The sequence below is a fragment of the Sphingomonas sp. NPDC092440 genome (assembly GCF_044754985.1).
Taxonomy (GTDB): domain Bacteria; phylum Pseudomonadota; class Alphaproteobacteria; order Sphingomonadales; family Sphingomonadaceae; genus Sphingomonas.
This window is the reverse complement of sequence record NZ_JBIVQA010000003.1, coordinates 338,963-396,633: the sequence shown is the minus strand read 5'-3', so window position 1 is coordinate 396,633 and position 57,671 is coordinate 338,963. Positions and strand designations below refer to the sequence as shown.

Here is a 57,671-nt window from a genome sequence, read left to right as displayed (position 1 = left end):
CGCCGTCCACCACCGTCACCATCCTCCAGGAGCCGATCCGGACGACCTCCAAGTCCTGGGCGATCTATGGCGATGCTTCCTATTCGCCGTTCCGCCGGCTCGAGATCGGGGGTGGCCTGCGCTATTCGCACGACGACCGCAGCTTCACCGACGGCACCCTGCCGACCGCGTCCGGCACCTTCTCGCGCGTGACCTATCGCGCATTCGTGAAATACGACGTCGCCCGCGACGCGAACCTGTATTTCAACATCGGCAACGGCTTCCGCAGCGGCGGCTTCAACGCCGTGGTCAACCCCGCCTTCCCGCCCCCGCTGAGCTATGCGCCCGAACGCTCGATGGCCTATGAGGCCGGCTTCAAGGCGAGCCTGCTCGACGGGAAGCTGGGCGTGAACGTCGCGGCGTTCCAGCAATATTATCGCGGTCAGGTCTATGACCGCGTGGTGCTGACGCCGGTGTTCCTGCAATATACCGCCAATGGCGGCAACACGCGGATCCGGGGCGTGGAATGGCAGCTGACCACCAGCCCGGTGCGCGCGCTGCGGCTGTCCGCCAGCGGCACGGTGATGGGGTCGGTATTCATCGCCTCCACGCCCGTGGCCGAGGTGGATTTCCCGCCCGGCACCAGCCCGCTCGCGCTGCCGAAATATTCGCTCCAGCTCAGTGCCAACTACGGATTCAACTGGGCGGCCTCGATCCCCGGCTATTTCGACATCGACTTCAACCACAAGGACAAGCTGGTCGGCGGCCAGGGCGTGACCCGCATCGTCACCGGGCCGCAATCCTTCCTGGGCGCCAGCCTGGGCGCGACCGTCGAAGGGCTGGACATCGCGATCTTCGCGCGAAACCTGTTGAACGAGCACGCGCCTTATTATCCCACACTCGGCGGGATCGGTGCGGTGCCGCGGCCGCGCCAGATCGGCATAAGGCTCGGAAAGTCGTTCTAACCAAGCGGAGGGCCGCCGGTGTATCCGATCGACGTCGCCGTCTTTCTCCTGCTGATCGCCGCCGCGGCGCTGTTCGCGGTCGGGCGATGGCGGCCGGCGCTGCCGGCGGCGCTGGCCGCGATGGGCACCGCGCTGGCAGCGCTCGCCCTGCACCATTGGCAGGCGGCCCCGGCCGCGGCGATCGCCGCCGTCGCGGCCGCCTGTCTATGGCGCGGCCCCGCCTTGCGAAGGCGCTGGCAGCGAAACGCGGCGCGCGCAGCGCTCGCCCTGGCCATCCCGGGCGCGGCGATCCCCTATCTTCTGTTCCCGCTCTTCGCGCTGCCCGCGCCCGGCGGCCCCTATGCGATCGGGACGACGCGCATCGACCTGATCGACGCGGGCCGCCGGGGCGTGTTGGAAGACGGCGCGGACGCGCGACGCCGCATGACGGTGCAGCTCTGGTACCCGGCCGCCCCGGGGGACAGGCATCCCCTGGCGCGATATCTTCCGAGCGATACCGTCGCGACCGATGCGGGATCGATCGCGCGCAACGCCCTGCACCGCTCCTTCGAGCTGCAGCATCTCGCCGCTATTCCCACCCATGCCCGGCTGGACGCCGAACCGGCAGGAGACGGCCATCCGCTGTTCGTCTTCAACCATGGCTATACGATGTACCCCGCGCAGAATACGCCGCTGTTCGAGCGGCTGGCGAGCCATGGCTATGTCGTCGCCAGCATCGGCCACCCCTATGATTCCGCGCGGCAGCAATTCGCCGACGGATGGAGCCGCGAGACCACGCCGCTGGTCGTGTCCCCGGCAATGGCCGAAACGCTGGGCGCGCTGGTGCAGGATCAGAGCGTCCAGGGCTGGCGCCGACGCTTTCCGGCCTATGCCGAAGCGGCGGCGAAGGACCGGCTGATGCGGAGCACCGAGGCGTGGCTGGCCGATACCCGCTTCATCCTCGCCACGCTCGCGCGCGGCCGGCCCTCGCCGCTCGCCGCGCGAATCGCAAGGTCGGTGGATTTCTCGCGCCTGGCGTTCGGCGGCATGTCGTTCGGCGGCGGCATCGCGGCGCAGGCCTGTGTGCAGGAACCGCAGTGCCGCGCCGCGATCAGCCTGGACGGCGTGACCTATGATCCCGCGATGTTCGACCGCGCCGCCGGCCGGCCGATGCTGTGGCTGCAATCGGACTGGCCGCGCTATCCGCTCTATCCGAACCAGCCACGCGATCCCCGCACGCACCCGATGGACTTCGCCTTTCGGCACTGGACCGGCCCCGCGGCGCCTGACGATTTCCGTTTCCGGGTCGAGGGCTCGGGCCATCTCGCCTTCACCGACCTGATCCGCATGTTCCGCCACCGGGCGCCGCCGGCGCTCTACGGCACCATTTCCGCCACCGAGATGGACGGCATGATCGGCGACTTCTCGCTCGGCTTCCTGGATCGGTTCGTCGAAGGAAAGGACAGCGGCTTCCCACGGGTCCAGGAAGCGCGGCATGCCTCGGCGATCCGGCATCTGCCCGGGACGGGCACTCCACGCCAAGGGGCGCGCCCAGACAGCCCTTGAAACTACGCCCGTCATCCCCGCCTGCGCGGGGATGACGGTTGAACAAGTATGCGTATCCAGAGGGAGTGCCCGTCCCGCCGCTCAGTTCAGCAGGACGTCGAGAATGCGATCGACGCCATGCCGAATGGGGTCGCTGCAGGGCAGTCCCGTCTGCGTCTCGATATCGCGGATCGCGGCGTCGACCGCGGCAGGCTCCATGCGCGAGGTGTTGACGCTGATCCCCACCACGCGCGCCTCCGGATTGGTCAGCTGCGCGGCGGCGACGTTCATGTCGATGCAGCGCCGCAAATCCGGCACGCCATAGTCGAAGCCGAGCAGATGCGTGCGGACCGGCTCATGGCAGACGACCAGCGCATCCGGCTGGCTGCCATGGATCAGCCCCAGCGTGACGCCGGCATAGGCCGGATGGAACAGCGAGCCCTGGCCTTCGATCACGTCCCAGTGATCCGGCGCGGCATCGGGCGACAGCCATTCGGCCGCGCCGGAAATGAAGTCGGCGATCACCGAATCGATCGCGACGCCCCGGCCGGAGATCATGATGCCGGTCTGTCCGGTCGCGCGGAAATCGGCGTCGATGCCGCGTGCCCGAAGTCCCGCCTCCAGCGCCAGCGCGGTGTATTTCTTGCCGACGGCGCAATCGGTGCCGACGGTCAGCAACCGCTTGCCGGACCGCTTGCGCCCCGAGCCGGGCAGGAAGCCGCGATCGGGCTGGCGCAGATCCAGCACCGCGCGCCCCGTCCGGTCGCGCGCCTCGGCGATCGCGGGAATGTCGTTGAGGCGCTGGTGCATCCCCGCGGCAAGATCGAGCCCCTGCTCGAGCGCGTCGACCATCGTTGCCACCCAATGCTCGGGGATGAAGCCGCCGACATTCACCACGCCGACGATCATGGTCCGCGCGCCGGCGCGAGCGGCCTCGGCGGGCGTCATCTCGGCGATGCCGAGATCGACCGTGCAGCCGGGCAGCCGGTACTGCGCCAGCACAAGCTCGCGCCGCCACTGATTGACCCCCGCCGCCGTCTTGGCCGCGCTGAGCTCCTCCACGTCGCCCAGGAAAAGCAGATATGGTGCCTGCATCGTCATCCCCGTTTCATTGCCAGAAGGCGATGAGGAGTGGCGCAACGCCGGGCGGACCGCTTTGCCATTCCGGGCCCGCCATTAGCCGTCACGGTTCCGGCGGGAGAAATCGCGAACTGGCGCGCCTCGACGGCTAAACCGAAATGCCCGGAATGGGCTCAGATCATCGTCGTCAATCAATGTGGGACGGACGACGCAGCCGATGCAGGATATCGTGGGACAGACACCCTTGGCGCCACGCACGGCCATGGCATGGGAGATCGGCCGGCTCGACGCGCACGACCAAGCCGCGCTCGTCCGCCGGGGCGACGTGTCGGCGCGCGAATTGTGCGAGAGCGCGATCGCGCGGATCGAGGCGCTCGACAAGGCACTGAACGTCATCACGCATCGCGACTATGATGCCGCGCTCGTCCGCGCGGATCGCGCCGCCGGGCCGATGGCGGGCGTGCCCTGGCTGCTCAAGGACGGCCTCGACTATCGCGGCATGCCGAACCGCAGCGCCAGCCGCCTGCACCGCGACGCCGCGCCGGGCGATATCGACTTCCCCTTCACCCGGGCCCTGGACGATGGCGGCCTGGTCGCGCTCGGCAAGACCAACGCACCGGAATTCGGCCTGCTGCCGACCACCGAGCCACTGCTCTACGGGGCGGCGCGCAACCCATGGGCGACCGAGCGCTCGCCCGGCGGATCGAGCGGCGGCGCGGCCATCGCGGTCGCCACCGGCATGGTGCCGCTGGCCCATGCGGCGGATGGCGGCGGATCGATCCGCATCCCGGCCTCGTGCTGCGGGCTGATCGGGTTGAAGCCCGGGCGGGGCGCGACCCGGCGTGCCCGCGCGCCGCACCTGATGGAGGATCTGCTTGCCTGCGACATGCTGCTGGCGCGTAGCGTGCGCGATGTGGAATGGGCGATGGGCATGGTCGCCGCGAACGCGCTCACCCCTGTGCCTCGTCGCGACAAGGGGCTGCGGATCGCCGTGGTCACCACCAACCTCAATGGCGACCAGCCCCATCCGGACGTGCTCGCCAGCACCCTGCGCAGCGCCAGGCTGTGCGAGGAACTGGGCCATCATGTGTTCGAGGCGCCGCCGCCCTATGACGGTCCGGCGGTGATGGTGGCGTTCAAGGCGATCTGGGCCTATCTGGCGCGCGACGTGCTGCAATCGGCCCGCGCGCGTTTCGGCGCCGCCGCCGATACCGCCGTCGAGCCCTGGACGCTGGGGCTGGGCGAATGGGCGGCCGGTGCCGCGATCGACGATGTCGACCATCTGTTCCGCGCGATCGAGGGCGCCCGCCGCGCGCTGGACTCCGCGTTCGGCGATGCCGATGTCATCCTGTCGCCGGTGCTCGGCCTTCCCGCGCTGCGCATCGGAGAACTGGCCCCCGATGCGGATTTCGATCACATCATGCAGCTGATGTTCGATTATGTGTCCTACACGCCCCTGCACAACCTGACCGGTCATCCGGCCATGTCGCTGCCGATCCAGCCGGGGCCGGACGGCGTGCCGATCGGCACGATGTTCGCGGCCCGGCGCGGGGGCGAGCCGCTGCTGCTCGAGCTCGCCCGCCAGCTCGAGCGCGCGGCGCCGTGGAAGGATCGCTGGCCCGGTTGCGTTCCCGGCGCGAACATGGGCTGACTTGTCATGACCGATCCGCCGCCGCCCGAAATCCTCTCCCGCAGCCTGCACGACATGCTGGCGCAGCTGCACGACCCGGCCGCCGCGGAGGGGCTCTCGACGCGCAAGACGGACGGCTGGAGCCATCCGACGCCCGGCGGCCTCGGTTTCCGCTACGAATATGACAGCAATGTCGCCAAGGGCGGCTGGGAATTCTACGAGCTGCACAACGGCGTCTGCGTCGCCCTGGTCAACATGGTGGCACGCCGCCAGCTCGCCCGCAGCCACCGATGCGACGATTATCTCGCCTTGTCGGCGGTGCTGAACGGCAATGTCCGGCTGACCGATGCCGCGGGCACGGACGGCGAACTCGCCGACGGCTATTGCACCATCTACGGCACCGGCGGCGGGCGCAGCTTCGACACCGTTTACGAGGCGGGCGACCATCTGCGCTGGGTTACCCTGTATTTCGAGCGCGGGCGCTTCTTCGAGCTGACCGGGCTGACCGAGAGCGACATCCCGGCCGACCTTGCCCGTTATGTCCACGACGGCGGCGACTATCCGGTCCGCAACGTGCCGCTGTCGGAGCTTGCCTCGCTCACCGCGCACCAGCTCATCTCGCCGCCATTCGCCCGCGCCTTTCGCGGCGCGTTCATGTCCGCCAAGGCGCTGGAGCTGGCCTGCCACATCCTGTTCGGCCTGTCCCAGCCGGACAGCGAGCAGTTCGGCGGCCGGTTCGAAGCGGAGGACCATCGCCGGCTCAAGCGCGCGATGCAGATCATCCGCGACAATATCGACCAGCAGATCAGCATCCACGAGATCGCCGAGATGGTGGGGATGACGCGCCACCGCCTGCAGATCGGCTTTCGCATGATCTATGGCGAGACGGTGGGCCGCATCCGCGACAAGCTGCGCATGGAGCTGGCGCTCGATCTCATCCGCGATTCGAAGATGTCGATGATGGAGATCGCGCTGGAGACCGGATATGAACATGCGGCGAGCTTCACGCGCGCCTTCAAGGCGGCATTCGGGGTCTCGCCGATCCAGATGCGCAAGGTGGCGAATGACGAGCTGCGCGTGCGGCACCTCGCCTCCAGCCTGAAGCGCGGCGCCAGGCCGGCGAGCGATGGGGAAAGCAATGAGGGCTGAGGGGCGCGGGACCATGATCCCGCGAGGCGCGATCGTGCTGCTGCTGAGCGCGATCTACGCGGTCAATTACATCGACCGGCAGATCCTCGCGATCATCCTAGAGCATATCAAGCACGAGTTCCAGGTGTCCGACACGCTGCTCGGGTTGCTGGTCGGGCCCGCCTTCGCCCTGTTCTATGCGACGCTGGGCATGCCGATCGCGCTGGCCGCCGACCGGATGAGCCGCTCGCGGATCATCATCGCCTCGCTCGCCTGCTTCAGCGCGATGACGCTGGCGTGCGGGCTGGTCGCGCGCTTCTGGCAGCTCGTCGTCGCGCGGATGCTGACGGGCGTCGGCGAAGCCGGCACCGGGCCGGCCTCGCAATCCATCATCTCCGATCTCTACGGCCCGTCCGAACGGGCGACGGCGCAGGCGATCTATGCCACCGGGGTCAATGTCGGGCTGATGATCGCCTTCTTCGCCGGCGGCTGGATCGCCGACGCCTATGGGTGGCGCGCGGCCTTCATCGCCGCCGGCCTGCCCGGTCTGCTGCTGACTCTGCTGGCAATGGCGATCCTGCGCGACCCGCCCCGGCCCGCGCCCGTGCAATCGCCCTCACCCGCCACCGTGCGGCTCGACTTCCTGTGGCGGCAGCGCTCCTATCGCTACATCGTGCTGGGAACCGCGATGAGCGCCTTTTCCGGCTATGGCATCACTGCCTTCGTGCCCGCCTTCCTGATCCGCTCGCACGGCATGGGATCGACCGAGGTGGGCCTGATCTTCGCGTTGATCGTCGGCCTGGGCGGCGGGCTGGGCACCTATGCCTCTGGCCGCTTCGCCGACATCGCCGCGCGGCGCGGCGGCATCCATCGCAACCTGCTGGCGCCGGCCATCGCCGCCCTGATCTCGATACCCTTCTGGGTGCCGTTCTTCCTGGCCGGCAATGTCGCGGTCGCGATCGCGGCGGCGGTCATTCCCGTCTCGCTCAGCGCCGCGTTCATCGGCCCGTGCATCGCGACGATCCAGACAATCACGCCGCCGCCGATGCGCGCGCGCGCCGCCGCGATCCAGCTGTTCGTCGGCAACCTGATCGGCCTCGGCCTCGGCCCGCTGGTGATCGGCGTGCTGAGCGACCTGCTGCGGCCGGTGTTCGGCGCGGATTCGCTGCGATACGCGATGTTCGCCGGCGTCGCCGCCGCGGTTGCCTCGATCCCCTTCTACCTGGTCGCCGCGCGCCATGTGCCGGAGGATCTGGAACGGCTGGGCCGGCGCGACTAGCTTCCGCGCTTCAGCAGCCGTCCGGCACAGGTGCCGGTAACGCCCTTCGCCTCGCCATAGGCGAGCCGCCCATTGACCCATGTCGCGACGACCCCCGCCGACAATCGGGTCGGCGCGGCGAAATCGGCACGGTCGATGATGCGCGCGGAGTCGAACAGCGTGAGATCGGCATGGGCGCCCGCCGCCACGATCCCGCGCCCGGATATTCCAAATGTCTCCGCGGTCAGCCCGGTCATCTTGTGGATCGCGGTCTCGAGCGGGAACAGTCCCATGTCGCGGGCATAGTGACCCAGCACGCGCGGGAAGGTGCCCCACAGGCGCGGATGGGGCCGCTCGTCGTGCGGCAGGCCGTCGCTGCCGATCATCGTCAGCCGGTGCGCCATGATGCGGCGCACCTCGCCCTCGTCCATCGAGAAATAGACCGCTCCCGCCGGCACCAGCCGCGATGCCGCCTCGCCCAGCGAGACCTGCCATTCGGCGGCGATCGCCGCGAGCGACTGCCCGGCGCGATCCGGGTGCGGCACGGACCAGCTCACCACCGTCTCGATATCGGGGCGCACCCATTCGGGGCGCAGCACGGTGCTGGAGGCGCAATAAGGATAGACGTCCAGCCCGATGGGATGATGCGCCGCGCAGGCATCGATCATCGCCAGCGTCGCGTGCGACTTGCCGAAATTCTCCGGCGCGGTGCATTTGTGGTGGCTGACGACGATCGGCAGGCCGCCCGACACGCCGATCTCGATCGCCTCCGCGACCGCCGCCTCCACGGCGTTCCCCTCGTCGCGCAGATGCGTGACATAGAGCCCGCCCCGCCCCGCCGCGCACCGGGCGAGCGCGACCAGCTCGGCCATCTCCGCGCCGCCGCCGGGCGCGTACCACAGGCCGGTCGACAGCCCCGCCCCGCCCTGGTCGAGCGCCTCGCCCAGCCGCGCCTCCATCCGCGCTATCTCCGCCGGAGTCGCCGCGCGCCCGGTATCGCCGCCCATCGCCTCGATCCGGATCGGCATGTGGCCGACCAGCGCCAGCGCGTTCACGGCCGGCGGGGATTCCGCCAGCTGCCCGGCATAGGCGGCGAAACTGGGAAAGCGCCACCAGCATGCCTCTCCCAGCAAGTCGAGCGGCGCGGGCGGGCGACTGTCGAACGCGACCGGGGACAGGCTGATCCCGCAATTGCCGACGATCACCGTGGTGACCCCCTGCGACAGCTTGCACAGCATCGCCTCCGCCCCGCCCAGGATCAGCCGGTCGTCATGCGTGTGCGCATCGATGAAGCCCGGCGCGAGCACCAGCCCCGTCGCGTCGATCTCCTCCCGCGCCGCGCCGACGCTCCCGCCGACCGCGGCGATCCGGTCCCCTTCCACCGCAACGTCCGCGACGATGCCCGGGGCACCGGTGCCGTCGATCACCAGCGCGCCGCGAATGGCAAGGTCGATCACGATTCCGCTCCCAGCCGATCGGCGTTCACGCCCTCCACCCAGCGGATCAGCGCGTCTTCCTCCAGATGGGCGAGCGTCTCGCGCACCACTGCCGGCGGCTCGTCCTGGGCGAGCTTGAACCGAGCATCGACCTTCACGACCTTCGCCGTGAACCCGATCACCCGGTCACGCAGCGCGGCATAGCGATGGGCGATCTCCGTCACCCGCCAGCGCTCCGGGCGGCCCTGCTCCATCTGATGGACCAGCAGGTTGAGCGCGCGGTCGGTCAGGTCCTCGCGCAGCGTGACATCGGCGGTGAGCGTCGCGTTGACATAGATCCAGGTCGGCGCCGAATCCCGGTCGGCATACCAGCTCGGCGAGACATAGGCATTCGGCCCCTGGAACAGGATCGCCGCGCGCGGCCGCTCGCCCAGCCGCGCCACCAGCGGGTTCGTGCGCGCCATATGGCCGAGCAGCAGCATCTCACCCTCCTCGGGCGGCAGCACCAGCAGCGGCAACTGGCTGCTCAGCACCTCGCCCGCCGGATCGACGCTCACCAGCCAGGCCAGCGGAGCGGTGCGCAGCAGCGTGGCGATATCCTCCGGCGAACGGGGCGCGAAAGGCGAATGCACTCGATGTCTCTCCGGATACCAGGCCGGCAAGACAGCCACATCGCGCCGGACGCCGCTTTGCAATCCGACCCGCGAATTCGCGAAACCGCGCGCCGGACTGCAAAGCCGGCCCGCCCCGCGCCTCTATGCCGACGGCATGGAGGAACCGCGATGAAGATCGAAGCGCGAACCGAGCAATGGGAGATGGCGGAGCCGTTCCGCATTTCCGGCGAGACATTCACCCATGCCGAAATCGCCCTGGTCACGATCGAGGATCGCGGCGTCATCGGGCGCGGCGAGGCGTGCGGCGTCTATTATCGGGGCGACACCTCGGCGCGGATCGTCGAGCAGGTGACGCGGCTCGCGCCCATCCTCGCGGACGGCATCGACCGCGCCGAGCTTCAGCGCCTGCTGCCGGCCGGAGGCGCGCGCAACGCGCTCGACGCCGCGCTGTGGGAAGTCGAGGCCGGCCGTGCCGGAAAGCCGGTATGGCAGCTCGCCGGCCTCTCCGCGACGCGACCGCTGCCCACCGTCTTCACCATCGGCATCGCTTCCCCGGGGGAAATGGCACGGAAGGCGGCAGGCATGGCGCATGCCCGCCAGATCAAGCTGAAGCTCGAAGGCGATGGCGAGGATGGAGAGCGGGTCCGCGCCGTCCGCGCCGCCCGCCCCGATGTCGCGATCGCCGTGGACGGCAACCGGGGCTTCGATCCGGATGCGCTCGACGCGCTCATGCCGGCATTGCGTTCCGCCGGCGTGACGCTGATCGAGCAGCCTTTCGCGATCGGGCGGGACGCGGACCTGCGCCATGTCGACCGCGCGATCCCGATCGCGGCGGACGAGAGCGTCCAGGACAGCGACGATCTCGAGGGGCTGATCGGGCTGGTCGACCTCGTCAACATCAAGCTCGACAAGTGCGGGGGCCTGACCCACGCGCTCGCGATGGCACAGGCGGCGCGCCGGATGGGCTTCGGCGTCATGGTCGGCAACATGACCGGCACCAGCTGGTCGCAGGCGCCCGCCTTCGTCCTCGGCCAGCGCTGCGATCTTTGCGATCTGGATGGCCCCACGTTCCTCGCCCGGGATCGCGCCCCGGGCGTCCGCTATGCGGACGGCCTGATCCATTGCCCGGACGATATCTGGGGCGACGGACGCGGGCGCGCGCCACGATAGCGGCCACGGGACATGCGCCTGTACCGGCGCGCCGACCAAGGATAGAGCCGGCACCTGGCCCCGCGCCGCACATCGCCCCAACTTACGGAAACGGACATGGATTTCTCCCAGCTCCAGCGCACCAGCAAGATCGTCGACGAATGGCGCTATCCGGCGGCGGAAGCCCGGAGGAGCGGGCTGCTGCAGGTCGACCATGACCCCGATCATCGTCTCTATTGGGAGGAATATGGCAACCCCGCCGGCGAGCCGGTCATCGTGCTCCATGGCGGCCCGGGCGGCGCATGCGCGCCGGTCATGGCACGCTATTTCGATCCCGAACGCTACCGGATCGTCCTTTTCGACCAGCGCGGCTGCGGCAAGAGCGAGCCGACCGTCGCGGCCGCCGGCCCGGCGATCGCGCTCGCCCACAACACCACCCCGCATCTGATCGAGGACATCAACCGCCTGCGCGCCGCGCTCGGCATCGACGGCAGGATGCATGTGTTCGGCGGCAGCTGGGGCAGCACGCTGGCAATGGCCTACGCGATCGCGCACCCGCGGCACTGCGCCAACCTGATCCTGCGCGGCATCTTCCTGGGTGCGGCGGAGGATCTCGATTTCATGTACCAGGGCAACGCCGCGACGTTCGAGGGTGCCCCCTTCGCCCTCACTGCGCCGGGCGCCTATATGAGCTATCCCGAAGCCTGGCGCCGCTTCCTCGCCCCGATCGCGCCCGCCGAACGCGGCGACGTGATGAAAGCCTATAAGGCGATCTTCGACAGCGTACCGTCGACCCAGGAGGAGCGCGCGCGGCAGCTGGCGGCGGCGCTGGCATGGTCGGTATGGGAAGGCACCATCTCCAATGCGATCCCCGACGTCGACGACAGCGGGAAGTTCGGGGAAGACATGTTCGCCCTGTCCTTCGCGCAGATCGAAGCGCATTTCTTCGCCAACCGGCTGTTCCTGGAGCCGGATCACCTCATCCGCAACGCCGCGACGCTGGCGAGCATCCCGGTGCATATCGTCCATGGCAGGTTCGATCTCGTCTGCCCGCTGACCCAGGCCTCGCGACTCGCCGCGGCGCTCGGGGAAGCCGGCACCGATCCCGCGACCTTCGTGGTGACGAATGCGGGACACAGCGCGATGGAACGGGAGAACGCGCTCGCGCTGACAGCGATCATGGACGGCCTGCCTCCGCTCGGCTGACCTTCCGCCGGATCGGAATCGATCAGCGGCGATCGGCGAACATCCCGTCGCGGATCTCTGTAAGCTTCTGTAACCTGCTGTAAGGAAAAACATTTCCTTGGCAGCACGCTTTCCGCACGGCCGATCCCCTACGGCAAATCCCCCACGAGCTAGCATGTTGGAGCATCATACGGCGGGAGGCATCGGGCGGGCTCCGCCGGATAGCTGTAAGCCTGTCCCCATGTCCTAATCCGGGCACCAGCAGTCGCTGGCACGGTAGGAGATGTATGATGAAGATTATTGCAATCGGCGCAGCAGCCCTGGCGGTACTCACGGCCGCTCCGGCCCTCGCCCAATCGTCGGGCTCCGGCAATATCGGCGGAGGCATCGGCGTGGGTGTCGGCGGCTTCACGAATGGCGGCATCAGCACCGACTCGCTGAGCAGCAACAGCACCAGCGGGATCAGCGGAAGCATCAACAACGAGCTGTCGGCGTCGTCCGGCAGTGGCTTCGGCGGTACGATGAACATCAACAGCCTGCCCGGCGGCACCAGCTATGCTGTGGTCGGCGGAGTCGGCGACGCCGGCACCTCGATCACCTCCAGCGTGAGCCCCTCGGGCGTCGGATCGATCACCAGCAACAGCTACAATGGCGGTGTCTATGGTGGCCTGACCCACGGGAACGCCGCGTTGAGCATGCAGGTGATGAACTTCGGCGAGAGCGCCGGCGACTACAAGTTCACCGCCAACTTCAATGCGTCCAACACCACCAATGTGAACGCAGCGAGCATCGACTGGAACGCCGCGGGAGCGGTGGGACTGGTCGGGTTCGGGTTCGGCTCGCTCGGCTGGACCGTCGAATAGGAGGCTTACAGGCGGGGCGGCAGGTGCCGTCCCGCCTCCCTTTCCGTTCAGGAGTTCGATCATGAAGCACCTAGTAGTCGCGGCAACCCTCGTCCTGATGGTCAGTGCCACAGCCGCCAACGCCCAGCAGACGGCGACGGATAACGCCTCGTCCAATAGTGCGGTGAACGTCGAGGCGATCACCGGCCCGGTCAGCGAGACTCCGGCCCACGAGACCGTCACCTATAGCGGGCATGAGTGGACCACCCCGAGCGTCCAGGGCAGCTATTTCGCCGGCGCCAATCCCTGCCTGATCGGCACGGGCGGCGGCATTGCCGGCGGGCCGATCGGGATCAACCTCAATTTCGGCCGCAGCGACGAAGGCTGCACGCGCAGGTCCGATGCCGCAGCATGGCATGCGATGGGCTTCGACAATGTCGCGGTTGCCCGGATGTGCCAGGATCGCAAGAGCGCCGATGCCTTCTTCGCGGCCACGGGCACCACCTGCCCCGGCGCCGATCCCGGCCGCTATCGTGCCGCCGATGGCAGCAAGGCGCCGATGGCCATGCTCGTCGCGAACAGCCGCGCGATCCCCGGAAACCCCAATGCCGGGCCGGTGGACCTGAGCAATCCGGCGGTACAGGCCGCCATCCACGAGGAAGCCGCGCGCCTGGCACGCACGAACGCCTTCGCGCCGCAAGCGCCCAAGGGCATGCTTCCGCCGCCGCCGCCGCCGCTGCCCCAGCAATAGGGGCGGCAACGGGCCTTGTCTCAACCGGCGATGATGAAGGGAATGTCGAGATGACCTTGGAGACCGAACCGGAACGCCAGCTGGATCATATGGGCGCGGTTTCGGGCACGAAGCTTCAGGCGAATATTCTCGACGTGACGATCCACGGTCTTCGGACTGATCTCGAGCCGTCTGGCGATTTCCTTCGCACAGAAACCGCCGGCGGCGAGATCGAGTACCTGCAGTTCGCGTGGAGTGAGGTGGTCATAGGAATGCGCTCGTTCTTCCATGGTGCATTCTCCGATACTGGCCTCGCGCATGGCGCTTCCCTGAAATCCAAGCCATGCCGAAACTCGGCCCAACCCTCGTGGCCAACGCTGCTTACGCCAACCTTACGGGCAGATGTCGGCCAACTGGGCGCTGTCTCAAATCCGCACAGGCCCCGCGCGGCGTTTATCGGGGCCATGGTCGGGGAATGGCGGATTTCCGCGTCATCCTGCCTTGCCGGGTACCCATGTGCCTAGGGAGTTTTCCGGAGGCCGGCGGCTGCCCCGTCACCGTGCGAAGCCGCTTGTCCACGCGATGCAAGGCTACGATAGTCGTCGCCATGAGGTACGCGCCATCCTGTCCAGCAATGGGACAGAGGAAAGCCGTGGCGAAGGCGATGATCCGGCACGGCCACGCGGATACCGATCCGGCGCTTCCGACCGACCATGCGCTTGCCGATACCTTCACCGAGGATCCTGACGGCATTCTTGCCCCCGACACGTTCGGAGACGGATCCTGACCATAGGCGGCCCCTGGCCGCGACGGAGCGAGTTAGATGCGCTTGCTGATCGTAGAGGATGATGCGGAACTGGCCCATGCGATGGTTTCGGCATTTGCGAAGCGCGACGTGCGCTGCGATCTGGCCAGAACCGCGGGCGATGCCGAGCTTCTGATCCAGACCGTCAACTATGCGGCGATCATCCTCGATCTCGGCCTCCCGGACGAGAACGGCCTCGCCTTGTTGCGGCGCCTGCGCGGGTATAAACGCATGGAACCAATTCTCGTGCTGACGGCGCGTGGCGAGGGTGAGATGCGTGTCCAGGGACTGGATAGCGGTGCCGACGACTATATCGTCAAACCATTCCTCTTTCCCGAGCTGCACGCCCGGATCTGCGCGGTGCTTCGCCGGCAGGGCGGCTATGTCGAGCATCTCCTCGCCGTGGGGGACCTGTCCCTGGATACCCGGACGCGCGAAGTGCGGGTGGGCGGCGAACCGGCCGACTTTTCGGAGCGCGAGGCCGAACTGCTGGAGCTGCTGATGCGGCGCTCGGGCCATGTCCTTTCCAAGCGGGTCATCGAGGACCAGCTGTTCGGCTCGGGGGACATGCTCGGCTCGAACGCAGTGGAAGTATATATCCACCGGATTCGACGAAAACTGGACGGCTTCGCGGCGCAGGTCAGGCTCAAGACCGTACGCGGAATCGGCTATATATTGATGAACTCGTGAGGGTTCGCGCGCCGAGATCGATGTTCTGGCAGCTGCTACTGGCCCAGGCGATTCTCGTCCTGTCCCTGGCGGTGTTCCTTCCGGTGCTGCTCGGATATCTTCTGAACACGACGGCGGATCAGTTCATTTCGGAGCGGCTGAAGCGCGAGGCACAGGCCATCGCGACGGGCAGGCCCACATGGTGGCAGCAGGCGCGGGGCCCCAGCTTCCAGGGCAGCCTGCGCATCACCGATGCCGGCGCTCTCGACGTCGAGGCCACCTCGGGCCAGCTGCCCGTCCCCCTTGCCAAGCTCGAACACGGGGACGGCCCGATATTCTTCAAATATGGCCGCTACGACGTGCTCACGCTCCCGGTCTCGCGGGCGGGGCGTCCGGAATGGATCGTCGTCGCCCAGAATCGCACCTATCCGAACCATATCGTCGATAATGTAGTCACATCGTTCCTCGAGCGTTTCATCTGGGTCGTTCCGGCCTCGCTGCTGGCCTCGCTGCTCATCGGGCTGCTGATCCTCGGCCGGGTGACGGGCCGGTTCCGGCGCACGGCGCGCCAGGCCGATGCGATCGGCCTCGATCATATCGGCCATCGCCTGGAGCCGGCGAGCGTGCCGCTGGAGGCCGTTCCCCTTGTCCACGCGACCAATCGTGCCCTTGACCGCCTGGAGGCCGGCTATCGCTTCCAGGGCGAGTTCATCGGTAATGTCGCGCATGAACTGCGCACGCCGCTGGCGCTGATCTCGCTACGCCTGGAGGCGCTCGATCCCTCTCCCGAACGCGACGCCGTGCAGCTGGGAGTCGAGCGGGCCAATCGCGTGATCCAGCAGCTGATGGATCTGGCGATCGTGGATCGCCATCACCGCAAGGTCGAGAGCTTCGACCCCGTGGCGCTCGCCGGCGAGGTGGTCAGCGTGATGGCGCCGCTCGCGCTGCACCGGGATCACGACATCGACTTCACGGCGCCCGCGGGCGAACATGCCTGGGTCGAAGGGATAATCGGCCTGGTGCAGATCGCGTTGACGAACCTGATCGACAACGCCGTCCGCCACACGCCGGCAGGCTGCACCGTTTCCGTTCGGGTCGATCCGGACGGCAGCATGGTCGTGGCGGATGACGGCCCCGGCTTTGCCGTCGAGACCCTGGCCAACCAGACCAAGCGCTACCGGAGAGAGGGAACCAATCGAACCGACAGCGCCGGCCTGGGGCTGTCCATCGTCGAGCGGATCATGGCGGTCTGCGGCGGTTCGCTCGAGATCGACAATATCGCGCCGAACGGAACCCGGTGCGTCGTCAGGCTCCGGGCGTCGCCCCCTCCCCCCGGCATGGTCGCTTCCGAAACGCCCGCAAGGCCGCGCGGGAAGAAGGCACGGAGACCGCCGCAGTGACGGACCCTTCCGCGACGAAGACGGGTGCCACCGGAACCGGATGATCGCGCGCCCTGCGGATTCGAGCGCAAGGACCGGAATTCGCCTGGACCGGGCACCCGATATCGATGCTCCTCAGGCACAGCAAGGAGCACGCGCATGACCCTGACTATCCCGGAGATACCCGCCCGCATCGGCATGGCGCGCAAGCGAGCGCCGCGCGCGCCGGAGCATCGGGGATGAGCCGGCCCCCCATCGATAGCGTCGCGCCTGCGGCCACGGGCATCCGCGCGGCGGCGCGGGTCGCCAGCCAGGACTGGCAGGCCGCTTCCCGGGACCTGGACGGCCAGGGCTCGGCCATGCTGCCCGGGCTGCTCGATCCGGAGGCGTGCCGCGCGCTCGCGGCATCCTATTCCGACGAAAGCCGCTTTCGCAGCCATGTCCACATGGCCCGGCACGGGTTCGGCAAGGGCGAATATCGGTACTTCCGCTATCCGCTGCCCGATCTCCTCGGCATGCTGCGCGCGACTCTCTATCCGCGCTTGGCGAACCTCGCCAATGCGTGGAGCGACCGCATGGGCATCGACATGCGATATCCCGCCGACCATGCGTCCTTTCTCCGACGATGCCACGAAGCCGGCCAACGCCGGCCGACGCCGCTCCTGCTGCAATATGGCCCGGGCGACTATAATTGCCTCCATCAGGATCTCTATGGCGAGCACGTCTTTCCGATCCAGGTGGCGATCCTGCTTTCCGAGCCGGACGTGGATTTCACCGGAGGCGAATTCGTGCTTACCGAGCAGCGACCGCGCATGCAGAGCCGGGTCGAGGTCGTGCCGCTCCGGCAGGGCGATGCCGTCGCCTTCGCCGTCCATCAGCGCCCCGTGCAGGGAACGCGAGGCACATATCGCGTCAACCTGCGCCACGGCGTGAGCCGCGTGCGCTCCGGCATGCGACACACGCTCGGGATCATCTTCCACGACGCGACGTGAGGCCGGGCGCGCGGCCGCGCGGCCATCCCGATCCAGATCGCCCTCCCCGCCGATCTGGATCGGCGCGGCATGCCGCGCTACGCTGGCCCCGAGCCACCCGGCAACGAAACGAAGATCATGGCGCGCCTACTCCTCATCGAAGACGATGCCCCTCTGGGCCGCGGCATGCGGGCCGCGCTGGAGGATGCCGGCCATGCGGTCGATTGGGCCAGGACCGGCGAGGAGGCATTGCTGGCGTGCCGCAGCGAGGCCTATGGCGTCGTCCTGCTGGATCTCGGCCTCCCCGACGTCTCCGGGCTGGAAGTGCTGCGCGAGCTCAGGGGCGAGAACCGGCTCGTCCCGGTCATCGTCATCACTGCGCAGGACCGCATCACCCAGCGCGTTGCGGGGCTGGATGCCGGTGCCGACGACTATCTGGTCAAGCCGCTGGATATCGATGAGCTGACCGCGCGCGTCCGCGCCCAGCTGCGCCGGCGCGACGGACGCGGATCCGATCTGCTGGTCGTCCGCGACGTGGCGCTCGACCTGGGAGGGCGCACCGTCCGGCTGCGCGACCAGCCGGTCGCGCTCACCGCCAAGGAATTCCGGATAGTGGCCCTCCTCATGCGCCGGGCAGGTCGCTTCGTCAGCAAGGCGGAACTCGAAGCGGCGCTGTACGATCAGGACCAGTATATCGAGAGCAACACGGTGGAAGTCGCCATCTCGGCGCTCCGGCGCAAGCTGGAGCGGGACTTCATCGTCACCGCGCGCGGACTCGGCTACATGGTCGCGAAATGAAGGGAAGGATCGGCCGCTCCCTCACCGGCGCGCTCTATGTCCGCACGCTGCTGCTGGTCGCGGTGACCGGCATGCTGATGGCCGGAGTGCTGTTCGCGATCGTGCGCGCCGATATCAACCAGCGCGCGGACCAGCAGCTGATCATCGCGACGCACGTGCTGCACCTGCTCATGCGGGAGGAGTTCACGGGGGACGACCCCAAGTCGCAGGTGAGCCACGACAACCCCTATCGCAGGCTGCTCAGCGACGAGGATCTCAGCGCATTCCGCGCCTCGGCCGCGTGGCGCCAGTTCGCCGTCTATCATTTCGGCATCCTGACGGTGCCGCCGACGCGCGGCGATGTCGGGAAGGGTGTGGCCGCGATACCCGGGTTTCGCACCTTCGGCGTCGGCAGTGACAAATGGCGCAGCTATGGCCTTGCGGTTCCCGAGCAGCGGCTGCTGATCGTGGTGGCGGAGCCGATGCAGGCGCGAGCGGGGTTGATCCTGCGCGTCGGCGAGCAGCTGATCGGACCGATCATGCTCCTGATCCTCGGCAGCGCGGTGCTGCTATGGCTCACGCTGCGCCGCGGGCTGTCGGCGGTGCAGCAGCTCAGCGCCATGCTCGGCAGCCGGTCCGCGGCCGAGCTGAAGCCGCTGCACCTCCACACCATGCCGAGCGATCTGGCACCGATCGTCGCCGCGCTCAACGGCCTGCTCGCGCGCGTGCGCGCCGCGATCGAGCACGAACAGGCCTTTGCCGACCATGCCGCGCATCAATTGCGCACGCCGCTGGCCGCGCTGAAGCTGCGGGCCCAGCTGCTGCTGCGGCGCGCGTCGCCCGACTCCGAGGAGCATGCGGCGCTTTCCGATCTGCTGGAGAGCGTGGATCGCGGCAGCGACACCATCACCCAGATGCTGCAGCTCGCCCGGCTCGACGCGACGGCGCTGACCCGGGAACCGGTCGACCTGCGCGAGCTAGCGAGCGAAGTCATCGCCGATCGGGCGCTGTTCGCGGCACGGGCCGGTGCCGATTTCTCGCTGACCGCCCCCGACATCGCCATTGCATCGACCGACCCGACGCCGTTGCGGGTGGCGCTGGCGACGATCATCGACAATGCCGTGGAGCATGCGGCAAGCGGCGGCACGATCGATGTGGAGATCCGCCCGGTTTCCGGCCGGCTGGCGCTGGTCGTGAGCGATCGCGGCCCCGGCATGCATCCCGAGCGCCTGTCGGGAGCGGCCGGCCGGGACGGCGATCCCCGCCCCGGCGGGGGCCTGGGCCTGGCGATCGCCCGGCGGGCCGTGACCGTGCTGGGCGGCGAGTTGCGGCTCGAGAACCGCAGCGACGGGCCGGGACTGCGGGCGACGATTTTCCTGCCGGATTGATCTCCGGCATCAGTTTCGCATCAGCTTCGCGATCTATCGGCGGCACCTCTCTTGCCGTTCGAGGTGGCCTTGACCGAAACTGCCCTGCCCGCGCAATCGCCGGACGCGCTGCCCCGCAAGCGGCAGGCCGCCTATGTGCTGGCCGGCGCGGCGATCCTGATCGCAGTCATCGTGCTGGCGTCGCTGCTGCACCAGCAGGATCCCGATCCGGCGGAGGCGCCCGGCGAACCCGGCATTTTCCAGGCGACCCCGGATCAATATGCCGCCATGGAGATCCGCGCGGTGGGAACGGCGGCGGACGGCGCTACTCTCCGCGCCACCGGCACCATCTCGGTCGACGAGGACCGTTCCACGCCGGTGCTGCCGCCGCTGACCGGACAGGTGACGCGCGTGTTCGTCGAGGCCGGACAGCGCGTCGCACGCGGCCAGCCCCTGTTCGAGATTCGGTCGACCGAGCGCGCCCAGGGCGCAAACAGCCTGGTCGCGGCCGCCGCCCAGCGCGATACCGCGCGCGCCCAGCTGGGCATCGCCCAGGGCAACGCCCAGCGCGCGGAGCTGATCTACAAGAATGGCGGCGGCGCGCTGCGCGACTATCAGCAGGCCAAGAGCGAGCTGGTCGCCGCGCAGGCGGCGATGCGCACGGCCGACGCCGCCTATGTGGTGGCGCGCAACCAGATCGCGATCCAGGGCGGCACACCGGGCGACATCGCCCGCATCGCCGGGGGCGGGCTTGCCGGCAATGCGATCGTGCGCGCGCCGATCGGCGGGATCGTCGCCAGCCGCACGATCAGCGCCGGCCAGTATCTCGGCGCAGGTGCGGACGGGCCGGCGCTGGTGATCACCGATCCCGCCTCGGTATGGCTGGTGGCCCAAGTGCCCGAGAGCGATGCGGGCCGGGTGCGCGTCGGCGATCAGGTGACGGTGACGACCCCCGCCGCTCCGGGCCGGAGCTTCACCGCGCGGGTGCGCATGGTGGGATCCGCGCTCGATCCCAACACCCATCGCCTGCCCGTGCGCGCCGCCATCGCCAATCCGGACGGCGTGCTCAAGCCGCAGATGTTCGCGAGCTTCGCGATCGCCGCGCCGGCGAGGGCGGTGCCAGGCACCGCGCTCGTCGTTCCCGCGCAAGCCGTCATCCGCGAAGGCGACACTGCCCGTGTCTGGGTTGCCCAGCCGGGCCGCCGCCTGGTCGCGCGCAGCGTCACCGTGGCGGAGGGCCCGGGCGACGGCACGATCCGCATCACCGCCGGGCTCCGTGCCGGCGAGCGGATCGTCACCAGGGGCGCCATCTTCGTCAACGAAGCCGGCATTCCGGGCTGATCGCGATGAACCGCCTGGTCGCCTTTGCGCTGCATCAGCGCGTGCTCATGGTCCTGCTGCTCGTGGCGATGATCGTCTCGGGCGGCTTCGCCTTCCTGAAGCTCAACATCGAGGCCTATCCCGACCCGGTTCCCCCCGCCGTCGAGATCGTCACCCAGAATCCCGGCATCTCGGGCGAGGAGATCGAGCGGAACATCACGATCCCGATCGAAGTGGCGATGGCCGGCATCCCGCACGTCACCTCGGTCCGCACCATCTCGCTGTTCGGCCTGAGCGACGTGAAGATCCAGTTCAGCTACGACTATACGTTCGAGCAGGCGCAGCAGCAGGTGATCAACCGGCTGAACCAGATCGACGGGCTCCCGGCCGGCGTGCAGCCCGGCATCTCGCCGGTCAGTCCGATCGGCGAGATCTATCGATACCGCGTCGTCGGGCCGCCGGGCTATTCGGTGATGGACCTGAAGACGATCCAGGACTGGGTGGTCGAGCGCCGGATCAAGGCAGTGCCGGGGGTGATCGACGTGACCGGCTGGGGCGGCAAGACCCGCACCTATGAAGTCGTCATCGACAATGACCGGCTGGTCGCCGAGGGCATCACCGCCGCCAATGTGATCGACGCGCTCGGCAAGAGCAACGCGAATGTCGGCGGGCAGACGGTCACCTTCGGGCCGCAGAACGCGATCGTGCGCGGCGTCGCGCTGATCCATTCGGTCGACGACATCAATCGGGTGCTGGTCGGCACGCACGGCAGCGCCCCGGTCAAGCTGAGCGATGTGGCGACCGTGAAGGTCGGCAACCAGCCACGGCTCGGCATCGCCGGGCAGGACAAGGACGACGATATCGTCCAGGGCACCGTGCTAATGTATCGCGGCGCGCAGTCGAGCCCGACGATCAAGGCGGTCGAGAACGCGATCCAGGACATCAACGCGTCCGGAATCCTCCCTCCCGGCGTCAAGCTCGAGCGGATCTACGACCGTTCCGGCCTGATCGCGCTGACGACCAGCACCGTCATCCGCAACATGATCGAGGGCATTCTCCTCATCTTCTTCCTGCAATGGCTGTTCCTGGGGAATCTGCGCTCGGCGCTGATCGTGGCGGCGACGATTCCCTTCGCGCTCTGCTTCGCGGTGCTGATCCTCACGGCCCAGGGGGAGTCGGCGAACCTGTTGTCGGTCGGCGCGCTCGATTTCGGCCTGATCGTCGACGCGACCGTGATCATGGTCGAGAACATCTATCGCCACCTGGTCGAGCGCAGCCATGCCGTCGAGCGGGGCAGCGGGCACTATACGCCCGGCAACCGGCTCTCCGCGATCCTGAACGGCGCGGGCGAAGTCAATCGCGGCATCTTCTTCGCCGCCGCGATCATCATCGCCAGCTTCATCCCGCTGTTCACGCTCTCGGGCGTCGAGGGCCATATCTTCGGGCCGATGGCGAAGACCTATGCCTATGCCATCGCCGGCGGGCTGATCGCCACCTTCACGGTCTCGCCGGTGCTCGCCGCGCTGCTGCTTCCGGACCGGCTGAGCGAGGTCGAGACCTGGATCGTGCGCAAGCTGCGCGCCGTCTACGAGCCGGCGGTGCGCTTCGCGATCGCCAATCGGGTGCTGACGCTCGGCGGCGCCGCCGCGCTGGTGCTCGCGGCGGGCACCACCAGCTTCACGCTCGGCGTCGAGTTCCTCCCCAAGCTGGAGGAAGGCAATATGTGGATACGCGCCACCATGCCCGCCTCGGTCTCGCTCGAGGAAGGGCAGAAGGTGGTCAACGAGGCGCGCCGGATCATCCGCTCCTATCCCGAGGTGCAGACGGTGGTGTCGCAGCATGGCCGCCCCGACGACGGCACCGACGCGACCGGCTTCTTCAACGCCGAATTCTTCACGCCGCTGAAGCCGAGCGACCAATGGCCGCGCGGGATGACCAAGGCGAAGCTGACCGCCGACATGCAGAAGCGGCTGAGCGATCGCTTCCCCGGCGTCGAGTTTGCCTTCTCCCAATATATCCAGGACAATGTCGAGGAGGCCGCGTCGGGCGTGAAGGGCGCGAATTCGATCAAGCTGTTCGGCCCCGACCTGGCGACGCTGGAAAAGACCGGCAAGCAGATCGAGGCGGTGATGGCCAAGGTGCCCGGCATCGCCGATCTCGGCATGTTCGAGCTGCTCGGCCAGCCGACCGTCCAGGTGGTCCCCGACCGCGACCGGGCAGCGCGCTACGGCCTGACGCCGGAGGACATCAACCAGGTGGTCCGCGCCGCGATCGGCGGCGAGGCGGCCGGCGACCTGTACGAGCGCGCCACCGACCGGCATTTCCCGATCGTCGTGCGCCTCCAGCCCGGGCAGCGCGACAGCCTGGACAGCATCCGCCGGATCACCGTCGGCGCTCCAGGCGCCAATGGCGCAGCGGTGCAGGTGCCGCTCTCGGAAGTCGCCGAGGTGAAGCTGACCACCGGGCCCTCGTTCGTCTATCGCGAGCATCAGGAGCGCTATGTCCCGATCAAGTTCGCGGTGCGCGGGCGCGATCTCGGCGGCGCGGTGAGCGAGGCGCAACAGGCGGTCGCACAGCAGGTCAAGCTGCCGCCCGGCTATCATCTCGAATGGGCCGGCGAGCTCGGCAACCTCGAAAATGCGGTCTCGCGGCTGAAGCTGGTGGTGCCGATCAGCCTCGGGCTCATCCTCTTGCTGCTCTTCCTGAATTTCGGCTCGGCGATCGACATGCTGCTCGCCGCCTCGGTGATGCCGATGGCGCTGATCGGCGGGGTGCTGGCTCTCGTGCTGACAGGTACCGCGTTCAGCATCTCCGCCGCGATCGGCTTCGTCGCGCTGCTCGGCATCTCGGTGATGGACGGGATCATCGTCCTGACCGCCTTCAACCAGGCGATCGACGAAGGCATGGCGCGCGCGCAGGCACTGGCCCGGGCATGCAGCCAGAGCCTGAGGCCGGTGGTCATGACCTGCCTGGTCGCCGCGATCGGACTGGTTCCCGCCGCATTCTCCAGCGGCATCGGCAGCCAGGTGCAGAAGCCATTGGCAATCGTGGTGGTCGGCGGGATGATCCTGGCGCCGCTCCTGATCCTGCTGGTCCTGCCCGTGCTCGTCGACTTGTTCTCGCGGCACAGGCCCGCCCTCGTCGCCGAAGCGGAGGCCAACTCGTGAAGCTGCATCCCGCATTGATGGGCGCGGCCCTGCTCTCGGGCTGCACGGTCGGCCCGGCCTTCACGCCGCCTGCCGCGCCGTCCAGCTCGGGCTATACCCCGGTCGCGCCACCCGCGGTGATACCCGCCACGGCGAGCACGCCCGGCGAGACGCTCACGATGGGCGCGGCATTGCCGGCGCGCTGGTGGACGCAATTCGGCAGCCCGGCGTTGGACCGCCTGGTCGACATGGCGCTGGCCGCGAACACCGATGTCGCGATCGCCGACGCCAATCTGCGACAGGCGCGCGCCCAGGCGGCGGCGGTCGCCGGAAGCCGCCTGCCCGAAGCCGATATCGGCTATCAGGCATCGCGCACCCGCGCGTCGGAAGCGCTGTCCGATCCGCTGTCCGAGCCGGGTGTCTTCCTCTACGGCCTGCACACCACGACGTTGAACATTTCCTATCCGCTCGACCTGTTCGGCGGAACGAAACGGCGGATCGAATCCGCCCGCGCGACGGCCGACGCCACTGCCTTCCGGCTCGAAGCCGCCAGGGCGGCCGTGGCGGCCAACACCGTCCTCGCCGCGATCGAGGAAGCGGCGCTGCGCGAGAAGGTTGCGGCCACCGAGGCGAGCATCAAGGCCAGCCGCGAAGTGCTGGCCCTGCTCCGCGTCCAGCAGGAAGCCGGCGCCATCGGCAAGGCGGACGTCGCGGCCCAGGTCGCCGCGCTGGCCCAGGTCGAGGGAACCCTGCCGGCCCTGACCAAGGCGCTGGGCCATCAGCAGGCGGCGCTGTCGATCCTGCTCGGGCGCGAGCCCGCCGAGCCCCTGCCGGCCACGCCCGATCTGGACGCGCTGGTGCTTCCCCCGACCCTGCCCGTCTCGCTGCCGTCCCTGTTGGTCCGGCAACGCCCCGATGTGCGCGCCGCCGAAGCGTCCCTGCACGCGGCGAGCGCCGATGTCGGCGTCGCGATCGCCGCGCGCCTGCCGTCGATCAGCCTGAGCGCATCGGCGGGCGGCCAGGCGACGCGCTTCGGCGACATGTTCAAAGGCGGCAACCCCTTCTGGTCGCTGATCGGCGGGATCACCCAGCCCCTCTTCCACGGCGGCGCGCTGCGGCAGCAGCAAAAGGCGGCCGAAGCGGCGCTCGACGGGGCGAAGGCGCAATATCGCGCCGCGGTGCTCGGCGCGTTCGGCGACGTCGCCGACGCCCTCACCGCGCTTCATGCCGACGCGGCCGCCCTGGCCGCGGCCGAGAAGGCGGACGGCGCGGCGGCCGAGAATCTGGGGTATCTCGCCTATCAGCTCCGCCTTGGGCAGGTCGGCACGCTCGCCCTCCTCAACGCGACCGCGACCCGAAGCCAGACCGTCATTGCCCTTGTCGACGCCCGCGCCGCCCGGTTCAGCGACGTGGCGGCGCTGTATCTCGCACTCGGCGGCGACACCGGGCAGGCGCGATAGGAGGATGGCGCGATGGGTGGCGTGATCGGTGCGATAAGCGGAAAGTTCGTGATCGCGGCGGCAGGGCTGCTGATCTCCGCCTCGATCGAGGGGCGTCGGCTGCGGGCCGGTATCGATCCGGGTTCCGAAACCTCGGTCGTGAGCCCGAGCATCGCGGACCAGATCGACAAGGGCCGGCGCCCCCATGGCCCCGGCGGCGTGCTGCAGCGCGGTCGCCCCATGACGATCGCCCTGTCGGGCGGCACCTTTCCCGTCGACGCCCTTGCCGTCGCGCCCTCACCGCTGGAGCCCGGCACCGATTTCCGCATCGGCCGGGATATTGTCGAAGGCCATGTCTTCGACCTGGATTTCCGGAGCCGCCGGATCCGGATAGTGCTCCCTGCCGAATATGGCCGCGCGACCCGCTGGCTGATCCCGGTCGATCTGGCGCCCGGCCCGGACGGAAGCTGGATCTTCCCGGCCAGCATCGGCGGCAAGCCGGTTTCGGCGACGCTGCGACTGTCCGACCCGCGCGGCGCCAGGGCCGGTCCGTCGCTATCGCCGGGTGCCGCGCCGCTGGCGATCGGCGTGGGCACGACGACCCTCTCGGTCTCCGACATCGTGCGCACGGCCACGGCGGATGCGGGGCCTGTGGTCACCCTCGGTCTCGGCGCCTTTGCGGGCCGCCATATCCTCCTCGACCTGCCGCACCGGCTATTGTGGATCGATCCGCGTATCCGGGATTGAGCGTCGGCCCGTGCGGCCGCCGCCTCCGCTCAGAGGCAGCGGGGATCCCTTACGGGCGCATCGCCGCCCCGGGTGAGCCAGCGGCCGTCGGGCGCCCGATACTTCTCGCCCGGCGCGGTGCGGGCGATCAGGTTGCAGCCGGTGACGAACGCCATCTGCTCCACCGTCGAGTTCGCCGCCGCCTGCTGCGTATATTGGCGCTTCCGCTGGATGTTGATGTTGTTCACCATCGCCTGGAGCTCGGCCGTCGGGCTGCCGGCGATGCCGAGATAGCCGTCGGGCTGCTCGCCGACGAGCCCGGCCTGGCGGGCCGCCTGATAGGCAGGGTCCCGCTGCGCGGAGGCAGGCGCGACCATGGCCGCCACGAGCGCCGCCGCCAGGCCGAAGATGGGAAGCAAGTTGCGCATCAGAATATCCCCGGATGGTCCTGGATGAGGGCCTTCGCCTTGTTGTCGAGACGATAGACCACTTCCTGGGTGATCGAAATGTTGAGATTGATGACGATCGGCTTGTCAGGCGCGGTCACGTTCACGCAGCCGCCCGCGAGCGCCACCGGTGCCACTCCGAGATAGCCGAGCCAGTGCGGCAACACCTGTGTCATGCTTCGAAGCTGCATATTCTTGCCTTTCATGGGACAGGGGCGCTTTCTCGGGGCTGAACGGCGGGCCTGGCGCCCTCCTGTGCACGATTCTGCTCCTCGATCAATGACGGCAGGTTGCGCTCGATGAGGCGGCGGGGATCGTACCAGGACTGGACGGAGTCCAACAGCTGGCGGAAGGGCGCGCTGATCCGCACGTTGAACACGAAGGGCAGCCGCGCCAGCCGGCGGATCAGGAAATTCGATTTGGTGCCCTGGCCCTGGCTCACGCCCGAAAAGCCGATGTCCGTGATCATCTCCCCCGCCAGCGGGCCGTTCATCCGGATGGTGAGGTTCTTGTAGTTCAGCGATTTCAGCGCCTGGAACGCCATGTTGCCCCACAAGCCGACATCCTGCCGCGAGACCTCGCCGACATAGGCGATGTGCCCGCCGGTCCGGGCGTGGAGCTCGCCGCCTTCGATCCGGCCGCCCTTCGCGTCGAAGATCATCGGCAGCGTGCCGTCGAACGTGCCGGTGGCATCCAGATTGTCGAAGGCCATTTCCTTCAGGAACAGCGCGGCGTCGGCACCCTTCACATGGAAGGTCAGCCGCCGCTCCCCCGCCACGTCGAAATCGAGGACGGTGGAGTCCAGGACGAGTTCGCCGCCCGCAAAGGGCCAGCGCGCGCCCTCCACCCGCACGCGGCGGCTGTCGAGCAGCTGGTAGCGCAGCACGCCGCCGCGCACCGGAACGCCGGGATTGATCTCGGCAACATTGGCCGCCTGCCCCGGTGCGCTGCGCAGGTTGAGCAGATCGGTGAAGTCGAGCTGCGTCGTGAGCCCCTGCACCGGGCCGAACGCGGCGGCCAGATCGACATTGGTCGCCGTGAAATGGCCGGTGCTGGTGACCGTGTCGCCCGACCAGCCGAACCGCCCGGTGCCGGCGACGAGCCCGTTCACATCGGCGATCACGCCATAAGTGAGCGGCGTGAGATCGTCGGGCTGAAGGCCGTCGACATGGAAGCGGACGCCGGGCACTTCGAGCAGGGCCTGTCCTTCCCCGCGGGCCAGGTCATGCGCGATCTTCACCTTGGCCACGGGCAGCTGGTGCTTGGGGCTGAGGAGCCCGGCCTGCGCATCGATCTTGCCGTCGCGCAGGCGCAGAGTCGCGTCCGGTGCCGCCAGCGGCTTGAAACGCGCCGCCGCCTCCGCGTCGGCAAGGGTGAAGCCGCCCCGCAGCAGGAGGTCGCCACCTTCGACCCGCCAGCTGCCCTTGCCCTCCGAGAGCTGCAGCGGCACCGCGCCGATCTGGCCGCCCAGCGCGTCGAAATCCCCGCTCAGGCCCGCGCGGAAGCTGCCGCGCAGCTGGCCGATATCGAGGCGCGTCGGCCGATCGCCCCCCAGGCGCGCCGCGGCCTTGGTGACGATGAAACGGCTGGTGGCCAGGTCGAGCTCCGCGGCTTCCGCCGCAAGGCGCAGCGGACTCTCGCCCACCCTGCCCTTCAGCTCCGCCTGGGCGACCCGAATGCCACCGGCGAGCCCATGCTGCTCCCATCGGACCATTGCCGGCCCGAGCGGGCAGAGCTGGAGGCGATTGCCGTCCAGAACGGCACCGGCCGCGGAGACACGCGAGAAGCCGATCGGGCCGCACCCTGGGTTCACCGCGAGCATCCGCGCGTCCCAGCGCACCAGAAGCGGCATGGACAGACCATCGACGCGCCCGCCGCTCACCGGCCCTGACAGGATCATCGCGGTCCGCATTTCGCCGGCCGCGCCGCGCACGCCGAAATCGAGGCTGGAGAGCTCCAGCCGGGCGCCGCCAGCCGCATAGGGCCGCACGGCCCCGGTGCCGCGCAGTTCCGGGCTTCCCGGCCGGCGCGACAGCCGCACGACCGCATCCGGCAGCCCGCCACCGCCGAGCGACAGCTGCCCCGCGAGATCGATTTCGCCATCGCGCAGATCGAGCCCCAGGCCCGCACCCTGGCCGAAATGCAATCGTGCGCCCGAGCGCGCGGCAAGGTCCAGGCGTCGCAGGCGCAGCGTTCTCCGATCGGCACCCATCGCGAGTTCGAGCGCCGCGGTCCCGCCGAAGCCGCGGCCAGCCGCGCCCATTGCACGCGCGAGCTGCCGGACCAGGGGCGCAGCGGGCGAACCCTGTCCGGCATCCTCATAGCCTGCGACCCGGCCGAGCAGGGAGGGCGGCAGCGCTCCTCCCTCCAGAGCGACCTCGCCCTGGAACCCCATGGTTTCGCCGAACGTGTAGCGGCCGGTCACCGCCGCCGAGCCCGCGCTGATTTCCCTGGCGGCAAGCGCACCGGAACGGAGCGCGACACCGCCTTCCGTCCGCGCCCGATCCCCGTCGAAATCGATGCTGCCGCGCAGGCGGTTCAATCGGCCGAGGGACGAATCCATGGCATCCACGCCCAGGTCCGCGCTGCCCTTCCAGCGCGCCAGCGATGCTTCCAGCGCGGCCCGCACATCGATGCGGAGCCGCGTCGCGCGCGTGTCCGCACAGGCGATCCGCGCCGCCTGGGCCGGGCCATCGAGGCGCGGCGCCCCGTGCCGGATGCGCAGCTGCATGCTGGCCGCAACGCCGTCCAGGGCGCAGTCCGCGATGCGCAGGCGCGCGGAGTCGGCGCGCAGCGTGCCGGCAAAGCCATCGGCCAGCATTCCCTTGCCGTTCAGGCCGAGCACGACCAACCCGCCGCCACTGTCGAGCCGGAGCTGCGCATCGGCGACGTCCACGATCAGGCGGGGCAGCGCGAATGGCTTGCCGGATGGCGGCGGCAGCAGCCGGTCCAGCGATCCCAACGACAGCGCACCGTTCACGATCCGGCCCTTGGCCCGGACCTTGCCGGCCTTCGCCACCAGCACCTCCGCACGCCAGGGATAGAGCGAGGTACGCAACTCGATCCAGTCGGCGACGAGGTCCGGGTCGCGCGGATCGCCGATGGACACGTTGATCAGCCGCTGCCGCCAGGGTGACAGCTGCTCGATCTCATAGCGGGCCGGGACCCCGCGCCTGGTCAGCTCGCGATCGACGAAGCCCCGCGCGATCGTGCGGCGCTGCAGCCACGCCGCCACCACGACCATGGCCAGGAGCACCAGCAGGCCGATGGCGACGCGGCCCCGGCGCCACGCCGAGCGCGGCGCGCTCGCTTGCGCTTTTCCCGCGCCCGCCTCTTCGTCACCAGGATCCACGCCCGCTCCAGCCAACAAGCGCCCAACCGGTCGCGGCGCCGCTATCACCTAGAGTATTTTCATCCCCCAAAGGTTCCCTCAAAGGCAAGCGGCGGCGGACGGCGCGTCAGAAATTATATCTGAGCGTCGCCCGCGCGTTTCGCGGTTCGCCATAGACGAAGCCGGGGAACCAGCTGTTGCCGCTGTAGAAGGTCCGGTCGAAGAGATTGTCGACATTGAGCTGGAGCGACAGCTGCCGGGTCAGCTCGTAGCGCGCCATGAGGTTGACGATGGCATAGGCAGGCTGGCCGATCGGCTCGACGATGCCCGTGCCGGGATTCTGCGCGGTGACCGGCGGCCGGCTCTCCCATTTCAGCGCCCCGCCCAGGCTCAGCCCGTCCAGCGCGTCGGCAAAGGCATATTTGGTCGCGAGGTTGAACGCCCGGCGCGGCTGATGGGCGAGCACGTCGACGCCCTGGGCATCCTTCGCGCTATAGTCGCTCCAGCCCAGGCTCAAATCCCATTGCCGCGTCACCTTGCCGACAATCTCGATCTCATAGCCCTTGGCGACGGTTCCCGTCGCCCCGCGATAGGCCGGGTTGGACGTGCCGGGCACGAACTGCCCCGGATCGGGCACGGCGAGATTGTCCTGCTCGATGCGGTACACGGCGGCAGTCGCGAGCAGCTTGCCGCCCAGCAGCAGTGCCTTCAGGCCGGCCTCGTAATTCTTGCCTTCGAGGGGATTGAGCAGGCGCCCGTTGCGGTCGCGGACATTGCCCTGCGGCTTGAAGATCTTGGTATAGCTCGCATAGGCGGACAGGTTGCTGGTGATGTCGAGCACCAGGCCCGCATAGGGAGTGAGCACGCCCTTGTAGGTCAGCTGATAGGCCGGGCTCGTCCCCGCCGCCTCCTCGTTGCGCCGGAAATAGCTCAGCCGCCCGCCGCCGATGAGCTTGAGCGGGCCGACCAGGCCGATCCGCGTCGTGGCGAAGAGCGCGGCCTGGGTAGTGGAGCCCCGGCTGGAGACGTAGCGCGGCCCCCAGGCCGGTGGGGCGAGCGTCCCGTCCCAATGGTTGAAATCGGCGATCGGAGCCATGGCGACGGGATCGCGGTTGGTCCATCCGTCGGACAGGCGGTTCACCATCGCGCCGACGGCCAGGTCATGCTCGCCGCCCAGCAGCGAGAAGGGGCCGCTTGCCTGGATGCTGCCGTTCCACTGCTCGGGATCGGCCTTGAACCAATAGGCCGAGGTCGCCATGCCGGCGCCCGTCGCTCGGTCGGGCATGCCGTCGAGCCAGAGCAGCCGCGATTCCTCCAGCCCCTTGTGATAGCCGAGATCGCCGCGGATGCTCCATTTGCCGCCCAGATCGTGCGTGAGCGTAGCGAAACCCGAAATCTCGGTGGTGTTCCAGAAGCCCCAGTCGGTGCCGGTGCTCTTGGAGCGCGGCCAGCGGGTCCGCGTGCCGTCGGTATACCAATAGGGCAGCTGCGCCCACATCACTCCGTCGCGATCGTCGCGCTGATAGCTGCCACCGACCGACAATTTGGTGCGCGGGCCGAGATCGGCATCGACCACCCCGTAGAGGACGAGGCCCTTCTTCTCCTCGCGATCGACGAAGCCGTCCTGCCGATAGGCCTGGGCAACGGCGCGCACGCGCACCGCCCCGGCGGTGTCGAGCGGCGACTGCACGTCCACGGTCGCGGCGAAGCGGTTCCACGACGCGGCTTCCAGGCTGACCTGGCCGGAAAAGGCATCGGCATCGGCATGCTTGCGGATCAGGTTGACGACCGCCGAGGGATCGCCGGCGCCGTGCATCAGGCCAGCCGCACCGCGCACCAGGTCCACGCGCTGATAGATTGCGGTGCTCGTCTCGCCGAAGCCGACATTGCCATTGGCGAACGGGGCGCCATCGAGCTGGAAATTCTGGACCTCGAAGCCCCGTGCGGAGATCGCGCTGCGGCCGCGATCGATGTCCTTCTTGGAAATGCCGACGGCAAAGTCGAGCGCGTCGTTGATCGAGATCAGCGCCTGGTCGTCGATCTGCTGCCGGGTGATGACGCTGATCGTCTGCGGCGTCTCGATCGGCGTGAGATGCAGGCCGGTGGCGGTGGTCGGCTGGTCGCTCCGGCCATAGCCCGTGACGACGATGCCCTCGCTCGTCTCCTCCTCCTCCGCCGCCGCCGCCGCGCCCGGCTGCGATGCCTGCTGCGCGTGAAGCGATGCCGGCACGAGCATTACGGCAGAGCCGGCCAACAGCAAATGAAACGAACGGCGCATCATCGTCCCCCTTTTTGTCTTTCGCCGCGCCTCTCCCTTCCCCCTTCCCGAACACAGCCGCGATCGCTCCCGCCGGCAGGGAGCCGCCGCCAGGCGGATCGGCCCTTTCCGGGAGATGGAGCGAGCATGGCCCGTTCGCGAAGACGGAAGCGACGATTCGCGTTCCCGATGCCGCGCCACTAATGCGATTAATTAGCAATTGCAAATCCGCCGGTGCCGAACCGGCGCGACCTTATCCTGCAAGCGTCACCGCGCGTCGGCCCGCCTCACGACCACAGGGCCCGCAGCCGGGCCATGAAGTCCTCGTCCCAGCCGGGGGAGAAGGCATTGGTGGCAAAGGCGAAACCGCAGGAATCCACCGGGTCGAGCGCGAGATAGGCGAAGCAGCTGCCCGTGGAGCCGGCATGCCAGAGCCGCAGCCGCCCGTCCGAGGGCCGCTCGACGCACCAGCCGAGCGCATAGTTCCAGTCGACCCCGGGCTCGGGGTTGCAGCCGACCGGGCGATAGAGCGTCCCCAGCACCCCCGCCTGCGCCGCCGGATCGGCCAGCAGGCGCAGATGCGCCGCGCCGTACCGGGCGAGATCGGCGATCCGGCCATGGACGTCACCCGATGGGCGGACAATGTCCAGATCGTCGACCGCCCGCCTGCCCGGCTTCAGCGCCACCCATTTCTCGCCCCATAGCGCGTGCCGGTGCTCGACCGGCTGCGTGCCGTCCTGCGGAGGCCGGTCGAACCCCGCGCCGCGCAGTTCGAGCGGGTCCAGCACGTGCCGGCGCATGAGGGTGCGATACGCCTCGCCGGTCGCGGCAACGGCGATCGCCCCGGCAAGGCCATAGCCGAGATTGGAATATTGGAAATCGCCATCCCGCTGTGGCCGCGACGCGCGCAACGCGTTGCCGAGCAGCCGCGCGGACGTCCGCCCCGGATTGCCGCCCAGGAGCAAGTACCGCACCAGGCCCGGCCGCGACGGATCGACGGGCAGGCCCGCACGGTGCGCGAGCAGATCCAGCAGGGTCACGTCCTGGAGCGCGCTGGCCCGCACGTCGGGCATCGCGGCCAGCCCCTCGCCCACGGTCATGTCCCAGCGCAGCACGCCCGCCTCGACCAGGCGCGCGATCATCAGGCTGGTCATGGACTTGCCGATCGAGCCATAATGCCACACATCGTCGATCGTCGCGGCCGTGCCGCCGGCCTGGCGGAGGCCGCACACCGCCGTGACGGCCTCTTCGTGCGCGCCGAAAACGGCGCATGCCGCCGCGGGCAAATCGAAGGCGTCGCGGAACCGCCCCAGCCGCGCCGCTATCGGATGCGAGGATGTCCGGATCGGCTCGGATGGCGATGGCATGGCAGCTTTCCTGATCGTGAAGGCGATCGCCGGGGCGACCGCGCGGCGAGTCGCCGCCCGTCGGATTGACCATCCTCCATTGCGTGGAGAATGCGTGGAGCATCTGCGAAGCCGATGCGAAGGCGCGGCCGCGCGTCGCCCTTCCCTTCTTCGCCGGCACCCATGCCTGCTCAGGCCTTCGCCTGCACGGAGTCTCCACACCCCCTAGCCGCCGCCTGCACGATCCTCCGCCACCGGCCCGCCATGATCTCATGGAGAACCGGCGATGAAGGCGAGACTGTTGTTTGGAATGATCGGTGTCGGCGCCACCGTGGCGGCGCTGCCCGCGGAAGCGCAATATGCGGTCGGCCGATGCGTGGTGACCCGGGGCCTGGAGCGGACCCTGCGCGACTTTCAGGCGCGCGCGCGCCAGGCCAATGGAACGCCCGGCATGGTGGCGACAGTGTTCGACAAGGACGGCGTGGTCGCGACCGCGGCTGCCGGCATACGCAGCCTCAATACCGGCGAGGCGCTGACCGGAGACGATAGTTTCAACCTGGGCTCTCACACCAAGCACCTGCTGGCGGTGAGCGTCGGCCAGCTCGTCGACCAGGGGCGCCTGTCCTATGATGCACGGATCGGCGAATTGCTGCCCGACATGGCGGCCTCGATGCAGCCCGCCTTCCGCGACGCCACCGTCCGGCAATTGCTGTTCATGACCGCCGGGTTCGGCGCGTACAACGGCACCGATCCGGAGCGCACCGGCGCCATGCTGGCCGCATTCGCGGCGGCGAGCGGCGGCCCGGCGGAGCGGCGGGACCAGTTCACCCGCTTCCTCCTGGCCTCCGAGCCGGACTATGCGCCGGGCGAAGGGCAGGTTTATTCGAATGCCGGCTTTGCCGTGCTCGGCACGATATATGAGCGGCTGGTGGCCCGCCCCTATGAGCTGGCGGCGGTAGACAGCGTGTTCGGGCGCGTCGGGGCGACGGCCAGCTTCGGCATCCCCCGCGACCTGGGACCGGCCAATCCATCGGTGCATCTGGCGGTCGGGGACGGCACGCTGGTCGCGATCGACGATCCGGCCGAAGTCACCAATGCCCTGTTGGGCCGGCTGCCACCCGAGCTCGCCCCGGCGGGCGGCATGGTTGCGACGATGCCCGCCTTCGCCAAGGTGGAGCAGCAATTGCTGCGCGCCTCGATGGGCCTGTCCCAGCCGCTCGCTTCCGCCGCTGCGCTCCGCGGGTTGTTCGAGCCGGTCGGCGAGCTGGGCGCCGGCGGCATCGTCACCTCGCGGATCACCGGCCGGACGACGCATTTCTTCGAGGGAAGCACCACTGGCGGCCATGCCTTTTCCTTTCTGGTCCCGACCGCCGGCATCGGCGTGGTGTTCGCCAGCAACAGCGGGGTGAACCCGTTCACCGGGGTCGCGGACACGCAGGAGGATGGCTATGCGCTGATGATGGCGCTCGCCGAACGGGCCCGCCGGGGCGTGCTGGTCGCGCGGAGCGCCGATCAGGGCGCGGTCTTCGGCGAAGTCGAGGCGTCCTGCGCCGCCAGCAAGGGCGATCTCTTCGCCGTCACCCGGACGTTCGGCGACCTCACGAGCGAGCAGGCCTCGGCACTGGCCGAACGGATCGCGCCCGATGACAGCCGACTGATCGATCGCTTGTCCGCGGCGTCGCTGGAGGCGATGGCGGATCAGGTCGAAACGCACATGTCCGTCGGCGGCAGCGCCTTTCGCGGGCGGCTGGCCGACAGTGGCGAAGGGCGCTGGCGGGCCTTCCTCGCGGGCGGAGCGCTGGGCGGGCGGGCGATCGCGGATGCGGCAGCGCCGGGGGCCGACATTGCCGGCTGGGCGAGCAGCTGGGGGTTCACGGGGCCGGTGGGCGATCGCCTGCGCGCCGGCATCGCCTTCGGCTATGCCCGGGCCCGCGCCCGGCTGGCCGGCGGTAGCGGATCGACTCGCCTGACCTCACCGCAAATTGCCCTCGCCCTCGCCTATGACGGCGGCAATGGCCTGTTCGGCGATTTCCGGGCCATGCTCGCGCGCCAGAGCGTCCGGACGGAGCGCGACCTGGCGATCGAAGGGCTGGATCCCGGCACGGCCCGGGCGCGCCGCACGGCCATCGGCAGCCTGGTCGATGCGAGCATCGGCTATGCGGTGGGGGGCCGGCTGCGGATCGCGCCGATCGTCGGGCTGCGCTTCATCGGCAACAATGTGGATCGCGCCGAGGAAAGCGGCTCGGCCCTGGCGCTGACGATCGATCGCCGCCACTCGCATCGGCTCGATGCCCGCGCCGGCCTGTCGATCGCCACCGGCTTCGAGCTTGGCGGAGCAATGGTCCGCCCGAGCGTGGAAGCGTTCCATGTCCGCACCATCGCCGATCGCCGCCCGGACCTGGTCGCCCGCTTCGCCGAAGGCGGCGGCGCGATGCGGTTCGCCCCCGCTCCGATCGATCGGGCCTGGACCAGCCTGCGGGCCGGGATCGATATCGATGCCGGGCCAGCGGCCTTCCAGCTTGGCGCAACCGGCGCTATCGGGCGGGACGGCCGCGACGATCTGCGGCTGATGGGCGGCACGCGGGTGCGGTTCTGAGCGGAGGCGGCCGCTTCCGGAGGCCGCCTCCATCATTTCTCCATATGATCTTCACGCATCCCGAATAATCAGGTCAGAGGATGGCGGATATCCTTCATTAGGCAGAATATCGTGGAAAATGCCCTGATCCTCATCGTCGAGGACGAACCCCAGATTTCCCGGATCCTGTGTTCCTATCTGGAGCGCGAGGGATACCGGACCGTGACCGCCCAGGACGGCGAGGTCGCACTGATCCATCACCAGTCGCTGAAGCCCGACCTCGTCCTGCTCGACGTCGGCCTGCCCAAACGGGACGGCTTCTCGGTGCTGGCCGATCTGCGCGCGCGCGGCATGACGCCGGTCATCATGACGACCGCGCGGGCGGAGGATCTCGACAAGCTTTCCGCGCTGCGGATCGGTGCCGACGACTATGTGGTGAAGCCGTTCAATCCGCTCGAGGTGGTCGCGCGGGTAAAGGCCGTGCTGCGCCGCTCGGCCGGCGCGGGCGCCGATCAATCGCTGATCCGGTTCGGCGCGCTGCAGCTCGATACCCTGAGCTATACCGCGGCGGTATTGAACGATGCGGCCACGATCCCGCTCGACCTGACGCTGACCGAGTATCGGTTGCTCTCGCACATGCTCCGCGCGCCGCGCCGCGTGTTCGACCGCGCCGAGCTGGTCGATGCCTGCCTGCCCGAGGGGAATGCGCTCGAACGGACCGTCGACAGCCATATCAGCAACCTGCGCCGCAAGCTCGACCGGGCCGGCATGACCGGGCTCTGCGTCGTGGTGCGCGGCGTCGGCTATCGGCTGGCCGGGTCATGATCGCCGCGTTGCGCGCCCGCCTGCGCCGCCGCTGGCCCATTGCGCGCCAGCTGGCGACGGCGCTGGTGGTGATCGTCCTCGTCAACTGCGTGCTGATCTTCGTGGCGATGACGATATGGACCGCCAACGAGGAGCGGCATATCCGGGAAACCTCCTCCCCCGCCACCCAACGCGCCATCGCCGCGCTCGATGCCGGCCGGGTTCCCGATTTCAAGGGAATCGACAAGGTCATCAAGGAAGTCAACGACCTGACGGAGACAGTGAATGAGCGCGGCAATACCGCGCTGCTGATCTGCCTGCTGCTCGCGGCGATATGCGATTTCATCCTCGGCAGCATCTTCCTCGCCAAGCTGGGGCGCGGCCTGAACGATGTCGCCTTCACGGCCCGGCGAGTGGCGGATGGCGACCTGTCGGCACGCGCACCGCTGGTGCGCTGGGCCTCGGCGGAGGAAGCGCAGCTCATCGACGACTTCAACGCGATGGCGCAGTCGCTGCAACGCGCGGAACGCGAGCTGGCGGAAAGCACCGCGGCGATCGCCCATGAATTGCGCACGCCGCTCACGATCCTGCGCGGGCGCATCCAGGGCACCATCGACGGCGTGTTCGCGCGCGAAGAGGAAGAGATGCGATCCCTGTTGCTGCAGGTGGAAGGGCTGGGGCAGCTGGTGGACGATCTCCAGACCATCAACCTGGCAAAGTCGGACCGCATGATCCTGAATCCCGACCATATCGATCTCGCACTGGAGGTGGAGCGGGTCATCGCCCTGGTTCGTCCCGACCTGGAAGCGGCGGGACTGGAACCGGTGCTCCTCCTTCGGCCGACCGCCGTCGTCGCCGATGCGGCCCGGATCCGCCAGATGATCGGCGCGGTCCTGTCGAACGCACAGCGTTATGCCGCCGAGAGCGGTCCGTTGCGCATCTGCACGGCACGGCACGGCGGCTGGGCGGTGCTCGAGATCGTCGACCACGGCCCCGGGCTGCCGGAGGAGGCCATGGACAAGGCCTTTGACCGGTTCTGGCGCGCCGAAACCTCACGCGCACGGCATAGCGGGGGCAGCGGCCTCGGCCTCTCGGTCGTCCGCGCCATTGCCGAAGCGCATAACGGAACCGCGACATTGGCGAACCATGAGGGCGGCGGCGCGATCTTCACGCTGCGCCTGCCCGTGGGCGTCGCTCCCGATCCGGCCTGATCGACCGTGCCGAACCAGGCATCCCGCAATTCGCATAATAATCGTACAATTTACGCAAAAACGCAGCATTCACGCTCTAGATCAGCTTCCAAATGGGGTGGTGCGGATTTCATGACTGCGGGAAGAGATCAGCTGCGGAATACTGCACGGATCGTGGCGTCAAGTCATGAGTGAAGTAGAGCGCAGCCGCGCCGTGGCACTTTCGCTGATGCGAATGGCGTTGGCATTGCTTGATCGGTACGGAAGTCCCCTTGCCGCCGCCCGACTGCAATATGCGATCGATACCGAAGAAGAACTTCCCGATCGCGCAGCTTCCACGGATTTGGGCGCTTGATCGCCGCACGGCGGATTCCGCTTCGCTGCATCGCGGCCTGCGGGGATGTTTTTGTCCGCGGCATGCATCATCATCACGGCATTTCCTGACCATGGACTCCATCGCGGCATTTCTCTTCTGCGGCCTGCTTGCCGGCCTGGCGACGTTCCAGCTCGGCCTCGTCGCCGGCCTGCCGCTGGGTCGTTTCGCCTGGGGCGGGCAGCATCGGATACTCCCTACCCGATTGCGATTCGGCAGCGGGATCGCGATCCCGATCTATGGGGTGCTTGCCCTGATCATCCTCGACAGGGCCGGCCTTGTCGCGATCCTGCCGGATGCCTGGTCGCATAGCCTCGCCTGGGCGACCGTGCTCTATCTCGCGTTCGGACTCGCCCTGAACATGATCTCGCCGAGCCGGGACGAGCGCCGGCTCATGGCGCCCGTGGCGATGCTCCTCCTCTGCTGCGCGCTCGTGGTGGCGATGGAGTCGATCTCGCCGCCATCCCGCTTCCCGGCCACCGCGACCTGAAGGCGCGCCCGGCACGGCACCGCCACCGGTGGCGCACCCATCCATCCCTTTGCCAATGGCCTGAGGCAGCGCCGCGCAACGGAATGCATCCGCCCGGAAGCCGAACCCGGGATTCTCGCGTCCATTATCCACAATGGACGAGATCATAGCGACGCGCAGTTCGTCATCGCACCAAGTATAGGCCAGGATCTATCCGATATTTTCCCGGTATCCGGCGATCACTGCGAAACCGGTATCAGGAAACACCCTGCGCGAAAGTAGGATTTATGGAAAAATTGGCTCTATCATAGCGAATTACTCGCACTCCAATATCGATGATTGACGTAGCTAATTACCAATAATCCTCTCCACGCGGATTCGCTAGAATCGCGATTCCAAGAATCTTGTGCATGCCTCCATTAAATACCCTCCATTATACCTCGAGTCGCAGATTATTCATCGGCATCCTGGCACACAATCCGTTACTCGATTGTCATATTATTGTACCTTCTTTCGATTTTTCCGTCACCATTAAACCAATGGATTCAAAAGATTACCAAAAGGATTTGGGATCAAAACACCACAATGAACGCAATAGCGTTTTTACAAATAATGGATTCTGATAGCTTCGGGCAGGCAACTTTCATCACGACCTAATCTCCGCAAAAATCGCCTGCGACCGCAATCTCATGGCGTTTTCTGCGGGTGAATCCGTTCGATATTTCGCGGCAATATATTGGGGGTGCTTCGTGAGCTATCTAGTTACTGCCGGTCCACCCACGCCTAATGGCGACCTTCATCTCGGCCATCTTTCCGGCCCATATCTCGCAGGCGATATTCTCACGCGCTATTTGCGAATGACCGGCGAACGGGCGACCTATATCTCGGCCGGCGACGATCATCAGAGCTATGTCGCGCGCATGGCCAAGCAGGAGGGCCGCGACCCGGCAACCGTGGCCGCGGAAAATGGCGCACGGATCCGCGAGTCCCTGGCAAGCGCCGGCATCGCGCTCGACCTGTTCGCCTCTCCGGCACAATCGCCACGCTATTCGGGTTTCATCGAGCGTTTCTTCCGCACCCTGCTCGACCGCGACGCGCTGGAGGAGCGGACCACCGATCAGCCCTTCTGCACCAGCTGCGACCGCTTCGCGTTCGAAGCGCATCTGCGCGGTCGTTGCTCGCACTGCGATGCCGAGAGCGACGGCGGGATCTGCGAGGCATGCGGCAAGCCGAACGCGGGCGCCGACCTGGTCGATCCTGTCTGCATCACATGCGGCGGCACGCCCGAGCGCCGCCCGTTGCGCCAGCTCTGGTTTCCACTCGAACGCTATCGCAGCGCCGCCGAGTTTACCTTCGCCTGTGCCTGGCTGAGCCCGCGGGCCCGCGCGCTGGTGGCCGAACTGCTGGCCGGGCCGCTGCCCGACGTGCCCGCCACCCAGCCCGCCGAATGGGGCATAGCGGTTCCCGCGAGCGGCTATGACGACCAGCGCATCTCCGCCTGGTTCGAGCTCGGCCCGCATTATCTGGCACTGACCGACCTCCTGCCCGAGGCGAGGAGCAATCCCGGCGGCTGGCAGACGCCGTGGACGGGTTTCGACAATGTCGTCCAATGCTTCGGCTTCGACTCGATCTATTTCCACGTCGTGCTGTTCCCGGCCATCTTCCAGGCCTTCGATCCCCGGCTCCGCCCGCCGATCGGGTTCATCACCAACGAGTTCTTCCGTCTCGACGGAAGCAAATTCTCCACCAGCCGCGGCCACGCCCTGTGGGCCGGCGAGTTCCTGCGCGATCATGATGCCGATGCGTTGCGCTTCCACCTCGCGCGCGTCGCGCCCGAGATCGAACAGACCAATTTCACGCTCGACGCCTTCGAGGCGACGCGGCGCGACGAACTGATCGGCACCTGGGACGACTGGCTTATCGACCTCGCGAAACGCTGCGAGGCGGCAGGCGGGATGGTCCCCCTCGCGCCGGCGCCGCGCAGCGCGCCGATCGCCCTTGCCCGCCTCGCCGGCCTGTGCGGCGATCTTTCGAACTGCTATTCGGTGCAGGGCTTTTCGCCCAGCCGCGCGGCGCATCTGCTGAGCGAGATCGTGCGCGTTGCGCGCCGTTTCCGGGCCGAGCATGCGGTGTTCGACGGAAAGCCGGCCTCGACGATCGAGGCGGCCGGCGCACTGGCGGTCGAGCTGGCCTTTGCCCGTGGCCTGGCGCTTGCGGCCGCGCCGATCCTGCCCGGCTTCGCCGATCGCCTGTGGCGCGACCTCGGCGAGCGCGGCGCGGTGGTGGATGCGCGCTGGGAGCTGCTGCCGGCGATGCTGACCACAGGCACCGCGATCGCGCTCTCGACCTCGGGCTATTTCGATCGCGCACGGCCTGGCAGCGAGCCGGCCCCGCCCGAGCCGCCCGCTGAAACGGACGCGGCATCGCCCCCGGACGATGCCGGAACCGTTCCTTCGGAGGCGGAAACCGAAGGCGCCGAAGCGCCGGAGGAAACCACGGCCGAGGCACCTTCCCCAGCGGAGCGCACCGAAGCCGCGCCGCGCAGCAATCGGAGGCGGGCTCGATGACGATGACGGCGGAACGCCTCTATATCGACGAGGAGCGCGCTTCCTTCGCGCAAGAGCGGCTCTGGTTGCTGCAGCAGCTCGATCCCTCCGACAGCGGCTATAATCTGGTCCTCCCCATCCCGCTGCCGGCCGGCACGGACGCCGCGCTGTTCACGGCGGCCATGGCCGACATGATCGAGCGTCACGACAGCCTGCGGACGCTGTTCGAGGATCGCGACGGCGTGCCCTGGCAATGCGTGCTGGCGCCCCATGCGCCGGCGGTGGTGGCGCACGACTTCGCGGCACTCGCGCCCGAGGCACGCGACGAAGCGCTCGCCGCATTGATCGCCAGCGAGATCGCGACGCCGTTCGATCTCGCGGCGGCACCGCCGCTGCATTGCCATCATGTCGATCTCGGCGAGGCGGGCACGCTGGCGGTGATCGCGCTCCACCACATCATCGCCGATGGCTGGTCGATGCACCTGTTCGCGCGGGACCTCGCCGAATTCAGTGCCGCGCACCTCGCCCGACGCGCGCCCATGCTGCCGCCGCTCGACTATCAATATGTCCATTTCTCCACCTGGCAGCGCGATCAGGTCGAGCGAGGCGCCTATGCCGAGCAGCTCGACCATTGGGTGCGCACGCTCTCGGAAGCGCCCCCCGTGCTCGACCTGCCGCTCGACCGGCCGCGCACGCCGCAGCCCCAGGCACGGGGCGGCACCTGGGTGGTCCATTTCCCGGACGAGCTGCGCGACGGCCTCAACCATCTCGCCCGGGCGGAGAATGCCACGCTCTACATGGTGCTGATGGCGGGCTATCAGGCGCTCCTGTCACGGCTGGGCGGGCAGCACGACATCATCGTCGCCACCCCGGTGGGCAGCCGGCCCAGAGCCGAGTTCGACGACATCTTCGGCTGTTTCCTCAACAATGTGCTCGTGCGCGGCCGGCCCGCCCACGCGCAGAGCTTCCGCGAGTTCCTGGCCGCGACCCGAGTGGCGGTGCTCGATGCCTTTGCGCATCAGGACGTGCCGCTCGAAGTGGTGATCGAGGCAGTCAAGCCGCAGCGCAGCCGCACCCACACGCCATTGTTCCAGACGATGCTGGTACTGCAGAACGCTCCGCGCACGGCGGAGGACGCCACACCCGAGAGCGCGCCCGCCGATGGTCCCGGCCTCTCGCTCAACGCCAAGTTCGAGCTTTCCGTCGCGCTGTGGGAAACCGCTTCCGGCCTCACCGCCGCCTTCGAGTATCGCAGCGACCTGTTCGACGAGGCGACCATCGCGGCGATGGCCAGCGCCTATCGCGCGCTGCTGGCCGATGCGGTGGCGCGGCCGGACGCGCGGCTGGGCAGCCTCGCGCTGCTCGATGCGCCGACGCAGCGAAAGATGCTGCACGACTGGAACGCCGTGCCGCTCGACTATCCTGACACGGCGACGATCCACGGGCTGTTCGAGGAACAGGTCGCGCGGGATCCCGACGCGGTTGCGGTGATCTTCGAGGATCTGACGCTCAGCTATGCTGCGCTCAATCGCGCCGCCAATCGCATCGCGCACCAGCTGATCGCGCTGGGCGCGGGCCCCGAGACCTGCGTGCCGGTGGTCTGCGAGCAGAGCATCGAGATGATCGTCGCGCTGATGGGCGTGCTCAAGGCCGGCGCCGCCTATGTGCCGATCGACCCGGCCTTGCCGCAGAAGCGCGTCGAATATCTGATCGGCAGCGTTGCGCCCAAGGCGGTGCTGACACTGGAGCGCTTCGCCGGGCTGGTGGGCGATCCGGGAGCCCCGGTGATCCCGATCGACGGAGCGCACATGGCCGCCGGCGCCGATGCCGGCAATCCCGACCCCGGCAATCCCGAGGTCGCGGTATCGGCGCGTACACTCGCCTATGTGATCTTCACTTCGGGCACCACCGGCCTGCCCAAGGGCGTGGAGGTCGAGCATCGCAGCGTCATCCACCATCTCTGGGGCATGCGCGAGCAATATGCGGTGACCTCGGCCGACCGCTTCCTGCAGAAGCACCCGTTCAATTTCGACGTGTCGGTCTGGGAATTCTTCCTCCCGCTCGCGACCGGCGGCAGCACGGTGATGGTGCGCCCAGGCGGCCAGCGTGACCTGGATTACATGATCGACCGGATCGTCGCGGAAGGCGTCACCATCGTGTGCTTCCTCCCCTCGGCGCTCACGGTGCTGCTCGACCATCCGCGCATCGCGCTGCTCGATGCCTCGGTGCGCTGGATGCTGTGCGGCGCGGAGACGATGGGGCGCGATGTGCCGACCCGCTTCTTCGAGCGGCTCAACGCCAGGCTCCACAATCTCTACGGCCCGACCGAGACGACCGTCCACAACAGCTGGTATGAATGCCTGCCAGGCGAGCAGCCCGCGGTGATCCCCATCGGGCGCCCGATGCCGGGCGTGCGCCTGTACGTCCTCGATCCCGAGCTGCAGCCCGTGCCCATCGGCGTGCCGGGGGAGATCCATATCGGCGGCGCCAGCGTCGCGCGCGGCTATCGCAACAGCCCGGATATCACCGAAGCCCGGTTCGTCGCCGATCCCTTCACCGATGGGCCCGATCCGCGGATGTACCGCACCGGCGACATCGGTCGCTTTCGCGCCGACGGCAATATCGAGTTCATCGGGCGGCGCGATCGCCAGTTCAAGATCCGCGGCTTCCGCATCGAGCTGGGCGAGATCGCGCACGTGCTGCGCCAGCACGAGCAGGTCCGGGAAGCGCTGGTGATCGTCCGCGAGGACATGCCGGGCGACCTGCGCATCGTCGCCTATGTCGTCGCAGGCGAGCCCGGATTGGGAGAGGCCGCCCTGCTCGAGCATGCGGCGCTGCACCTCCCGCGGCACATGCTGCCCAGCGCGGTCGTGATGATGGACAGCCTGCCGCTCACCGCGAACGACAAGGTGGACATGCGCGTGCTTCCGGCGCCCGGCCGCTATCAGCGCGACGCGGGCCGAGCGCCCGAGGGACCGATCGAGACCGGCCTGGCGGCGATCTGGAACTCGCTGCTCGGCTCGGCGGTGGAAGGCGTCGAGGACGACTTCTTCGATCTCGGCGGCCATTCGCTGCTTGCCGCCCGGCTGGTCGCCCATGTTCGCGCGCGCCTGGGCCGCGTGCTGCCGGTGCGCGCGGTGTTCGAGACGCCGAGACTCGGCGCCATGGCGGAAGCCATCGCCGCGGCACCGATCGCCGAGGACGATCTCAGCGCCATGCTGCGCCGGCCGCGGCGATCCCTTTGACCGAATCCAGCACGGGGCTCTGCCAGATGTACAATGAAACCGGGCTAAAATCCGCCGAAGTCCTCGAAGCCGTCGCCGAGCCGGCGGTCGCCGCCGTCGATCTCGCCTGTATCGGCTTCGGTCCCGGCGGCATCAGCCTCGCCGCCGCCTATAGCGACTGGCGCGACACCCAGCCCGAGGGCGCCCCGGTCCCGAGCCTCCGGTTCATCGAGCGGCGCCCCGGCCCCGCATGGCAGCCCGGCCTGCTGATCCGCGGCGCCGACCTCAACCATCATTTCCTCCGCGACTTCGCCACGCCACGCGATCCGCGCAGCCGCTTCACCTTCGCCTGCTATCTCAAGGAAACCGGCCGGCTGTTCCAGTTCGGCCATCTCGGCGGGCGTGTGAGCCGCGTCGAATGGAACGACTATGTCATCTGGACCGCCCGCCATTTCGATCCGCTGGTCCGCTATGGGCTGGCGGTACGATCGATCGCCCCGGCGGCGATGCGCAACGGCACGCCGAACCTGATCGAGCTGGAACTGGACGACGGCAGCCGCGTCGCGGCGCGCAACCTGGTGGTGAGCACCGGCCAGTTCCCGCGCGTGCCCGAGCCGTTCCGCGCGCATCTGGGCCCGCGCATGTTCCACAGCGCGGGGTTTCTCGACCGGATCTCCGCCTTCGATCGCGCCGCGCCGCTCAAGATCTGCGTGCTGGGCTCGGGCCAGAGCGCGGGCGAGACGCTGTTGTGGCTCTACGATCATTTCCCCAACGCGCAGCTCACTTCGGTGCATCGCGGCCTGCCGTTCCGCCTGGTCGATATCGGCCATTTCAGCAACGAGGTCTTCTTTCCCGACCAGGTGCCCTATTTCCACGCCCTCTCTCCCGAGAAGCGGCGCATGGCCGCGCAGGAATATCACCTGACCAACTTCTCCGCGGTGGACATCGACATCAGCCAGGGCCTCTACTGGCGGATGTACGAGGACCGGGTGCTCGGCACCCCGCGCGCCGAAGTCATCGCCCGCCACGCCGCCAGCGAGGTCGAGGCCGTGGGTGACGGATTCCGGATACGTTTCGTCGACGGGCTGAGCGGCGCCGAGCGGATGGTGGACGCGGATATCGTCGTGCTCTGCACCGGCTATCACGAGCCGGCCTTCCCGCCGCTGCTCGAGCCGCTGCGCGAATGGATCGTCACGGATTCCAGCGGCGGCCCCGAAGTCGCGCTCGACTATCGCGTCCGGACCGCATCCGGGTTCGGGCCGGCGCTGTACCTGAACGGCGTCACCGAGCGCACGCATGGCGCCAGCGACGCCTCGTCGCTCAGCATGACCGCGCTGAAGGCCCAGGCGATCCTCGAATCCTTCCTGACCAACCGGAACCGCTGAACGGAGCCGCCACATGTCGACCTGGCTGTTTACCTATGGATCGAGCACCGACCCCGATCACTTCGCGGAGGATTTCGGCAAGCCCGAGGCCTTTGCCGCGGCGAGCGTGGCGGACTATCGGCTGGCCTTCGTCAATTACCGGGAATCGTTCGGAGGGGGGACTTCGGCGATCGTGCCCGCGCCGGGCGCCGAGGCGATCGGCGTCGCCTATCGCATCACTCCCGAGCAGCGCGCGAGGCTCGCCGTGATCGACCCCGATTATGCGCTCCAGCCGATCCAGGCGCGCATCGGCGGCGAGACCGTCGAGGCCGAGGTGCTGCTGCCGCGCACGATCCATGGCTTCGCCTCGCCCACCGATGCCTATATGGCGCGGATTCGATACGGCCTGACCGGCTTCTACCCCATCGCCCAGGTCGACGCCGCAATCCGCGCCGCGCTCGACCGGCGCTGGCTGTTCGACGGCCTCCCCGCGCAATGGGCGGCCGATGCCGAGCCGCGCATGGAATATGGCACCCTGTTCCGCCGGCTGCTGCCGTGGAAGGGGGGAGTCCGCACGCCCTGGGGCGGCGCTGTCGCCACCATCGCGCCGGGCACTGCCAGCGAGTTGTTTCCCCATGACGAGGAAGAGCTGGCATTCGTGCTGTCGGGCAGCGGCAGGCTGCGGCTCAACGCGCACGAGCGCGCGCTCGGCCAGGGTGACCTCATCTATTTCGAACCCGAATGCGAACACGTCGTGACCAACGACCAGCCCGAGGAGCCGCTGGTCGTGCTGTTCCTCTGGTGGGGCGGCGCGGACGGCGTGGCGTGGGCGGGGCGCAAGATCTGACGCGATCCTTTCGCGTTTCTGGCGGGAGCGGAACAATGACGGACCTGAAGGCGGCAACTCTCAACCGGCGCGGTTTCCTGGGCGCCCTGGGCTCGGCGATGGCGACGGCCAGCACGGCGTCCACCCGCGCGGCGCTCGCCGCGCAGGACACCGAGTTCGACTATATCGTCGTGGGCCTGGGATCGGCGGGCTGCGTCGTCGCCAACCAGCTGAGCGCGAAGGCCGGCCTGCGCGTACTGGCGCTGGAAGCCGGCCCGACCGACTATACGCCGATCATCCAGAACCCCGACAATTACTACAAGGCCAAGGGCTCCCCGATCTACGACTGGAATTATCAGACGATACCCCAGCCGCACATCGACGGCCGCATCATCCCCGCGCCGCGCGGCAAGGCCTATGGCGGATGCAGCTCGATCAACGCGATGATCTACATCCGCGGCAACCGCGCGGACTATGACAATTGGGCCTATCAGGGAAACCGGGGCTGGGCATATCAGGACGTGCTGCCGCTGTTCATCGCGGCGGAGGGCAATCGCGACATCCGCGGGCCGCTGACGGGCAACAAGGGCCCTCTCACCGTGCAGAATTATCCGCACAAGAGCCTGCCGGGCACGGCGTTCGTGCAGGCGGCGGTGCAGATGGGCTTCAAGGGGCCGGACTGGAACTTCAACGGCGCGATCCAGCAGGACGGCGCCGGCTTCTACCAGTTCACCATCCGCACCGAGCTGCGTGAGGGCAAGCCGCGGCTGGAACGGTGCAGCCTCGCCAAGGCCTATCTCCATCCCGCGATGGGCCGCACCAACCTCACCGTTCGCCACGATGCGCCGGTCAAGCGGCTGATCGTGGAAGGCGGCCGCGCGGTGGGCGTGGAATATGTGCTCGACGGCCAGACGCTGCAGGCGCGCGCAAGCCGCGAGATCGTCCTGTGCGCCGGCGCGGTCACTTCGCCCGCCATCCTGATGCGTTCGGGGATCGGCCCGGCCGACGCGCTGCGCGCGCTCGGCATCCCCGTCGTCCTGGACCTGCCGGGCGTCGGCGAGAATCTGCAGGACCATCCGGTGCTGCCGGTCGCCTATCATGCCATTCCCAAATTGCCGCCGCTCTGGGCCAGCGGCGTGCAGGCCGGGCTGTTCGTCAAGACGCAGAGCCACGCCCCCTCGGCGGCACCCGATCTCCAGTTCCATTTCTGGCAGGGCGACGACGACGACGACAATTCCTTCTCCTTCTCGCCGACCGTGGTCCGGCCGTCGAGCCGCGGTCGCATCCGGCTCAAGTCGGCGGACTATACCGTCGCGCCCCTGATCGACCCGAACTACATGCAGACCCAGGCCGATATCGACGTGATGATCAAGGGCATGGAACTGTCCCGCCAGTTGGTGCGCCAGCAGGCGTTCAGGGGCATCGCGGGGGCGCCGCTGCACGATTTCGGATCGGCGAGAACGCCCAGGGAAATGGCCGATTATGTCCGCAAGAACGTGCGGACGATCTATCACCTCGCCAGCACCTGCAAGATGGGGCTCGGCGCCGATGCCGTGGTCGATCCGGAGCTCAAGGTCTACGGCATCGCCGGGCTGCGCGTCGCCGACGCCTCGATCATGCCCGAGGTGGTCAGCGGCAACACCAATGCCGCCTGCGCGATGATCGGTCAGCGCGCCGCCGACATGATCCTCGGCAAGGACAAGCGCCCGTGAGCCGGCGCCCCCGCGCCGACATGCCGACGCGCGGCACCGCTTCCTTCACTCGGCTGGAATCGGAGGTCCGCGTCTATTGCCGCGGCTTTCCCGCGGTATTCGCGCGCGCGCACGGTGCCGAGCTGTTCGACGAAGAGGAGCGGCGCTATCTCGATCTGCTCGTCGGCGCGGGCGTGCTGAACTATGGGCATAATCCGCCCGAGATCGTCGCGGCGGTCAGCCGCTATCTGGCCGATGGCGGGATCGTCCATGCGCTCGATCTGCACACGGTGGCGAAGCGCCGGTTCCTCGATGCGTTCGAATGCCACATCCTCGCCCCGCGCGGCCTGGACTACAAGATCCAGTTCACGGGCCCGACCGGCGCCAACGCAATCGAGGCGGCACTCAAGATCGCGCGGCGGGTCACCGGCCGGAGTTCGGTGATCGCCTTCACCAACGGCTATCACGGCGTGTCGCTCGGCGCGCTCGCGACAACGGGCAATTCCGCCAAGCGCCGCGCCGCCGGCATCGCCCTGGCCGGCGTCGACCGGATGCCGTTCGACGGATATCTCGGCAGCGACGTCGATACGGCGGCCTATCTCGCACGGATGCTCGCCGACCCCGGCAGCGGGATCGATCCGCCGGCCGCGATCCTGCTGGAAGTCGTGCAGGCCGAAGGCGGCATCAACCTGGCCTCGGATCCCTGGCTCCGCGCCATTGCCGAGATCGCCCGCGCACACGACGCGCTGCTGATCGTCGACGACATCCAGGCCGGCTGCGGGCGCACCGGCAGCTTCTTCAGCTTCGAGCGCGCCGGAATCCGCCCTGACATCGTCTGCCTTTCCAAGGCGATCGGCGGAATGGGCCTGCCGATGTCGCTCGTGCTGATGGCACCGGAGCATGATTGCTGGCGGCCCGGCGAGCACAACGGCACGTTCCGCGGCCACAATCTCGCTTTCGTCGCCGCTACCGCCGCCATCGAGAGCTATTGGCGTGACGACAGGCTCGAGCGCCGCATCGCGGCCAGCGCGGCGCATCTCGAGGAGCGGCTGCGCGCGCTGCCTGGCCATGGCAGGCCGGACGGCTTCACCTTGCGCGGCCGGGGAATGATCCGCGGGCTGGCATGGCGCGATACCCGTATCGCCGGGCAGGTCTCGGCGGCGGCCTATGCGCGCGGCCTGATCGTCGAGACCTGCGGCCCCCGGGACGAAGTGCTGAAGCTGCTGCCGCCGCTGACGATCACCGCGTCCGAGATCGACGAGGCCGCCGATCTGCTGGGCGAGGCGATCGCCGACATCGCCCCCGTCCCCGCCACTGCGCTCGAGACGGCCTGACCGGCCGTGCGCGGGCCCAGCCTTCTCGTCGTGGGGGCTGGCATCAACGGCCTGTGGATCGCCTGGCGCTTCCTGCGTGCCGGCTGGCGCGTGACGCTGGCGGATGCCGGGCCCCTGCCCAATCCGGCGGCGGCATCCTGGGACCAGCATCGGCTGATCCATCCGCTGGGCGCGGAATCCGAAACGGATGTCCATGCCATCGAAGCGGCGATGGGCGGCTGGGCGGAACTCTGGTCGCGGCTCGGCCACAGCCATTACCGCCAGACCGGAGGCCTGCTCGGCAGCCGCATAGAGGCGCGCGCGATCTTCCTGGGCGCCGCCGGCTGGCCCTGCCAGCGCGTGGGCAGCGCCAGCCTGGCGGCCCTGGTGCCGGGGCTGCGGCGCCATCCCGAGAATGGCGGGCTATGGACGCCCCGCGCCGGCGTGCTGCTTGCCGACCGCATCGTCACGGACATGGTCCGGCTGATCGACGGGCTCGGCTGTCGCCTCCTGCCCCACCGACCCATATTCGAGGAGGAGATCCGCGAAGGACGCCTGAAGCTCGACCATGGCGAACGCCTCGAGCCCGACCTGACCATCGTCGCGGCGGGCGCCGGCACCGGCAAGGCGATGCGGGCACTGGCGCCGCGCCTCACCATTGTCGACCAGACGATGTTCTATTTCTCCGCCCCGCGCGCCTGGGAGCGCGCGCCCCTCCTCGTCGATTTCGGTCCGGGAGACGATCTTTGGGCCGCACCGCCGGTTGCCGGCACGATGCTCAAGCTCGCCGCCAGCGACCTTGCCGTGGCGGAGGGCCCGTTCGACACCGACGCGCTTTCCGAGCGGCTCAGCGAGACTTTCCGCACGGCCGAATGGCGGTTCGTGCGCCATGCCCGCTGCAGCTATGCCCGCACGGCCGACGGGGCCCGCATCCTGGAACCTGTAGAGGGTACCGACCAGCGCGTCTGGGTCGTTACGGGCTGCAATGGCGGCGGCTTCAAGCTGGCGCCGCTGGTGGCGGACCTGGTCTGGCAGCATGCGCCGGGCCATGCGGAGGCGCTTGCATGACATCGCCAGGGCCCGACTGGGCGATGCTGCTCGCCCGATTGCCGCAACCCGGGCCGGACCGGGCAACGATCGGCCTCGCGATCGATACCGGCCCGCACGGGGCCGATCTGCTCCGGGCTGCGGCGGCGCTCGCCGGGGACTTTCCCGGAATCGGCTATCTCTGGCACGACGACGGCGCGAGCGCCGAAGGCGGCGCGGCAGCGGCTCGGGCAATGAACGAGCAGGGCGTGCGGCTGCTCATCGGCCACTTCAACAGCGCATCGGCGCTCGCCGCGGCCCCCCTTTATGCCCGGGCCGGCGCGGTGCTGCTGGCGCCCGGCGCGACGCATCCCGCCTTGACCGGGGCGATGCCGAATTGCTTCCGCCTGTGCGCGCACGATCTGCGCCAGGCACGGCTGTTCGCCGAGGAACTCACCGCCACCGGCGAAACTCCGGTGCTGGTCACGCAGCGCATTCCCCATGGCAAGAGCCTTGGCGATGCGGTCGAGGGCCGGTTGCGGGCAGCCGGACATGCGCCGCTGCGCATCGATGTCGGCCACCCTGCCGACGTCCCGCCGCTCCCGCCCGGGCCGGTGGCGGTGATCGGGCGCCATGCCTTTGCGGCCGCCCTGCTGCCGCGCCTGACGGCGCACCCGCTGGTGCTGCTGAGCGACGATTGCCGCACCCCAAGCCTGCTCGACGCGATCGCCCCCGGCATCGCCGATCTGCGGGTGGCGGCAATCGGCGGCGCGGACGATGCGATGCCGGGCGGCGGCGCCTATTCGCGGACCAGCCGCGCGGCCATCGAGATATTGGCGGGAGCAGTGGAAATGGCGGGCCCCGATCCGGCCGCAGTGGCGGAAACGCTGCACGCCCGGCATTGGCCCACCTGCCTCGGCAGCGTCGGGTTCGACGCAATGGGCGAACCGATCGGGATCGACTGGCACTGGCTGCGGATCGCGCCGGCCCTTGCAGTGGAGGTGAAATGATGCAGGCAACCCGGATGCCGTCCGGCACCGTCGCGCTGTGGCTGGTGCCGCGCGAGGGGGAGCATCGCGACCGCGCGGCCGAACTCGCGGAACTCGACACCGCCGCTCGCGCGCGACTGGCGGATATCCGCGCACCCGAGGCACGCGACGCCCAGCTCCTCAGCCGCGCATGGCTCGCTCGCATGCTGCGCGCGCAATTCGGGCCGGCGAGCGCCGGCTGGAGCGTCGGCATCGACTGCAACGGCCGCGCGACCCTGCGAGGCGCGCCGCCCGGGATCGCGATCGCATTCGCCCATGGCCGCGACACCATCGCCCTGGCAATCGGCCATGATTGCGGCGCCGGCCTGGGCATCGATCTCGAGGACCGGCTGGGCGGCGACGATCCCCTGCTCGCCCCGGTGATGCTCTCGCCGGCCGAGCTCGCGCAATATCACTGCCTCGCCACCGGAGAACGCCGGCGCCGCTATCTGCTCGCGCGCTGGGTGGCGAAGGAAGCCTATGCCAAGGCCTTGGGCCGGGGATTGGCGCTGGGGTTCGACGCGATCGACACGATCGAGGTGACGCCGGGGCATTTCAACATCCGCGATCCCTATGCGCCGAACGATGCGGCCTGGCAGGTCAGGCTGCTCGAGCCCGACCAGGGCACTGCCGTCGCCGTGGCGCTGGCGCCATCCGGCAACAAGGCGATCGCGATCGATCTCCACGATCCGGACGGGTTTGGATGGTGCATCACCACCAGCGATGCGAAATGGGTCGCCGAACCCAGTCCCGCCTAGAAACTGAACTCCCGGCTGGCTGCGGACCTTGTCCGGCTCCTGGAAGGCGCAGGAAATTGCCCCGCCCGTTGGGGGAACGGGCGGGGCGGCGGGCCCGTGGGGGACGGGCCTCGGGGCAGGATCAGATGAAGTCGGGGCCGCGCGGCAAGGCGAGGACGAACACGGCACCCTCGCCGGGCTCGGAGGGCTCGAGCGTCAGCGTGCCGCCATGCGCATCGACGATGGTCTGCGAGATGGCGAGGCCGAGGCCGGTGCCCTCCATCTTGGTGCTCACCATCGGCTCGAACAGATGCTCGCGCACGCCGGGAGGCACGCCGGGGCCGGTGTCGGTCACACGGATGCGGACGCGGCTCCCTTCGGCCCAGCTCGAGACCGCGATCCGGCGCACCGGGCTGCTCCACATCGCCTGGACCGCGTTGAGCAGGAGGTTGGAGAGCACCATCTCGATCTGGATGCGATCCCCCAGCACGCAGGTGGAGCCCGGCGCGAAGCTGCGCACCAGCTCGACATCATCCAGGCACGACAGGCGGGCGCGCACGACGTCGAGCATCTCGACCAGGCATTCGGGGCGCGCGTCGATGCGGCCGGTCTTCACGAAGCTGCGCATGCGCAGCACGATGTCGGATGCGCGCGCGGTCTGCGCCGCCGCATCCTCGATAAAGCCGAGCAGCTGCTCGAGCCCGTGGATCCGCTCGCGCAGCACCGCGGCGCAGCCCAGCATGTAGTTGCTCGCGGCAGTCAGCGGCTGGCTAAGCTCGTGTGCCATCGCCGCCGCCATCGCGCTCATCGCGGTCAGCCGCGCGCCCGCCGCGGGATCGCCGGGCGCAAAGGGATCGCGCGGCGTATCATTCGCCGGAAACCGCGCCGAATCGCGCGCCCCGCGCAACTCGCCTTCGTCGGCACCGGCGCTGCGCCTGGCCATCGATACCCCGTCGAACCGCATCTGCTTCTCCGTGCCTCCGATTTCCCGCCCGTGGAAACCGGTATTCGCGGGTTCATTAGGACGAGTTGCGCCAGGTTGCTTTGCATTTCACGCCAACCCCTTGGCAGTTCACGTCACCCTGCATAAGAATTGGAATGTCTCGGATGCGCTCCGGACATGGGGAGGGTCCGGCATGACTTCGGGGCGTGCGGCCATGTTGATGGACTATGTCCCGGTCGCCCTGGAAGTTGGCCTCGATCCCTATCATATTCTTGCCGACATCGGCGTCAGCCCGTCGCAGCTCCGCAATCCCGAGGAACGGCTTCCCCGCGGCGCGATCGCTTCGATCCTCGAACGCTCGGCGATGGAAGCGAACTGCCCGCACTTCGGAATGCTGGTCGCCGAGCGGCGCGACCTTTCCTCGCTCGGCCCGTTGAGCCTCGTCCTCCAGCAGCAGGAGACGTTGGAGGACGCCCTCCGTATGCTGATCCGCTACCAGCATCTGCTGAGCGACCTGCTGACCTTCAATCTCGAGATCGAAGGCGACACGGCGCTGGTGCGGGCCCAGATCGTCAGCAAGATCGATTTCGCGCCGCGCCAGGCCCATGAAGCGGTGGGTGCGATGCTGTCGCGCGTCTTCATCGAGATCGGAGGCAGCGCATGGAAGCCGGAATGCCTGTATTTCATGCATGCCGCCCCGGACGCGCTGGAAGTGCACCACCGGGTGCTCGGTTGCCCGGTGCATTTCGGCAGCGGCGTCAACGGCGTCGCCTATGCGCGCGCGGCGCTGCACGCCCGCAACCCGGGCTATCGCTCGAACCTGGCCGCCTATGCGAACAGCTACTTCGAGACGCAGCTCCCCTCGGCCCCCTTGCTCACCGAAGCCGACCGGACGCGCCGGGCGCTCTTCATCCTGCTCGCATCGGGCAAGGCCTCGATCGAGAATGTCGCGCGCCACATCGGCGTCTCGCCGCGCACGCTCCAGCGCAGGCTGGAGGTAGAAGGCACCGGCTTCAGCGCGGTGCTGAACGGCGTGCGCCGCGAACTGGTGGTCCGCCATCTGCTCAACAACGTCCAGACGCTCGCCGCGATCGGCGAGATGCTGGGCTATGCCTCGCCCGCCGCATTCACGCGCTGGTTCACTTCCGAGTTCGGCATGTCGCCCAGCGCCTGGCGCCGCTCGGCGAGCGACGATCCTCCCCTCGCTCCGCCCCCGGCGGATGACGAGGATCCGACACCGGCCGGGCCACAGGCGATCGACGTGCCGACACCGTTGTGAGGTGGAAGACCGATACGTTGATAACCCAAACAAGCCCTTGAGATTACTTCCGTCACCCTCGCGCAGGCGGGGATGACGATGGAGAACAGCAGGGGTGAGGGCAGTTGCTGATTGAGCCTGGACCCTGAGGCTCGAGACGACACACACGCCGCAAGCCCCCACCGCTCCCCTTGCGACTCCCCGCCCCGCCTGCGATGTTCCGGCGATGCACGACCTCGACACTTTCATCGCCGGACTGCCCAAGGCGGAGCTCCATCTGCACATCGAGGGCAGCCTGGAGCCCGAGCAGATGTTCGCCTTTGCCCGGCGCAACGGCGTCGCCATCCCCTTCGCGTCGGTGGAGGAGGTTCGGGCGGCCTATGAATTCTCCAACCTCCAGGACTTTCTCGACATCTATTATGCCGGCGCCGACGTGCTGCGCACCGAGGAGGATTTCCACGACCTCGCCCTCGCCTATTTCGAGCGGGTGGCGCAGGACGGTGTCGTCCATGCCGAGATCTTCTTCGATCCGCAGACGCACACCCATCGCGGCATTCCGTTCGGCGTGGTCGCCAACGGGCTGCTCGCCGGCATGGAAGCGGCCGAGGCGCGGCTGGGCATCAGCTCCAAGCTGATCCTGTGCTTCCTGCGCCACCTGGACGAAGACGATGCCTTCAGGACGCTGACCCAGGCCCAGCCCTGGCTCGACCGGATCGCCGGCGTCGGCCTGGATTCGTCGGAGCTCGGCCATCCCCCATCCAAGTTCGAGCGCGTCTTCGCCGCCGCCGCCGCGATGGGGCTCAAGCGCGTCGCCCATGCCGGCGAGGAGGGCCCGCCCGAATATGTCGCCGAGGCGCTGGACCTGCTGGCGATCGACCGGCTGGACCATGGCAATCGCAGCCTCGAGGATTCGGCGCTGGTCGCCCGACTGGCCCGTTCCTCGATGACGCTCACTGTCTGCCCGCTTTCCAACGTCAAGCTGTGCAACGTCGCCTCGGTCGACGCGCATCCGATCGACCGGATGCTGCAGCTGGGCCTGCGCGCCACGGTCAATTCGGACGATCCCGCCTATTTCGGCGGCTATGTCGCCGACAATTACCGGGCGATCGCCCGGGGCCGCGACCTCAGCCGCCGCGACCTGGTGACGCTGGCGCGGAACAGTTTCCTCGGTTCCTTTCTTTCCGACGACGAAGTCGCCGCGCATCTCGCCCGGGTCGACGCCTATGCGGAGGAACACGCTTGAGCATCGTCTTCACCCCTTTCACCCATGAGGAGATGGTGGCGGGCGTCCATGCCATCGCCGCCGCCGCCGAAGCCTGGAACCCGACGCTGCTGGTCGGCGTCGGCCGCGGCGGGCTGACGCCGGCGGTGTTCCTGTCGCACCGCATGGGCCTGCCGCTCGTCTCGATCGATCATTCGACCAGGATCGCCCAGTTCGGCGAGGAACTGGTCTCGGTGCTGGCCCGGCGGACCCGCGACGGCGACCGGCTGCTGTTCGTCGAGGACATCAACGACAGCGGCAAGACGATCGGCGAGATCCGCGCCGCCCTGGCCGGCGAAAGCGCGATCGCCAGTCGTATCCGCTTCGCCGTGCTGCTCGACAATCTCCGCTCCTCGCAGCAGGTCGATTATCGTGCCCGCCCGATCGACCGCTCGGTCGACAAGGACTGGTTCGTCTTCCCCTGGGAAGCCATGGCGCCCCGCGACACGCTCGCCGAGGATGCGATGGAAGTTCCCGAGCGGCTGGCGTGATTTGACACGGGTTGTTCAGCCTCCGTCAATCGCGGATATGCCACGCTCCATCGTGGACACATCCCTGCCGGCGCGCGTTCGTTCCGTCATAGCAGTGCCCAGACTTTAACCTCGGAGGAACCATGTCGAGAACTCCCAAGCGCCCCCGGTTCGCAGCGCTTGCTCTCATCCTCGCCGGCAGCATCTCGCTGTCCGCCTGTATGACGGCGACCCCCTACCAGCCTGCCACCGGCAACGGCACCGCTGTCCGCAACGGCTATTCGGACACGCAGATCGAAAGCAATCGCTTCCGCATCAGCTTCTCCGGCAACAGCCTCACCTCGCGGGAGACGGTCGAGCGCTATCTGCTCTATCGCGCTGCCGAACTGACGCTCCAGCAGGGCTTCGATCACTTCATCCTGTCCGACCGCGATACTGAGAAGAAGACCGATATCGTGCGCGAGCCGGGCGCCTGGGGTCCCGGGCCCTGGGGCTATTGGAGCCCCTCCTGGCGCTTCTATCGCGGCCCGCGCTGGGGCTGGCGCAGCTGGGATCCCTTCTTCGACGATCCCTTCTGGCGCGACCGCGACTGGGATTATCGCACCGTCACCCAATATGAGGCGATGGCCGAAGTGGTGATGGGCAAGGGCCCCAAGCCCGCCGACAACCTGCGCGCCTTCGACGCGCACGAAGTGGTCAGCCGCCTGGGTCCGTCGATCCAGATGCCGGCCACGAAGTAAGCGGAGAAACTCCTCCCGCTTGCGGGAGGGGAACGCCCCCTCAAGGATCGTCATCCCCGCGCAGGCGGGGATCCAGGGTTACAGGCGGTATCGCCCTTGGCTCTGGATCCCCGCCTGCGCGGGGATGACGGCATAGGCTATGTACGGGCGGTACGGGCGGCCCGAAGGCCGACCCTGGCTCAGGCCACCTGGCCGTGGCAGTGCTTGTACTTGCGGCCCGAGCCGCAGGGGCACGGCGCGTTGCGGCTGACCAGCCCTTCCCACTGCGCCGGATCGGTGCCGAGATCCTCGGCCGAAGGCTGGGGAATGCCCATCTGCGGCAGGCGGGTGGTGA

Annotated in this window: 47 protein-coding genes (2 of these 47 running past the window's edge); 36 read left to right on the top strand and 11 right to left on the bottom strand. The window is 68.5% G+C overall.

All coding sequences use genetic code 11. The features are described from left to right. On the top strand, positions 1–944 hold the 3' end of the coding sequence (locus ACIQCS_RS07250) for a TonB-dependent receptor domain-containing protein (RefSeq protein ID WP_345851394.1). It extends 1,183 nt beyond the left edge of the window; the window shows 944 of its 2,127 coding nt (coding positions 1,184–2,127); the start codon falls outside the window, past its left edge; the stop codon is at positions 942–944. A gap of 18 nt (positions 945–962) precedes the next feature. Continuing rightward, positions 963–2,489, top strand: coding sequence for a hypothetical protein (locus ACIQCS_RS07245; RefSeq protein ID WP_345851392.1), 1,527 nt, complete (start codon positions 963–965; stop codon positions 2,487–2,489). A gap of 81 nt (positions 2,490–2,570) precedes the next feature. On the opposite strand, the gene dgcN is transcribed toward ACIQCS_RS07245, so the two are convergent. Further along, positions 2,571–3,563 (bottom strand): N-acetyltransferase DgcN, encoded by a 993-nt coding sequence (dgcN, locus tag ACIQCS_RS07240; protein ID WP_345851391.1) that lies wholly within the window; start codon positions 3,561–3,563, stop codon positions 2,571–2,573. A 229-nt stretch (positions 3,564–3,792) separates the two neighbouring features. Here dgcN and ACIQCS_RS07235 point away from each other — a divergent pair, with 229 nt between their 5' ends. Genes ACIQCS_RS07235 through ACIQCS_RS07225 form a run of 3 tightly spaced genes read left to right on the top strand, consistent with a single transcriptional unit; the run spans position 3,793 to position 7,585 of the window. Continuing rightward, positions 3,793–5,199: an amidase gene (locus ACIQCS_RS07235; protein ID WP_401530441.1), complete on the top strand. Its 1,407-nt coding sequence runs from the start codon at positions 3,793–3,795 to the stop codon at positions 5,197–5,199. Between the two features lie 6 nt (positions 5,200–5,205). Beyond that, positions 5,206–6,327, top strand: a complete 1,122-nt coding sequence (locus tag ACIQCS_RS07230) for an AraC family transcriptional regulator (RefSeq protein WP_345851389.1) — start codon at positions 5,206–5,208, stop codon at positions 6,325–6,327. Between the two features lie 13 nt (positions 6,328–6,340). Further along, positions 6,341–7,585, top strand: a complete 1,245-nt coding sequence (locus ACIQCS_RS07225; RefSeq protein WP_345851387.1) for an MFS transporter — start codon at positions 6,341–6,343, stop codon at positions 7,583–7,585. Here ACIQCS_RS07225 and ACIQCS_RS07220 read toward each other — a convergent pair. Beyond that, positions 7,582–9,021 carry a D-aminoacylase gene (locus ACIQCS_RS07220; RefSeq protein WP_345851386.1) on the bottom strand — a complete coding sequence of 480 codons (1,440 nt, stop codon included), beginning with the start codon at positions 9,019–9,021 and terminating at the stop codon, positions 7,582–7,584. The two genes, ACIQCS_RS07225 and ACIQCS_RS07220, sit on opposite strands and share 4 nt — an antisense overlap. Next, on the bottom strand, positions 9,018–9,632 hold the full coding sequence (locus ACIQCS_RS07215) for an FMN-binding negative transcriptional regulator (protein ID WP_345851384.1): 615 nt from the start codon (positions 9,630–9,632) through the stop codon (positions 9,018–9,020). The genes ACIQCS_RS07220 and ACIQCS_RS07215 overlap by 4 nt, the downstream gene beginning before the upstream one ends. A gap of 150 nt (positions 9,633–9,782) precedes the next feature. Between ACIQCS_RS07215 and ACIQCS_RS07210 the strand changes: the two genes are divergently transcribed. From ACIQCS_RS07210 to ACIQCS_RS07195, 4 genes are all read left to right on the top strand, one after another. Beyond that, positions 9,783–10,784, top strand: coding sequence for a dipeptide epimerase (locus tag ACIQCS_RS07210; protein WP_345851383.1), 1,002 nt, complete (start codon positions 9,783–9,785; stop codon positions 10,782–10,784). A gap of 96 nt (positions 10,785–10,880) precedes the next feature. Next, on the top strand, positions 10,881–11,969 hold the full coding sequence (pip, locus tag ACIQCS_RS07205) for a prolyl aminopeptidase (RefSeq protein WP_345851381.1): 1,089 nt from the start codon (positions 10,881–10,883) through the stop codon (positions 11,967–11,969). A 269-nt stretch (positions 11,970–12,238) separates the two neighbouring features. Continuing rightward, positions 12,239–12,811: a hypothetical protein gene (locus ACIQCS_RS07200; RefSeq protein ID WP_345851379.1), complete on the top strand. Its 573-nt coding sequence runs from the start codon at positions 12,239–12,241 to the stop codon at positions 12,809–12,811. Positions 12,812–12,872: 61 nt separating this feature from the next. Continuing rightward, positions 12,873–13,541, top strand: a complete 669-nt coding sequence (locus tag ACIQCS_RS07195) for a hypothetical protein (RefSeq protein ID WP_345851377.1) — start codon at positions 12,873–12,875, stop codon at positions 13,539–13,541. Positions 13,542–13,561: 20 nt separating this feature from the next. Here ACIQCS_RS07195 and ACIQCS_RS07190 read toward each other — a convergent pair whose 3' ends face one another. Continuing rightward, positions 13,562–13,840, bottom strand: a complete 279-nt coding sequence (locus tag ACIQCS_RS07190; protein WP_243857122.1) for a helix-turn-helix transcriptional regulator — start codon at positions 13,838–13,840, stop codon at positions 13,562–13,564. 332 nt (positions 13,841–14,172) lie between these two features. Between ACIQCS_RS07190 and ACIQCS_RS07185 the strand changes: the two genes are divergently transcribed. The 10 genes from ACIQCS_RS07185 to ACIQCS_RS07140 all read left to right on the top strand — a co-directional run bounded on the left by ACIQCS_RS07185 (position 14,173) and on the right by ACIQCS_RS07140 (position 26,140). Further along, positions 14,173–14,307 (top strand): hypothetical protein, encoded by a 135-nt coding sequence (locus tag ACIQCS_RS07185; RefSeq protein WP_401530435.1) that lies wholly within the window; start codon positions 14,173–14,175, stop codon positions 14,305–14,307. Between the two features lie 36 nt (positions 14,308–14,343). Then, complete coding sequence (locus ACIQCS_RS07180) at positions 14,344–15,015, top strand: response regulator (RefSeq protein ID WP_345851374.1); 672 nt, start codon at positions 14,344–14,346, stop codon at positions 15,013–15,015. Positions 15,016–15,035: 20 nt separating this feature from the next. Next, positions 15,036–16,394: a HAMP domain-containing sensor histidine kinase gene (locus ACIQCS_RS07175; RefSeq protein ID WP_345851373.1), complete on the top strand. Its 1,359-nt coding sequence runs from the start codon at positions 15,036–15,038 to the stop codon at positions 16,392–16,394. A 218-nt stretch (positions 16,395–16,612) separates the two neighbouring features. Further along, entirely contained in the window at positions 16,613–17,365 is a 753-nt protein-coding gene (locus ACIQCS_RS07170) for a 2OG-Fe(II) oxygenase (RefSeq protein WP_345851372.1), read from the top strand. A 117-nt stretch (positions 17,366–17,482) separates the two neighbouring features. Beyond that, a complete protein-coding gene (locus ACIQCS_RS07165) occupies positions 17,483–18,142 on the top strand; it encodes a response regulator transcription factor (RefSeq protein ID WP_345851371.1) in 660 nt (219 codons plus the stop codon). Continuing rightward, positions 18,139–19,509 (top strand): ATP-binding protein, encoded by a 1,371-nt coding sequence (locus tag ACIQCS_RS07160; RefSeq protein ID WP_345851370.1) that lies wholly within the window; start codon positions 18,139–18,141, stop codon positions 19,507–19,509. Before ACIQCS_RS07165 ends, ACIQCS_RS07160 begins: the two co-directional genes overlap by 4 nt. 69 nt (positions 19,510–19,578) lie before the next feature. Next, positions 19,579–20,829 carry an efflux RND transporter periplasmic adaptor subunit gene (locus tag ACIQCS_RS07155; protein ID WP_401530432.1) on the top strand — a complete coding sequence of 417 codons (1,251 nt, stop codon included), beginning with the start codon at positions 19,579–19,581 and terminating at the stop codon, positions 20,827–20,829. Between the two features lie 5 nt (positions 20,830–20,834). Then, the gene (locus ACIQCS_RS07150; RefSeq protein ID WP_345851368.1) at positions 20,835–23,975 is read left to right on the top strand and encodes a CusA/CzcA family heavy metal efflux RND transporter; all 3,141 of its coding nucleotides are present in this window, start codon (positions 20,835–20,837) and stop codon (positions 23,973–23,975) included. Further along, a complete protein-coding gene (locus ACIQCS_RS07145; protein ID WP_345851367.1) occupies positions 23,972–25,414 on the top strand; it encodes an efflux transporter outer membrane subunit in 1,443 nt (480 codons plus the stop codon). The genes ACIQCS_RS07150 and ACIQCS_RS07145 overlap by 4 nt, the downstream gene beginning before the upstream one ends. A 12-nt stretch (positions 25,415–25,426) precedes the next feature. Then, positions 25,427–26,140, top strand: a complete 714-nt coding sequence (locus ACIQCS_RS07140) for a hypothetical protein (RefSeq protein WP_345851366.1) — start codon at positions 25,427–25,429, stop codon at positions 26,138–26,140. Between the two features lie 29 nt (positions 26,141–26,169). On the opposite strand, the gene ACIQCS_RS07135 is transcribed toward ACIQCS_RS07140, so the two are convergent. The 5 genes from ACIQCS_RS07135 to ACIQCS_RS07115 form a co-directional block, all read right to left on the bottom strand. After that, on the bottom strand, positions 26,170–26,547 hold the full coding sequence (locus tag ACIQCS_RS07135; protein ID WP_345851365.1) for a YdbL family protein: 378 nt from the start codon (positions 26,545–26,547) through the stop codon (positions 26,170–26,172). Continuing rightward, positions 26,547–26,741, bottom strand: coding sequence for a YnbE family lipoprotein (locus tag ACIQCS_RS07130; protein ID WP_345851364.1), 195 nt, complete (start codon positions 26,739–26,741; stop codon positions 26,547–26,549). The genes ACIQCS_RS07135 and ACIQCS_RS07130 overlap by 1 nt, the downstream gene beginning before the upstream one ends. A 26-nt stretch (positions 26,742–26,767) precedes the next feature. Continuing rightward, positions 26,768–29,917 carry a YdbH domain-containing protein gene (locus ACIQCS_RS07125; protein WP_345851362.1) on the bottom strand — a complete coding sequence of 1,050 codons (3,150 nt, stop codon included), beginning with the start codon at positions 29,915–29,917 and terminating at the stop codon, positions 26,768–26,770. A 106-nt stretch (positions 29,918–30,023) separates the two neighbouring features. After that, positions 30,024–32,174: a TonB-dependent siderophore receptor gene (locus ACIQCS_RS07120; protein WP_345851361.1), complete on the bottom strand. Its 2,151-nt coding sequence runs from the start codon at positions 32,172–32,174 to the stop codon at positions 30,024–30,026. Positions 32,175–32,440: 266 nt separating this feature from the next. Continuing rightward, positions 32,441–33,520 carry a serine hydrolase domain-containing protein gene (locus tag ACIQCS_RS07115; protein WP_345851360.1) on the bottom strand — a complete coding sequence of 360 codons (1,080 nt, stop codon included), beginning with the start codon at positions 33,518–33,520 and terminating at the stop codon, positions 32,441–32,443. 265 nt (positions 33,521–33,785) lie between these two features. On the opposite strand from ACIQCS_RS07115, the gene ACIQCS_RS07110 reads away from it, so the two are divergent. The 13 genes from ACIQCS_RS07110 (at position 33,786) to ACIQCS_RS07050 (ending at position 52,686) form a co-directional block, all read left to right on the top strand. Then, positions 33,786–36,095: a serine hydrolase gene (locus tag ACIQCS_RS07110; RefSeq protein ID WP_345851359.1), complete on the top strand. Its 2,310-nt coding sequence runs from the start codon at positions 33,786–33,788 to the stop codon at positions 36,093–36,095. A 111-nt stretch (positions 36,096–36,206) separates the two neighbouring features. Continuing rightward, on the top strand, positions 36,207–36,899 hold the full coding sequence (locus ACIQCS_RS07105; protein ID WP_086129241.1) for a response regulator: 693 nt from the start codon (positions 36,207–36,209) through the stop codon (positions 36,897–36,899). Next, entirely contained in the window at positions 36,896–38,089 is a 1,194-nt protein-coding gene (locus tag ACIQCS_RS07100) for an ATP-binding protein (protein WP_345851358.1), read from the top strand. The genes ACIQCS_RS07105 and ACIQCS_RS07100 overlap by 4 nt, the downstream gene beginning before the upstream one ends. A gap of 251 nt (positions 38,090–38,340) precedes the next feature. Then, positions 38,341–38,931 carry a hypothetical protein gene (locus ACIQCS_RS07095; RefSeq protein WP_401530425.1) on the top strand — a complete coding sequence of 197 codons (591 nt, stop codon included), beginning with the start codon at positions 38,341–38,343 and terminating at the stop codon, positions 38,929–38,931. A 668-nt stretch (positions 38,932–39,599) separates the two neighbouring features. Next, on the top strand, positions 39,600–41,477 hold the full coding sequence (locus ACIQCS_RS07090; RefSeq protein WP_345851353.1) for a class I tRNA ligase family protein: 1,878 nt from the start codon (positions 39,600–39,602) through the stop codon (positions 41,475–41,477). Beyond that, positions 41,474–44,701, top strand: a complete 3,228-nt coding sequence (locus ACIQCS_RS07085) for an amino acid adenylation domain-containing protein (RefSeq protein ID WP_345851352.1) — start codon at positions 41,474–41,476, stop codon at positions 44,699–44,701. The genes ACIQCS_RS07090 and ACIQCS_RS07085 overlap by 4 nt, the downstream gene beginning before the upstream one ends. After that, the gene (locus ACIQCS_RS07080; RefSeq protein WP_345851351.1) at positions 44,698–46,065 is read left to right on the top strand and encodes a SidA/IucD/PvdA family monooxygenase; all 1,368 of its coding nucleotides are present in this window, start codon (positions 44,698–44,700) and stop codon (positions 46,063–46,065) included. Before ACIQCS_RS07085 ends, ACIQCS_RS07080 begins: the two co-directional genes overlap by 4 nt. Positions 46,066–46,078: 13 nt before the next feature. Continuing rightward, the gene (locus tag ACIQCS_RS07075; protein ID WP_345851350.1) at positions 46,079–46,891 is read left to right on the top strand and encodes a cupin domain-containing protein; all 813 of its coding nucleotides are present in this window, start codon (positions 46,079–46,081) and stop codon (positions 46,889–46,891) included. A gap of 35 nt (positions 46,892–46,926) precedes the next feature. Then, entirely contained in the window at positions 46,927–48,582 is a 1,656-nt protein-coding gene (locus tag ACIQCS_RS07070; RefSeq protein WP_294051726.1) for a GMC family oxidoreductase, read from the top strand. A gap of 20 nt (positions 48,583–48,602) precedes the next feature. Then, positions 48,603–49,895 (top strand): diaminobutyrate--2-oxoglutarate transaminase, encoded by a 1,293-nt coding sequence (ectB, locus tag ACIQCS_RS07065; RefSeq protein ID WP_401530513.1) that lies wholly within the window; start codon positions 48,603–48,605, stop codon positions 49,893–49,895. A gap of 6 nt (positions 49,896–49,901) precedes the next feature. Further along, on the top strand, positions 49,902–50,942 hold the full coding sequence (locus ACIQCS_RS07060) for an NAD(P)/FAD-dependent oxidoreductase (protein ID WP_401530420.1): 1,041 nt from the start codon (positions 49,902–49,904) through the stop codon (positions 50,940–50,942). Then, the gene (locus tag ACIQCS_RS07055) at positions 50,939–51,910 is read left to right on the top strand and encodes an ABC transporter substrate-binding protein (protein ID WP_345851343.1); all 972 of its coding nucleotides are present in this window, start codon (positions 50,939–50,941) and stop codon (positions 51,908–51,910) included. The genes ACIQCS_RS07060 and ACIQCS_RS07055 overlap by 4 nt, the downstream gene beginning before the upstream one ends. After that, the gene (locus ACIQCS_RS07050; protein ID WP_345851342.1) at positions 51,907–52,686 is read left to right on the top strand and encodes a 4'-phosphopantetheinyl transferase superfamily protein; all 780 of its coding nucleotides are present in this window, start codon (positions 51,907–51,909) and stop codon (positions 52,684–52,686) included. Before ACIQCS_RS07055 ends, ACIQCS_RS07050 begins: the two co-directional genes overlap by 4 nt. Positions 52,687–52,807: 121 nt before the next feature. Here ACIQCS_RS07050 and ACIQCS_RS07045 read toward each other — a convergent pair whose 3' ends face one another. Then, positions 52,808–53,629 carry an ATP-binding protein gene (locus ACIQCS_RS07045; RefSeq protein WP_345851341.1) on the bottom strand — a complete coding sequence of 274 codons (822 nt, stop codon included), beginning with the start codon at positions 53,627–53,629 and terminating at the stop codon, positions 52,808–52,810. Between the two features lie 172 nt (positions 53,630–53,801). Between ACIQCS_RS07045 and ACIQCS_RS07040 the strand changes: the two genes are divergently transcribed. The 4 genes from ACIQCS_RS07040 (at position 53,802) to ACIQCS_RS07025 (ending at position 57,337) form a co-directional block, all read left to right on the top strand. Beyond that, on the top strand, positions 53,802–54,887 hold the full coding sequence (locus tag ACIQCS_RS07040; RefSeq protein ID WP_345851338.1) for an AraC family transcriptional regulator: 1,086 nt from the start codon (positions 53,802–53,804) through the stop codon (positions 54,885–54,887). Positions 54,888–55,092: 205 nt separating this feature from the next. Next, a complete protein-coding gene (locus ACIQCS_RS07035; RefSeq protein WP_345851337.1) occupies positions 55,093–56,109 on the top strand; it encodes an adenosine deaminase in 1,017 nt (338 codons plus the stop codon). Between the two features lie 32 nt (positions 56,110–56,141). Continuing rightward, positions 56,142–56,618: a phosphoribosyltransferase gene (locus ACIQCS_RS07030; RefSeq protein WP_401530511.1), complete on the top strand. Its 477-nt coding sequence runs from the start codon at positions 56,142–56,144 to the stop codon at positions 56,616–56,618. A 122-nt stretch (positions 56,619–56,740) separates the two neighbouring features. Beyond that, the gene (locus ACIQCS_RS07025) at positions 56,741–57,337 is read left to right on the top strand and encodes a CC0125/CC1285 family lipoprotein (protein ID WP_280281844.1); all 597 of its coding nucleotides are present in this window, start codon (positions 56,741–56,743) and stop codon (positions 57,335–57,337) included. A 179-nt stretch (positions 57,338–57,516) separates the two neighbouring features. Here ACIQCS_RS07025 and secA read toward each other — a convergent pair whose 3' ends face one another. Further along, a protein-coding gene (gene secA, locus ACIQCS_RS07020) for a preprotein translocase subunit SecA (protein ID WP_345851333.1) crosses the window boundary here: on the bottom strand, positions 57,517–57,671 show its 3' end. Its footprint extends 2,587 nt past the window's final position; the window shows 155 of its 2,742 coding nt (coding positions 2,588–2,742); the start codon falls outside the window, past its right edge — the gene reads right to left on this strand; the stop codon is at positions 57,517–57,519.

What these genes read in the sequence shown, in the direction of transcription:
- dgcN (WP_345851391.1), bottom strand. Translation starts at nt 3,563, where the DNA reads ATGCAGGCACCATATCTGCTTTTCCTGGGCGACGTGGAGGAGCTCAGC.
- ACIQCS_RS07230 (WP_345851389.1), top strand. Translation starts at nt 5,206, where the DNA reads ATGACCGATCCGCCGCCGCCCGAAATCCTCTCCCGCAGCCTGCACGAC.
- ACIQCS_RS07225 (WP_345851387.1), top strand. Translation starts at nt 6,341, where the DNA reads ATGATCCCGCGAGGCGCGATCGTGCTGCTGCTGAGCGCGATCTACGCG.
- ACIQCS_RS07210 (WP_345851383.1), top strand. Translation starts at nt 9,783, where the DNA reads ATGAAGATCGAAGCGCGAACCGAGCAATGGGAGATGGCGGAGCCGTTC.
- pip (WP_345851381.1), top strand. Translation starts at nt 10,881, where the DNA reads ATGGATTTCTCCCAGCTCCAGCGCACCAGCAAGATCGTCGACGAATGG.
- ACIQCS_RS07200 (WP_345851379.1), top strand. Translation starts at nt 12,239, where the DNA reads ATGAAGATTATTGCAATCGGCGCAGCAGCCCTGGCGGTACTCACGGCC.
- ACIQCS_RS07195 (WP_345851377.1), top strand. Translation starts at nt 12,873, where the DNA reads ATGAAGCACCTAGTAGTCGCGGCAACCCTCGTCCTGATGGTCAGTGCC.
- ACIQCS_RS07190 (WP_243857122.1), bottom strand. Translation starts at nt 13,840, where the DNA reads ATGCGCGAGGCCAGTATCGGAGAATGCACCATGGAAGAACGAGCGCAT.
- ACIQCS_RS07180 (WP_345851374.1), top strand. Translation starts at nt 14,344, where the DNA reads ATGCGCTTGCTGATCGTAGAGGATGATGCGGAACTGGCCCATGCGATG.
- ACIQCS_RS07175 (WP_345851373.1), top strand. Translation starts at nt 15,036, where the DNA reads ATGTTCTGGCAGCTGCTACTGGCCCAGGCGATTCTCGTCCTGTCCCTG.
- ACIQCS_RS07170 (WP_345851372.1), top strand. Translation starts at nt 16,613, where the DNA reads ATGAGCCGGCCCCCCATCGATAGCGTCGCGCCTGCGGCCACGGGCATC.
- ACIQCS_RS07165 (WP_345851371.1), top strand. Translation starts at nt 17,483, where the DNA reads ATGGCGCGCCTACTCCTCATCGAAGACGATGCCCCTCTGGGCCGCGGC.
- ACIQCS_RS07160 (WP_345851370.1), top strand. Translation starts at nt 18,139, where the DNA reads ATGAAGGGAAGGATCGGCCGCTCCCTCACCGGCGCGCTCTATGTCCGC.
- ACIQCS_RS07150 (WP_345851368.1), top strand. Translation starts at nt 20,835, where the DNA reads ATGAACCGCCTGGTCGCCTTTGCGCTGCATCAGCGCGTGCTCATGGTC.
- ACIQCS_RS07140 (WP_345851366.1), top strand. Translation starts at nt 25,427, where the DNA reads ATGGGTGGCGTGATCGGTGCGATAAGCGGAAAGTTCGTGATCGCGGCG.
- ACIQCS_RS07135 (WP_345851365.1), bottom strand. Translation starts at nt 26,547, where the DNA reads ATGCGCAACTTGCTTCCCATCTTCGGCCTGGCGGCGGCGCTCGTGGCG.
- ACIQCS_RS07130 (WP_345851364.1), bottom strand. Translation starts at nt 26,741, where the DNA reads ATGACACAGGTGTTGCCGCACTGGCTCGGCTATCTCGGAGTGGCACCG.
- ACIQCS_RS07120 (WP_345851361.1), bottom strand. Translation starts at nt 32,174, where the DNA reads ATGCGCCGTTCGTTTCATTTGCTGTTGGCCGGCTCTGCCGTAATGCTC.
- ACIQCS_RS07115 (WP_345851360.1), bottom strand. Translation starts at nt 33,520, where the DNA reads ATGCCATCGCCATCCGAGCCGATCCGGACATCCTCGCATCCGATAGCG.
- ACIQCS_RS07110 (WP_345851359.1), top strand. Translation starts at nt 33,786, where the DNA reads ATGAAGGCGAGACTGTTGTTTGGAATGATCGGTGTCGGCGCCACCGTG.
- ACIQCS_RS07100 (WP_345851358.1), top strand. Translation starts at nt 36,896, where the DNA reads ATGATCGCCGCGTTGCGCGCCCGCCTGCGCCGCCGCTGGCCCATTGCG.
- ACIQCS_RS07090 (WP_345851353.1), top strand. Translation starts at nt 39,600, where the DNA reads ATGGCGTTTTCTGCGGGTGAATCCGTTCGATATTTCGCGGCAATATAT.
- ACIQCS_RS07085 (WP_345851352.1), top strand. Translation starts at nt 41,474, where the DNA reads ATGACGATGACGGCGGAACGCCTCTATATCGACGAGGAGCGCGCTTCC.
- ACIQCS_RS07075 (WP_345851350.1), top strand. Translation starts at nt 46,079, where the DNA reads ATGTCGACCTGGCTGTTTACCTATGGATCGAGCACCGACCCCGATCAC.
- ACIQCS_RS07070 (WP_294051726.1), top strand. Translation starts at nt 46,927, where the DNA reads ATGACGGACCTGAAGGCGGCAACTCTCAACCGGCGCGGTTTCCTGGGC.
- ectB (WP_401530513.1), top strand. Translation starts at nt 48,603, where the DNA reads ATGCCGACGCGCGGCACCGCTTCCTTCACTCGGCTGGAATCGGAGGTC.
- ACIQCS_RS07055 (WP_345851343.1), top strand. Translation starts at nt 50,939, where the DNA reads ATGACATCGCCAGGGCCCGACTGGGCGATGCTGCTCGCCCGATTGCCG.
- ACIQCS_RS07050 (WP_345851342.1), top strand. Translation starts at nt 51,907, where the DNA reads ATGATGCAGGCAACCCGGATGCCGTCCGGCACCGTCGCGCTGTGGCTG.
- ACIQCS_RS07045 (WP_345851341.1), bottom strand. Translation starts at nt 53,629, where the DNA reads ATGCGGTTCGACGGGGTATCGATGGCCAGGCGCAGCGCCGGTGCCGAC.
- ACIQCS_RS07040 (WP_345851338.1), top strand. Translation starts at nt 53,802, where the DNA reads ATGACTTCGGGGCGTGCGGCCATGTTGATGGACTATGTCCCGGTCGCC.
- ACIQCS_RS07035 (WP_345851337.1), top strand. Translation starts at nt 55,093, where the DNA reads ATGCACGACCTCGACACTTTCATCGCCGGACTGCCCAAGGCGGAGCTC.
- ACIQCS_RS07030 (WP_401530511.1), top strand. Translation starts at nt 56,142, where the DNA reads ATGGTGGCGGGCGTCCATGCCATCGCCGCCGCCGCCGAAGCCTGGAAC.
- ACIQCS_RS07025 (WP_280281844.1), top strand. Translation starts at nt 56,741, where the DNA reads ATGTCGAGAACTCCCAAGCGCCCCCGGTTCGCAGCGCTTGCTCTCATC.